General features: G+C 72.8%; 41 protein-coding genes and 1 riboswitch (1 of these 42 cut by a window edge). Of the genes, 21 read left to right on the forward strand and 20 right to left on the reverse strand.

All coding sequences use genetic code 11. The features are described from left to right. Window positions 1–241: 241 nt before the first annotated feature. The 3 genes from ACFV1L_RS04095 to ACFV1L_RS04105 all read left to right on the forward strand — a co-directional run bounded on the left by ACFV1L_RS04095 (window position 242) and on the right by ACFV1L_RS04105 (window position 3,013). Complete coding sequence (locus ACFV1L_RS04095; protein ID WP_380362657.1) at window positions 242–781, forward strand: MarR family winged helix-turn-helix transcriptional regulator; 540 nt, start codon at window positions 242–244, stop codon at window positions 779–781. A 20-nt stretch (window positions 782–801) separates the two neighbouring features. Further along, a complete protein-coding gene (locus ACFV1L_RS04100; RefSeq protein WP_380362659.1) occupies window positions 802–1,131 on the forward strand; it encodes a DUF3817 domain-containing protein in 330 nt (109 codons plus the stop codon). A 196-nt stretch (window positions 1,132–1,327) separates the two neighbouring features. Beyond that, on the forward strand, window positions 1,328–3,013 hold the full coding sequence (locus tag ACFV1L_RS04105) for a methylmalonyl-CoA mutase (protein WP_380362660.1): 1,686 nt from the start codon (window positions 1,328–1,330) through the stop codon (window positions 3,011–3,013). A 140-nt stretch (window positions 3,014–3,153) separates the two neighbouring features. On the opposite strand, the gene ACFV1L_RS04110 is transcribed toward ACFV1L_RS04105, so the two are convergent. Then, window positions 3,154–3,891 carry an SDR family oxidoreductase gene (locus ACFV1L_RS04110; protein WP_380362661.1) on the reverse strand — a complete coding sequence of 246 codons (738 nt, stop codon included), beginning with the start codon at window positions 3,889–3,891 and terminating at the stop codon, window positions 3,154–3,156. A gap of 74 nt (window positions 3,892–3,965) precedes the next feature. Here ACFV1L_RS04110 and ACFV1L_RS04115 point away from each other — a divergent pair, with 74 nt between their 5' ends. Continuing rightward, window positions 3,966–4,835, forward strand: a complete 870-nt coding sequence (locus tag ACFV1L_RS04115; protein WP_380362663.1) for a sigma-70 family RNA polymerase sigma factor — start codon at window positions 3,966–3,968, stop codon at window positions 4,833–4,835. A 7-nt stretch (window positions 4,836–4,842) separates the two neighbouring features. Here the strand turns inward: ACFV1L_RS04115 and ACFV1L_RS04120 are convergent, their stop codons facing one another. Then, window positions 4,843–5,511 (reverse strand): TetR/AcrR family transcriptional regulator, encoded by a 669-nt coding sequence (locus ACFV1L_RS04120; RefSeq protein WP_380362665.1) that lies wholly within the window; start codon window positions 5,509–5,511, stop codon window positions 4,843–4,845. A 340-nt stretch (window positions 5,512–5,851) separates the two neighbouring features. Between ACFV1L_RS04120 and ACFV1L_RS04125 the strand changes: the two genes are divergently transcribed. From ACFV1L_RS04125 to ACFV1L_RS04140, 4 genes are all read left to right on the forward strand, one after another. Further along, window positions 5,852–6,829 carry a tetratricopeptide repeat protein gene (locus ACFV1L_RS04125; protein WP_380362667.1) on the forward strand — a complete coding sequence of 326 codons (978 nt, stop codon included), beginning with the start codon at window positions 5,852–5,854 and terminating at the stop codon, window positions 6,827–6,829. Window positions 6,830–7,384: 555 nt separating this feature from the next. Next, on the forward strand, window positions 7,385–8,017 hold the full coding sequence (locus tag ACFV1L_RS04130; protein WP_380362669.1) for a DUF6230 family protein: 633 nt from the start codon (window positions 7,385–7,387) through the stop codon (window positions 8,015–8,017). A gap of 146 nt (window positions 8,018–8,163) precedes the next feature. After that, complete coding sequence (locus ACFV1L_RS04135; protein WP_380362671.1) at window positions 8,164–8,721, forward strand: DUF6114 domain-containing protein; 558 nt, start codon at window positions 8,164–8,166, stop codon at window positions 8,719–8,721. Continuing rightward, complete coding sequence (locus ACFV1L_RS04140; RefSeq protein WP_380362672.1) at window positions 8,718–9,956, forward strand: hypothetical protein; 1,239 nt, start codon at window positions 8,718–8,720, stop codon at window positions 9,954–9,956. The genes ACFV1L_RS04135 and ACFV1L_RS04140 overlap by 4 nt, the downstream gene beginning before the upstream one ends. An 85-nt stretch (window positions 9,957–10,041) precedes the next feature. Here the strand turns inward: ACFV1L_RS04140 and pyk are convergent, their stop codons facing one another. From pyk to ACFV1L_RS04175, 7 genes are all read right to left on the reverse strand, one after another. After that, window positions 10,042–11,472 carry a pyruvate kinase gene (pyk, locus tag ACFV1L_RS04145; RefSeq protein WP_380362673.1) on the reverse strand — a complete coding sequence of 477 codons (1,431 nt, stop codon included), beginning with the start codon at window positions 11,470–11,472 and terminating at the stop codon, window positions 10,042–10,044. 112 nt (window positions 11,473–11,584) lie between these two features. Next, window positions 11,585–12,841 (reverse strand): acetate kinase, encoded by a 1,257-nt coding sequence (locus tag ACFV1L_RS04150; RefSeq protein WP_380362675.1) that lies wholly within the window; start codon window positions 12,839–12,841, stop codon window positions 11,585–11,587. Then, entirely contained in the window at window positions 12,838–14,967 is a 2,130-nt protein-coding gene (pta, locus tag ACFV1L_RS04155; RefSeq protein ID WP_380362677.1) for a phosphate acetyltransferase, read from the reverse strand. The genes ACFV1L_RS04150 and pta overlap by 4 nt, the downstream gene beginning before the upstream one ends. Before the next feature lie 146 nt (window positions 14,968–15,113). Further along, window positions 15,114–17,579: a 1,4-alpha-glucan branching enzyme gene (glgB, locus tag ACFV1L_RS04160; RefSeq protein WP_380362679.1), complete on the reverse strand. Its 2,466-nt coding sequence runs from the start codon at window positions 17,577–17,579 to the stop codon at window positions 15,114–15,116. 85 nt (window positions 17,580–17,664) lie between these two features. After that, window positions 17,665–19,152 (reverse strand): maltokinase, encoded by a 1,488-nt coding sequence (locus tag ACFV1L_RS04165; RefSeq protein WP_380362681.1) that lies wholly within the window; start codon window positions 19,150–19,152, stop codon window positions 17,665–17,667. Between the two features lie 270 nt (window positions 19,153–19,422). Beyond that, window positions 19,423–21,141 carry a maltose alpha-D-glucosyltransferase gene (treS, locus tag ACFV1L_RS04170; protein WP_380362683.1) on the reverse strand — a complete coding sequence of 573 codons (1,719 nt, stop codon included), beginning with the start codon at window positions 21,139–21,141 and terminating at the stop codon, window positions 19,423–19,425. Next, a complete protein-coding gene (locus ACFV1L_RS04175) occupies window positions 21,138–23,093 on the reverse strand; it encodes an alpha-1,4-glucan--maltose-1-phosphate maltosyltransferase (RefSeq protein WP_380362806.1) in 1,956 nt (651 codons plus the stop codon). The genes treS and ACFV1L_RS04175 overlap by 4 nt, the downstream gene beginning before the upstream one ends. A 991-nt stretch (window positions 23,094–24,084) precedes the next feature. Between ACFV1L_RS04175 and glgP the strand changes: the two genes are divergently transcribed. After that, window positions 24,085–26,766, forward strand: coding sequence for an alpha-glucan family phosphorylase (glgP, locus tag ACFV1L_RS04180; protein WP_380362684.1), 2,682 nt, complete (start codon window positions 24,085–24,087; stop codon window positions 26,764–26,766). Window positions 26,767–27,012: 246 nt separating this feature from the next. Here the strand turns inward: glgP and ACFV1L_RS04185 are convergent, their stop codons facing one another. From ACFV1L_RS04185 to ACFV1L_RS04200, 4 genes are all read right to left on the reverse strand, one after another. Beyond that, complete coding sequence (locus ACFV1L_RS04185) at window positions 27,013–28,734, reverse strand: ABC transporter ATP-binding protein (protein ID WP_380362686.1); 1,722 nt, start codon at window positions 28,732–28,734, stop codon at window positions 27,013–27,015. After that, window positions 28,731–30,449 (reverse strand): ABC transporter transmembrane domain-containing protein, encoded by a 1,719-nt coding sequence (locus ACFV1L_RS04190; RefSeq protein ID WP_380362688.1) that lies wholly within the window; start codon window positions 30,447–30,449, stop codon window positions 28,731–28,733. The genes ACFV1L_RS04185 and ACFV1L_RS04190 overlap by 4 nt, the downstream gene beginning before the upstream one ends. A gap of 95 nt (window positions 30,450–30,544) precedes the next feature. Next, on the reverse strand, window positions 30,545–31,921 hold the full coding sequence (locus tag ACFV1L_RS04195) for a hypothetical protein (RefSeq protein WP_380362690.1): 1,377 nt from the start codon (window positions 31,919–31,921) through the stop codon (window positions 30,545–30,547). A 151-nt stretch (window positions 31,922–32,072) separates the two neighbouring features. Next, complete coding sequence (locus ACFV1L_RS04200; protein WP_380362691.1) at window positions 32,073–33,470, reverse strand: hypothetical protein; 1,398 nt, start codon at window positions 33,468–33,470, stop codon at window positions 32,073–32,075. Window positions 33,471–33,643: 173 nt separating this feature from the next. Here ACFV1L_RS04200 and pnuC point away from each other — a divergent pair, with 173 nt between their 5' ends. Continuing rightward, the gene (gene pnuC / locus ACFV1L_RS04205) at window positions 33,644–34,219 is read left to right on the forward strand and encodes a nicotinamide riboside transporter PnuC (RefSeq protein ID WP_380362693.1); all 576 of its coding nucleotides are present in this window, start codon (window positions 33,644–33,646) and stop codon (window positions 34,217–34,219) included. Continuing rightward, window positions 34,216–35,274, forward strand: a complete 1,059-nt coding sequence (locus ACFV1L_RS04210; protein WP_380362695.1) for an AAA family ATPase — start codon at window positions 34,216–34,218, stop codon at window positions 35,272–35,274. Before pnuC ends, ACFV1L_RS04210 begins: the two co-directional genes overlap by 4 nt. Before the next feature lie 37 nt (window positions 35,275–35,311). Here ACFV1L_RS04210 and ACFV1L_RS04215 read toward each other — a convergent pair whose 3' ends face one another. Both ACFV1L_RS04215 and ACFV1L_RS04220 read right to left on the reverse strand, forming a co-directional pair. Beyond that, entirely contained in the window at window positions 35,312–37,144 is a 1,833-nt protein-coding gene (locus ACFV1L_RS04215) for an ABC transporter ATP-binding protein (RefSeq protein WP_380362697.1), read from the reverse strand. Then, window positions 37,141–38,985, reverse strand: a complete 1,845-nt coding sequence (locus ACFV1L_RS04220) for an ABC transporter ATP-binding protein (protein ID WP_380362699.1) — start codon at window positions 38,983–38,985, stop codon at window positions 37,141–37,143. Before ACFV1L_RS04220 ends, ACFV1L_RS04215 begins: the two co-directional genes overlap by 4 nt. 304 nt (window positions 38,986–39,289) lie before the next feature. Here ACFV1L_RS04220 and ACFV1L_RS04225 point away from each other — a divergent pair, with 304 nt between their 5' ends. Genes ACFV1L_RS04225 through ACFV1L_RS04235 form a run of 3 tightly spaced genes read left to right on the forward strand, consistent with a single transcriptional unit; the run spans window position 39,290 to window position 42,816 of the window. After that, complete coding sequence (locus tag ACFV1L_RS04225; protein WP_380362701.1) at window positions 39,290–40,699, forward strand: family 2B encapsulin nanocompartment shell protein; 1,410 nt, start codon at window positions 39,290–39,292, stop codon at window positions 40,697–40,699. A gap of 27 nt (window positions 40,700–40,726) precedes the next feature. Beyond that, a complete protein-coding gene (locus ACFV1L_RS04230) occupies window positions 40,727–41,920 on the forward strand; it encodes a family 2 encapsulin nanocompartment cargo protein terpene cyclase (protein ID WP_380362703.1) in 1,194 nt (397 codons plus the stop codon). 35 nt (window positions 41,921–41,955) lie between these two features. Next, entirely contained in the window at window positions 41,956–42,816 is an 861-nt protein-coding gene (locus tag ACFV1L_RS04235) for a geranyl diphosphate 2-C-methyltransferase (RefSeq protein ID WP_380362705.1), read from the forward strand. A gap of 46 nt (window positions 42,817–42,862) precedes the next feature. On the opposite strand, the gene glgX is transcribed toward ACFV1L_RS04235, so the two are convergent. Next, entirely contained in the window at window positions 42,863–45,061 is a 2,199-nt protein-coding gene (glgX, locus tag ACFV1L_RS04240; protein ID WP_380362707.1) for a glycogen debranching protein GlgX, read from the reverse strand. A 212-nt stretch (window positions 45,062–45,273) separates the two neighbouring features. Here glgX and ACFV1L_RS04245 point away from each other — a divergent pair, with 212 nt between their 5' ends. From ACFV1L_RS04245 to ACFV1L_RS04260, 4 genes are all read left to right on the forward strand, one after another. Then, complete coding sequence (locus ACFV1L_RS04245) at window positions 45,274–46,464, forward strand: Ig-like domain-containing protein (protein WP_380362709.1); 1,191 nt, start codon at window positions 45,274–45,276, stop codon at window positions 46,462–46,464. 165 nt (window positions 46,465–46,629) lie between these two features. Beyond that, window positions 46,630–47,877 (forward strand): Ig-like domain-containing protein, encoded by a 1,248-nt coding sequence (locus ACFV1L_RS04250; protein WP_380362711.1) that lies wholly within the window; start codon window positions 46,630–46,632, stop codon window positions 47,875–47,877. Between the two features lie 172 nt (window positions 47,878–48,049). Then, window positions 48,050–49,246: an Ig-like domain-containing protein gene (locus ACFV1L_RS04255; RefSeq protein ID WP_380362712.1), complete on the forward strand. Its 1,197-nt coding sequence runs from the start codon at window positions 48,050–48,052 to the stop codon at window positions 49,244–49,246. Window positions 49,247–49,436: 190 nt separating this feature from the next. Next, entirely contained in the window at window positions 49,437–49,904 is a 468-nt protein-coding gene (locus tag ACFV1L_RS04260; RefSeq protein WP_380362714.1) for an ATP-binding protein, read from the forward strand. Between the two features lie 368 nt (window positions 49,905–50,272). On the opposite strand, the gene ACFV1L_RS04265 is transcribed toward ACFV1L_RS04260, so the two are convergent. The 4 genes from ACFV1L_RS04265 to gcvT all read right to left on the reverse strand — a co-directional run bounded on the left by ACFV1L_RS04265 (window position 50,273) and on the right by gcvT (window position 54,666). Next, complete coding sequence (locus tag ACFV1L_RS04265; protein WP_380362716.1) at window positions 50,273–51,640, reverse strand: L-serine ammonia-lyase; 1,368 nt, start codon at window positions 51,638–51,640, stop codon at window positions 50,273–50,275. A 148-nt stretch (window positions 51,641–51,788) separates the two neighbouring features. Then, the gene (gene glyA / locus ACFV1L_RS04270) at window positions 51,789–53,057 is read right to left on the reverse strand and encodes a serine hydroxymethyltransferase (protein WP_380362718.1); all 1,269 of its coding nucleotides are present in this window, start codon (window positions 53,055–53,057) and stop codon (window positions 51,789–51,791) included. Between the two features lie 14 nt (window positions 53,058–53,071). Beyond that, a complete protein-coding gene (gcvH, locus tag ACFV1L_RS04275) occupies window positions 53,072–53,446 on the reverse strand; it encodes a glycine cleavage system protein GcvH (RefSeq protein WP_035866341.1) in 375 nt (124 codons plus the stop codon). 101 nt (window positions 53,447–53,547) lie between these two features. Then, on the reverse strand, window positions 53,548–54,666 hold the full coding sequence (gene gcvT / locus ACFV1L_RS04280) for a glycine cleavage system aminomethyltransferase GcvT (RefSeq protein ID WP_380362719.1): 1,119 nt from the start codon (window positions 54,664–54,666) through the stop codon (window positions 53,548–53,550). A gap of 150 nt (window positions 54,667–54,816) precedes the next feature. After that, window positions 54,817–54,921, reverse strand: a riboswitch (glycine riboswitch). A gap of 138 nt (window positions 54,922–55,059) precedes the next feature. Here gcvT and ACFV1L_RS04285 point away from each other — a divergent pair. From ACFV1L_RS04285 to ACFV1L_RS04295, 3 genes are all read left to right on the forward strand, one after another. Next, window positions 55,060–55,827, forward strand: coding sequence for an enhanced serine sensitivity protein SseB (locus ACFV1L_RS04285; RefSeq protein ID WP_380362720.1), 768 nt, complete (start codon window positions 55,060–55,062; stop codon window positions 55,825–55,827). Window positions 55,828–55,957: 130 nt separating this feature from the next. Further along, window positions 55,958–56,782, forward strand: a complete 825-nt coding sequence (locus ACFV1L_RS04290) for an enhanced serine sensitivity protein SseB C-terminal domain-containing protein (RefSeq protein ID WP_380362722.1) — start codon at window positions 55,958–55,960, stop codon at window positions 56,780–56,782. A 545-nt stretch (window positions 56,783–57,327) separates the two neighbouring features. Beyond that, on the forward strand, window positions 57,328–57,671 hold the start of the coding sequence (locus tag ACFV1L_RS04295; protein WP_380362724.1) for an ABC transporter permease. The gene runs 655 nt beyond the window's last position; the window shows 344 of its 999 coding nt (coding positions 1–344); the start codon lies at window positions 57,328–57,330; its stop codon lies beyond the right edge, outside the window.

Here is a 57,671-nt window from a genome sequence, read left to right on the forward strand (position 1 = left end):
CTCGCCAGCGCCCCGGCAATGGAACGGTCAGGAAATCGGAGGTTTCGCTGCGAACCACCCGGCGCGGGCTGGGCTCCGGCCCAACTCCCGTGCTTTCACTGAATAGTGACGGAATATGCGGTGTAAAAGGCCGCCGCGCCCCGGCGGTTGTCTGTTTGGCGCGATCCCGCCAGCGGGCGGGCCTTGTCCACCATCGTGGACACCTGCTACCCCCGTCCCGCCCCGCGGGTACGGTGGGGGCGTGCCCAAGCCCCTCGCCCTCGACTTCGACCCGATCGCCCGCGCCGACGAGCTCTGGACCCGCCGCTGGGGCAGCGTGCCGGCCATGGCGGCGATCACCTCGGTGATGCGCGCCCACCAGATCCTGCTCTCCCGGGTCGACGCCGTGGTCAAGCCCTACGGCCTGACCTTCGCCCGCTACGAGGCCCTGGTGCTGCTCACCTTCAGCCGCTCCGGCGAGCTCCCGCTGTCCAAGATCGGCGAGCGGCTGATGGTCCACCCCACCAGCGTCACCAACACCGTCGACCGCCTGGAGCGCGCCGGGCTCGTCACCCGCCGCCCCAACCCGCTCGACGGCCGCGGCGTCCTCGCCGCCATCACCGCCCGCGGCCGCGAGGTCGTCGAGAGCGCCACCCGGGAACTGATGGACGTCGAGTTCGGCCTGGAGGGCTACGACGAGGACGCCTGCCGCGAGGTGTTCGAGCTGCTCCGCCCGCTGCGGGTCGCCGCCGGCGACTTCCAGCTGCCGCACCAGGAGGGCCCCGGCCGGGAACGGGCGTAGGGCCGGTTACCCTCGATGCCATGAAGCAGAGTGTGCTGACCCGCTACCGTGCCATGGCCTACATCACCGGCGTCCTCCTGATCCTGCTCACCGTCGGGGTGATCGCCAAGTACGCCCTGGACATGTCGGGCGCCGCGGGCTTCACCACGGCCGTCGGCATCGCGCACGGCTGGCTGTACGTCATCTACCTGGTGCTCGCCTTCGACCTCGGCACCAAGGCCAAGTGGCCGATCGGCAAGCTCGCCTGGGTCCTGCTGGCCGGCACCGTCCCCACCGCCGTGTTCTTCGTCGAGCGCAAGGTCAGCCGCGAGGTCGCCCCGCTGATCGCCACGGAGCCGGCCGCCGCCTGACGCCCCGCCGCACCGACTCTGCCGGGCGCCCCTCCCGATCGGGAGGGGCGCCCTTCGCGTGTCCGGGGGCAGGTTCGGGCGTGTCCGGGCGGACGGCCATCGACAGGTAGTAGGACGTCCGAGTAAATTAGTAGGACATCCAAGTAGTTGTGCCGTCCACCCACCGGGGCGGCCGCACGGAGCGGAGTCGGAGCCGATGGACGCCGAGCAGATCGAAGCCGGCCGGCAGCGCTGGCAGCAGCGGTACGACAAGGCGCGCAAGCGCGACGCCGACTTCACCACGCTGAGCGGCGAAACCGTCGAGCCCGTCTACGGCCCGCCGGCCGGCCAGGAGGTCGAGGGCTTCGAACGGATCGGCTGGCCCGGCGAGTACCCCTTCACCCGCGGCCTGCACCCCACCGGCTACCGCGGCCGCGCCTGGACCATCCGGCAGTTCGCCGGCTTCGGCAACGCCGAGCAGACCAACGAGCGCTACCGGATGATCCTGGAGGCGGGCGGCGGCGGCCTCTCCGTCGCCTTCGACATGCCCACCCTGATGGGCTACGACTCCGACGACGCCCGCTCCCTCGGCGAGGTCGGCCACTGCGGCGTCGCCATCGACTCCGCCGCCGACATGGAGGTGCTGTTCAACGGCATCCCGCTCGGCGAGGTCACCACCTCGATGACCATCTCCGGCCCCGCCGTCCCGATCTTCTGCATGTACCTGGTCGCCGCCGAGCGCCAGGGCGTCGACCCCGCCGTCCTCAACGGCACCCTGCAGACCGACATCTTCAAGGAGTACATCGCGCAGAAGGAGTGGCTGTTCGCCCCCGAGCCGCACCTGCGCCTGATCGGCGACCTGATGGAGCACTGCGCCAAGGGCATCCCCGCCTACAAGCCGCTCTCGGTCTCCGGCTACCACATCCGCGAGGCCGGGGCCACCGCCGCCCAGGAACTCGCCTACACCCTCGCCGACGGCCTCGCGTACGTGGAGCTGGGCCTGTCGCGCGGCCTGGACGTGGACGTCTTCGCCCCCGGCCTCTCCTTCTTCTTCGACGCCCACCTCGACTTCTTCGAGGAGATCGCCAAGTTCCGCGCCGCCCGCCGCATCTGGGCCCGCTGGATGCGCGACCACTTCGGCGCCAGGACCGACAAGGCGCAGTGGCTGCGCTTCCACACCCAGACCGCCGGCGTCTCGCTCACCGCGCAGCAGCCCTACAACAACGTGGTCCGCACCGCGGTCGAGGCGCTCTCGGCCGTCCTCGGCGGCACCAACTCGCTGCACACCAACGCCCTCGACGAGACCCTCGCGCTCCCCAGCGAGCAGGCCGCCGAGATCGCGCTGCGCACCCAGCAGGTGATCATGGAGGAGACCGGCGTCACCAACGTCGCCGACCCGCTCGGCGGCTCCTGGTACGTCGAGGCGCTCACCGACAAGATCGAGGCGCAGGTCGAGGAGATCTTCCAGCGCATCCTCGACAAGGGCAGTGCCGAGCACCCGATCGGCCCGATGACCTCCGGCATCCTGCGCGGCATCGAGGAGGGCTGGTTCACCGGCGAGATCGCGGAGGCCGCGTTCCGCTACCAGCAGGGCGTCGAGAAGGGCGAGAAGCGGGTCGTCGGCGTCAACTGCCACCCCCGCAGCGTCACCCCCGAACTGGAGATCCTCCGGGTCAGCCACGAGGTCGAACGCGAGCAGGTGCGGGTGCTCGGCGAGCGCAAGTCGCGGCGCGACGAGAACGCCGTCCGGGCCGGCCTCGACGCCATGCTCGACGCCGCCCGCTCCGGCGCCAACATGATCGAGCCGATGCTGCAGGCCGTCCGCGCGGAGGCGACGCTCGGCGAGATCTGCCACGCGCTGCGCGACGAGTGGGGCACCTACCGGGAGAACGCCAGCTTCTAGGCAGGCAGCCGGGTGCGGGAACGGAGCGCGGGGAGCTGCGCGAAGCGGAAGGCGCCGACCGCAGGATCGCGACGCAGGACAACGGCCTGCGGGTGGTCCGGCGTGCCTGCCCCGCTCGCGCGGTTCCCCGCGCGGCCGGTTCACCCTTCGGCGAGGAACTCCTCCCAGGTGCGGGCGCCCCGGGTGGCGTTCTCACCCGCGAGGTTCTCGCCGTCGCGGTAGGCGCGGCCGACCCTGCCGGCCAGCGGGAGCGGGAGGGCCGGGCGGGGGCGGACGGTGCGCAGGAGCTCCGCGAAGGTGTAGGTGCGGGGGCCGGCCAGGTCCGGGACGAGGCCGGCCGGGGCGCCGAGGGCGAGGGCGACCAGGCGGTCGGCGACCTCGCGGGGGTCGACGGGTTCGAAGCGCAGGCCGCGCGGGTCGGGCACCACGGGGAACCTGGTGAGCTTGCCGGCCATGGTCCGGACGAGAGTGTGGAACTGGGCGGCGCGCAGCACCGTCCAGGGGACGCCGCTGTCGGCGACCGCCCGCTCCGCGTCGCGCTTGGCGCGGAACCAGCCGAGCGGCATGGTGTCCGCGCCGATCACCGAGACCATCACCACGTGCCGGACGCCGCCCGCCCGGGCCATCGCGTCGGCGAGGTGCCGCGCCGCCGTGTCGTCGCCCTTCGCGCCGCCGGCCAGGTGCAGCACGGTGTCGACGCCGTCCAGCGCGCCGGTGAGGCCGGTGCCGGCGACCAGGTCGCCGCGGACGTACCGGACGCCGTCGGCCGCGGGGCGGTCGTGCCGGCTGAGGACGCGGACGGTGCGGCCCGCGGCGAGCAGCCGGGGGACGACGAGGGTGCCGAGGGTGCCGGTGCCGCCGGTGACGAGGATGGTCATGGGAGGTGCTCCGTTCCGTGCTGCCACAGTGGGTGTCTGCTGGGTTGACCCCGACCGGGAAAGGGATGTGACAGATGAGTGGGGGAACTCTTCTCGCGGAGCGGTTCGAGGAGCACCGGCCCAGGCTGCGGGCGGTGGCGTACCGGATGCTGGGGTCGCTGGGGGAGGCCGAGGACGCCGTGCAGGAGGCGTGGCTGCGGCTGGACCGGCACGCGGAGGAGGTGGAGAACCTCGGCGGCTGGCTCACCACGGTGGTGTCCCGGGTCTGCCTGAACGAGCTGCGCAGCCGGGACCGGCGCCGGGAGGAGGAGCTGGACACCCGGGTGCCGGACCCGGTGCTGGCCGCGCCGGAGCGGGACGACCCGGAGGCTGCGGCGCTGCTGGGCGACCGGGTCGGGATGGCGCTGCAGGTGGTGCTGGGGACGCTCGGCCCGGCGGAGCGGCTGGCGTTCGTGCTGCACGACCTGTTCGCGGTGCCGTTCGAGGAGATCGCGCCGCTGCTGGAGAAGTCCCCGGCGGCGGTGCGGCAGTCGGCGAGCCGGGCGCGTCGGCGGGTGAAGGAGCGGGCGCCGGTGCCGGACCGCGACCCGGCGGCGCAGCGCGGCGCGGTGGAGGCGTTCCTGTCGGCGGCCCGGGAGGGCGACTTCGAGGGCCTGGTCCGGGTGCTGGCCCCGGACGCGGTGCTGCGGTCGGACGGCGGCGCGCCGGCGGCGCTGTCCCGGGTGCTGCGGGGCGGGGCGGCGATCGCCTCCTCGGCGGCCGGCTTCCGGGCGCTGGCCCCGTACGCGCGGCTGGTGCTGGTGAACGGCGCCTACGGCGTGCTGACGGTGGTGGACGGCCGCCCGGTGTCGGTGATGGCGTTCACCGTGGTGGACGGCCTGGTGGCGCGGATCGACGTGCTGGGCGACCCGGAGCGGCTGGCGGCGCTGCCGCTGCCGGTCTGACCCGGCGTCAGTGCAGCAGCCCCGGGAAGGGGTTGAGGAGCAGGGTGGAGAAGCGGCGGACCCAGTCCGGGGAGACGGGTTCGCCGCTCACCAGCAGCCGGTGTTCGACGGTGCCGGCGATGGTGTCGAAGATGATGTCGATCTCCTCGTCGGCGGTGGCCGGGTCCAGGCCGGGGTCCATCTCGCCGCGGGCCTGGGCGTTGGCCAGGCCGAGCTGGACCAGGACCTTCTGCGGCTGGACGATCCGTTCCCGGATGCGGCGGCGCAGTTGGAGGTCCCGGGTGCCCTCGGCGAACAGGGCGAGCAGCGCGGCCTGCGTCTCGGGGCGGGTGAGGAGTTCGGCGAACCGGGCGACCACGGCCTCGATGTCGGCCTGCAGGCTGCCGTGGTCGGCACACTCCAGCTGGTCGAAGAGGCTGGCGATGGCGTCGACCACGAGTTCGCTCTTGGAGGGCCAGCGGCGGTAGAGGGTGGTCTTGGCGACTCCGGCGCGCTGGGCGACGTCGCCCATGGTGAGCCCGCCCCAGCCGAGTTCGGCGAGTGCCTCGCGGGTGGCGTCCAGGATGGCGAGGTCGGCGGCGGCGCTGCGGGGGCGGCCCTTGCCGCGGGCGGCCGGCGGGGGGACGGCGGCCGGCGGGTCCGGGTGCTCGGCGGGCTGCCGGGTGGTGGGGGCCACCGCGCCTCCTAGCGAATTTACTCAGAAGTAACTTGGTGGACCCACGGTAGCGACCTGCGGCGCTGCCCGATACCCGCCCCGGGTTCGAAAGTGGGGCAGCTCACGCTTCCGGAGGGCGGTTGGGGCTTGCGGGGGGAGCACGGGGGGCAGATACGCTACGACCAGTAGCGAAAGAGCGACAACCAACGCGCCCTGCCCCATGGGATCGGGCGGGCGCGCGGTGCGGATGGGGATCCGCACCGCGGAGGGTCGGGCTCCGCCGGGGGAGGCGGGCGGCCGGCTTTCGGCATTTCCGGGCGGATGGCGTCCGGTACCGGCTCCGGCGGGGGAGGATAGAGCCATGCAGTCACGGAATTCGCGTCTCAACAGCTCCGCCCTGCGCGGTGCGGTGGACCTCGCCGCGGTGAAGGCGGCCGGAGAGGCCGCCCAGAAGGCGGAGCAGACCCGGGCCGAGCGGGCCCGGCAGGCGGCGGCGGGCGACGGCCCGGCGCTCGCGGACTACCCCCTGGTGCTGGACGTCACCGAGGACACCTTCGAGTCGGAGGTGGTCCAGCGCTCGGCCGAGGTCCCCGTGGTGGTGGACTTCTGGGCCGAGTGGTGCGGCCCGTGCAAGCAGCTCAGTCCGATCCTCGAACGCCTCGCCGAGGAGTACGCGGGCCGGATCGTGCTCGCCAAGATCGACGTGGACGCCAACCCGCTGATCGCCCAGCAGTTCGGCATCCAGGGCATCCCGGCCGTGATGGCCGTGGTCGCGGGCCAGCTGGTCCCGCTGTTCCAGGGCGCCGAGAACGAGTCGAACGTCCGCAAGGTGCTGGACCAGCTGATCGCGGTCGCCGAGCAGCGCTTCGGCATCGTCGGCGTCGCCGCGGGCGGCGCGGAGGCTCCGGCGGCCCCGCGGGTGCCGGTGGACCCGGCGCTGGAGGCCGCGCACGAGGCGCTGGACCGGGGCGACCTGGGCGGCGCGGTACAGGCGTACCAGAACGTGCTGAGCGACCGGCCCGGCCACGTCGAGGCGAAGCTGGGCCTGGCCCAGGCCCAGCTGCTGCAGCGGGTGGAGAAGCTCGACCCGCAGCAGGTGCGGGCCGACGCCGCGGCCGACCCGAAGGACGTGCCCGCCCAGCTGCGGGCGGCCGACCTGGACCTGGTCGGCGGTCACGTCGAGGACGCCTTCGGCCGCCTGGTCGACACCGTGGCGAAGACCTTCGGCGACGACCGGGACACCGCGCGGCTGCGGCTGCTGGAGCTCTTCGAGGTGATCGGCCCGGAGGACCCGCGCACCGTGGCGGCCCGCCAGGCGCTGGCCCGGGTGCTGTTCTGACGGCACTGGGTGTCACGTTGGGTGACCTGCGGTGTCGTCGGGGATTTGACGACTTTCGTGGGTAAACCGGGTAGGTTTACCAAATCTTGATAACACCCCTTCTTCGTCGCGCTGCGTGACGAGGGAGGGGTGTTTCCTTGGTATTTGCGGGGGTCGCGCGCTCGACCGTCCCGCTTTTTCGTCACTCTCCGCAGTCCGCCGTTCGATCCCTTGAGCGAAGGCGTTCACTGTTGGATTACCCGTCAGTAACGCACCCCTTGTGCTCGGCCCGGTATTCGAGCACGATCGGCGACGCCCGGTCCCTCCGCAACGAGGGTCCCCACCGGGTGAGGGCAGGGGGGTAAACCGCAGATCCCACGCGGCGGTTCCTGGCCTCGGCGGTCGCGCAGCCCGCGCGCTCGCACGGTTGTCGCTCGGGGGTGATCGCCGTACGCCGTCCCCACGGCTCCCGGCGCTCTCCGCTACCGAGGACGTAGCTCTCTCCCATCCCGGGCCGAACCCTGTGCGGGACGCACCGGAACGGCCGGAGATGTACGTCCTAGAAGGAGGACTCGCATGTCCACGTCTTACGGCAAGACCCGCTGGAAGCGCTTCGCCCTGGTGATGGTGCCCAGCGTCGCGGCCACCGCCGCGATCGGCGTCTCCCTGGCCAACTCCGCGCTGGCGGCCTCGTTCTCGGTCTCCGGCCAGCAGTTCAAGGTCACCGTCGACCAGCTGAAGGGCGAGGGCTTCTCGCAGTTCGGCGGCGTCGACATGGAGGCCAACAAGACCCCGCACCCGGTCGCCATCTCGGCGTTCGACCACGCCACCCTGCAGAACCTGTGCCAGTCGGTCGTCACCGACCTCGGCCCGCTCGGCAAGTGGACCCTGGTCCTCAAGGCCGGCCAGGACGCGAAGAACCCGGTCGACGCCCAGCAGCTGCTGATCGACCTGAACCAGCTGAACGCCGACGCCAAGTTCGGCAACATCAACATCGGCCAGGACGCCAGCACCCTGCAGGGCTCCGCGATCGACAAGCTGAAGGCCGACGGCGGCTCGCTGCCGACCGGCGCGCAGGGCTTCGCGCAGTCCGCCAAGACCGCCGAGCTGTCCAAGGTCCAGCAGACCGCGTACGCCACCTCGGCCGGCACCTTCACGCTCCCGGGCCTGAAGCTGAACATCACCCAGGGCGCCAACGAGTGCTACTAGTCCGCTGCTGACGGCCCGTCGGTGACGGGCCCGACCGCGGACCACCGGTTCGAGGGGGCGGCACGCCGCCGCTCCCTCGGGCCGCACCCCGGCACACCCGGGGCCATCCGTATTTCCCCTCGGACCCACCATCGAGGAGTCGCACCATGTCCAGCGCAACCGTCGAGGCCTGGCCCGAGGGCCCGGCCGGCTTGGCCAGCCGAGGTCGGCGAGGGTTCCGCGCCTGGCGGCGCACCCGGCCGTTCTGGGGTGGCCTGCTGGCCATGATCGCCGGCCTCCCGATCCTCTACTTCCCGTACGCCCACCTCAGCCTGGGCGGTCTGACGGTGGCGATGTCCACCACCGCGGGCGCCGGCTCGATGATCATCGGCATCCTGCTGATCGTGCTCGGCCTGACCGCGTGGTTCCAGCCGCTGGTGCGGATCTTCTGCGGAGTGGCGACCACCATCCTGGCGCTGATCTCCATCCCGGTCTCCAACCTGGGCGGCTTCGGCATGGGCCTGGTCCCCGGCCTGATCGCCGGCGGCCTGCTGGTCTCCTGGGCGCCGCTGCAGCCGCTCCCGGCCGCCGGCCCGGAGACCGCGGAGGCGACCGTCGCCGAGCAGGCTGCGCCGACCGCGCCGCTGCCCGCGCAGGCCGCCGCCGAGCAGCCGCTGGAGTACGGCGCCGCACCGGCGGCCGAGCCGGAGGGGGAGCGGCCGTGACGGACGCCGAGAAGCCGGCGGAGCCCGGTCCGCGGCACGCAGTGCCACGTGAAGGCATTCGGTCCCGGCTGCGCGGACGGGCGCTGGCGATCGCCGCCGTGCCGACCGCGCTGCTGGTCGGCGCCGCGTACACGCCGACCCTGGCCGTCGCCGCGGACCCGCAGTCCGGCAGTTGCGCGAGCAGCCCGGACACCGTGCTCAAGGAGACGCCGGTCCCGAAGAGCGAGATCAAGGTGCTGCCGGACTCCTCGGTCGGCCAGGCGGCGGCCGTCCAGTCCGGGCAGGCCCCCGCGGGCAGCGCCGCCGCGGTGCCCGCGGTGTTCACCGGCCCGGCCGCCGTGCAGCCCGCCACCTACGTGACGCCGAACACCGGCGCGGCGGGCGGCGGCGTGCAGCAGGCCGGGGTGATCGACGACTGGTGGAACAACCTGATCCACCCGGGGGCCGCCGCGAGCGCCTCCCCGTCGCCCACGCCGAAGGCCGCGTCCTCCGCGCCCGCCACGCCGAGCCCGACCGCGAAGCCGTCCGCGACCCCCAGCCCGTCGGCGGGCGGCGGTGCCACCGCCGGGCCCTCGACGCCCGGCACGCCGCAGGGGACGGCCGGTCCGTCCGCGCCCGCGGCCGGCGGCGGCACGAAGGCCCCGTCGACCGGGGCGCCGACGACGGCGCCGTCCGCCCCGGCGTCCGACGACCCGAACTGCCTGGTGAGCACCAGGGGCCTGGCGGCGAAGGCCGCGCCGAGCGGGCACGTGGTGCCGGACCAGAACTGGGTGCTGCACTCGACCCGGCTGGCGCTGCACGGCTCGGTGTTCAACGGCGTCTACGACGTCACCACGGAGAGCGGCACCAAGCGGGTGCTGAAGTTCACCACCGACAGCGTCGACATCGAGAACCTCGACATGTCGACCATCCAGATCCCCGGTCTGACCTTCCACGTGAAGAGCCGTCAGGGATCGACCTCCACCATGCGCAACGGCCCGATCACCATGTACGTGGAGAGCCTGTCCGGGCACCTGGCGGCCGTCTACGGCCTGCCGATACCCATCGACCTGGGCCCGATCACGCTGACCCCGGACACCCTGCCGAAGTGGCTGTGGGACCTGCTGGGCGCGGTGCCGATCCCGCTGGACCTGACCCTCACCGACGCCAAGGCGGTGCAGGCCGGCCAGTTCGGCGGCGACCTGACCATCCCGGGCATGCGGCTGTTCAACGACAAGGAGCCGTACGACGGCTGACCCGCCGTCACAGACGTCGCGCGAACGCCGCAGGGGCGGGACCCGAGCACATCGGGTCCCGCCCCTGCTGGTTCCTCCGGCCGGCTCAGCGGCCGCCGCGGGTGCCCAGGTGGTGGACCTGGACCATGTTGGTGGTGCCGGGGATGCCGACCGGCACGCCGGCGGTGACGATCACGGTGTCGCCCTCGGCGAGGCGGCCCATCTTCAGCAGCTCGCTGTCGACCTGCTCGACCATCGCGTCCGTGGTGGCCACCTGCTCGGTGACGTACGCCTCGACGCCCCAGCTCAGCGAGAGCTGGTTGCGGGTGGCGACGTCCGGGGTGAAGGCGATCACCGGGATCGGCGAGCGGTAGCGGGACAGCCGGCGGGCGGTGTCACCGGACTTGGTGAACGCGATCAGCGCCTTGCCGTCGAGGAAGTCGCCCAGCTCGGTGGCGGCGCGGGCGACCGAACCGCCCTGGGTGCGCGGCTTGCGGCCCGGGTTGAGCGGCTGGAGACCCTGCGAGAGCAGCTCCTCCTCGGCCTTCTCGGCGATCTTGCTCATGGTCTTGACGGTCTCGACCGGGTACTTGCCGACGCTGGACTCGGCGGACAGCATGACCGCGTCCGCGCCGTCCAGGATCGCGTTGGCGACGTCGGAGACCTCGGCGCGGGTCGGGCGCGAGGCGTGGATCATCGACTCCATCATCTGGGTGGCGACGATGACCGGCTTCGCGTTCCGGCGGGCCAGGGTGACCAGGCGCTTCTGCACCAGCGGGACCTTCTCCAGCGGGTACTCGACCGCCAGGTCGCCGCGGGCCACCATGATCGCGTCGAAGGCGAGGACGATCTCCTCCATCGCCTCGACGGCCTGCGGCTTCTCGATCTTGGCGATGACCGGCACACGAATGCCGACCTCGTCCATGACCTTGTGGACGTCGTCGATGTCCGCGGCGTTGCGGACGAAGGACAGCGCGACCATGTCGACGCCCAGCTGGAGGGCGAAGCGCAGGTCCTCCTTGTCCTTCTCGGACAGGGCGGGCACGTTGACGGCCGCGCCGGGCAGGTTGATGCCCTTGTTGTTGGAGAGCACACCGCCCTCGACCACCACGGTCTTCACCCGCGGGCCGTCGACGCTGACGACCTCCAGGGCGATGACGCCGTCGTTGATCAGGATCGGGTCGCCGGGCTTCACGTCGCCCGGCAGGCCCTTGTAGGTGGTGCCGCAGATGTGCTGGTCACCGGGGACGTCCTCGGTGGTGATGGTGAACGTGTCGCCGTTGTCAACGGTCACCGGGCCGTTGGCGAAGGTCGCCAGACGGATCTTGGGGCCCTGCAGGTCGGCCAGCACGCCGATGGTGCGGCCGGTGTCCTCCGACACCTGGCGGACCCGGCGGTACCGGTCCTCGTGCTCGGCGTGGGAGCCGTGGCTCATGTTCAGTCGGGCGACGTTCATGCCCGCTTCGACGATGGCCTTCAGCTGTTCGTAGGAGTCCGTGGCAGGACCCAGGGTGCAGACAATTTTCGCTCGGCGCATATCCGTCAGTCTATCCGTTCGTGTTATCGGTGCATTCAGCTCGAATCGTCAGATATCGCCAACGAACATTCCGAGGGGTGGGATACTGACGGGTAGTCATCCCGCGCCGGGCCTACACCTCGTGGACCAGCGCGAACGTCTGCTGGGCGATCTCCAGTTCCTCGTCGGTGGGCACCACGGCGACGGTCACCCGGCCGTAGGACGGCGAGATCACCCGGGCCTGCCGCGAGTGCACCGCGTTCAGGTCGGGATCCACCGAAATTCCCAGTTCCTCCAGATTGGCACAGACCGCGGCCCGGACCTCCACGGAGTTCTCCCCGACACCCGCGGTGAACGCCACCGCGTCCACCCGCCCGAGCACCGCGTAGTACCCGCCCAGGTAGCGGCGGATCCGGTGCACGTACGAGTCGAAGGCCAACTTGGCGTCCTCGTCCACGCCCTCCCGGCGCTCCTCGCCTCCCTCGTTCGAGGCGCTCCGCGCCGCCCCTCCGGTGGCCCGGCGCACCACCTCGCGCATGTCGTTGTCGCCGCACAGGCCGAGCAGGCCGCTGCGGCGGTTCAGCAGGTCGTCGATCTGATCGATCGTCAGGCCGCCCACCCGGTGCAGGTGGAACACCAGGCCCGGGTCGACGTCACCGGAACGGGTGCCCATCACCAGGCCCTCCAGCGGGGTCAGGCCCATCGAGGTCTCCACGCACACCCCGCCGGCCACCGCCGACGCCGAGGCGCCGTTGCCCAGGTGCAGCACGATCACGTTCACCTCGGCCGGGTCGCGGCCCAGCAGGCGGGCGGTGGCCCGGGAGACGTACTGGTGCGAGGTGCCGTGGAAGCCGTAGCGGCGCACCCGGTGCTCGTCGGCGGTCTTCCGGTCGATCGCGTACCGGGCCGCGTGCTCGGGCAGGGTGGCGTGGAACGCGGTGTCGAAGACCGCGACCTGCGGCAGGTCGGGGCGGATCGAGCGGGCCACCTCGATGCCGGTGATGTTGGCCGGGTTGTGCAGCGGCGCCACCGGGATCAGCCGGCGGATCTCCGCGACGACCGCGTCGGTGATCAGCGTCGGCCGGGTGAAGCGCAGCCCGCCGTGCACCACCCGGTGGCCGATGGCCGCGAGCTCGGGCGAGTCCAGGCCCATCAGGTCGGCGGCCAGCTCCTCGGCGACGGCGTGCAGCGCCCCGTCGTGGTCGGCGAACCGCCGCACCGTCTCGCGCGGTTCGCCGGTCAGCGGCAGGTGCAGCAGCCGGCCGGCGGGCTCGCCGATCCGCTCCACCAGGCCGGAGGCCAGCCGGGAGCCGTCCAGCATGTCGATCAGCTGGTACTTCACCGAGGACGACCCGGCGTTCAGCACCAGGACACGGGTACCGGTGGTCACTTCGCGCCTCCGTCGGCGGACTGGGTCTGGGACTGGATCGCGGTGATCGCCACGGTGTTGACGATGTCCTCGACCAGGGCGCCCCGGGACAGGTCGTTCACCGGCTTGTTCAGGCCCTGCAGCACCGGGCCGACCGCGATCGCGCCGGCCGAGCGCTGCACCGCCTTGTAGGTGTTGTTGCCGGTGTTCAGGTCCGGGAAGATCAGCACGGTGGCCCGGCCGGCCACCGGCGAGCCCGGCAGCTTGGTCGCCGCGACGTGCGCGTCCACCGCCGCGTCGTACTGGATCGGCCCCTCCACCAGCAGGTCGGGCCGCAGCGCGCGGACCAGCTCGGTGGCCCTGCGGACCTTGTCCACGTCCGCGCCGGAGCCGGAGGTGCCGGTCGAGTAGGACAGCATCGCCACCCGCGGCTCCACCCCGAACTGGGCCGCCGTTTCGGCGGACTGGATCGCGATGTCGGCCAGCTGCTGGGCGTCCGGGTCCGGGTTGACCGCGCAGTCGCCGTACACCAGCACCTTGTCGGCCAGGCACATGAAGAACACCGAGGAGACGATCGCCGCGCCCGGCGAGGTCTTGATCACCTCGAACGCGGGGCGGATGGTCGCCGCCGTCGAGTGCACCGCGCCGGACACCATGCCGTCCGCGATGCCCTCCTGCACCATCAGGGTGCCGAAGTACGAGACGTCGGTGACCACGTCGAGGGCCCGCTCGATCGTCATGCCCTTGTGCGCGCGGGCCTTCGCGTACAGCTCGGCGAAGCGCTGGCGCAGCGGGCTGGTCGCCGGGTCGACGATCCGCACCCGGGCGCCGGACCCGTCGGCCGGCGGGAACTCGATGCCCAGCGCGGCGGCCCGGCGGTGCACGGCCTCCGGCTCGCCGAGCAGGGTCAGGTCGCAGATGTTGCGGCGCAGCAGCACCTCGGCGGCGCGCAGCACGCGGTCCTCGGCGCCCTCCGGCAGCACGATGTGGCGGCGCTCGGCGCGGGCCCGCTCCAGCAGGGCGTGCTCGAACATCATCGGGGTGACCCGCTCGGAGCGGCTGAGCTCGATCCGGCTGGTCAACTCGGCGGTGTCGACGTGCAGTTCGAACAGGCCGAGGGCGATCTCGGCCTTCCGCGGGTTGTCGGGGCCGATCCGGCCCTCCAGGTGGGTGAGCGCCGCGGCGGTCAGCCAGGAGCCCTCGGTCACCTCGGCGACCGGGGTGCCGGGCGCCAGCCGGGAGGCCAGCGCCATCACGTCCGGGCCCGGGTGCTGACCGAGCGTCAGCAGCACGCCGGCGATCGGCGGGGCGCCGGCGGCGTGCGCCGCCAGCGAGCCGATCAGCAGGTCGGCCCGGTCGCCGGGGGTCACCACCAGCGCGCCCTCGGTCAGCGCGTTCAGGAAGGTCGGCAGCATCGCCCCGCCGAACACGAAGCCCCGCACGTCCCGGGACAGGCCCGCCGCATCGCCCAGCAGCACCTGCGCGCCGGTCGCCTCGACCAGCTGCGCGACGGTCGGCGCGGCGAGCGCCGGCTCCTCCGGGATCACGTAGACCGGCACCGGCAGCTTCTCGGTCAGGGCCCGCTGCACCTGCTGCTTGGCGCCCGGCGCCACCCGGTTGGCGATCATCGCCAGGATCGAGCAGCCCAGGTCCCGGTACGCGCGGTGGGCGTTGCGGACCTCCGCCACCACCGCCTGCGGGTCGTCCTGGCGGCCGCCGACCACCGGGAGCACGCTCGCCCCGAACTCGTTCGCCAGCCGCGCGTTGAAGGCCAGTTCGTCCGGGATGTTGGTGCCCGAGAAGTCGGTGCCGAGCACCAGCACCGCCTGGCAGCGCCGCTCCAACTGGTGGAACCGGTCGACCAGTTGGGAGACCAGTTCGTCCTGGCCGCGGGCGGCCTGGAGGGCGGCCGCCTCGTCGTAGGTCAGCCCGTACAGCTCGGAGACGGGCAGGTCGAGGCGGTAGCGGGTGCGCAGCAGCTCCACCACGTGGTCGGTGGTGGAGCGGCCGCCGTCCGGGGTGTGCACCAGGGGGCGGAACACCCCGACCCGGTCCACCTGGCGGGTGAGCAGTTCCATGACCCCGAGTTCCACGGCCTGCCGGCCGTCCCCCCGGTCGATCCCGGTCACGTACACGCTGCTCGCCACGGTGGAGCTCCCCGTCCGTCTGTCTCAGGCTGCGGTCATCTTGACCATACCTTCGTACGACATTCGGACCGGGTTGCGGCACTGCCGTTAGGGCCGGTCGGGGGGCCGGAGGTCCTCGGTGTGCGATCCGACGGGCCGTCAGGCCGTCAACGGACCGGACGCAGCCAGACGGTGGCCAGCGGCGGCAGCACCAGCTCGGCCGAGCGGGGCTGGCCGTTCCACTCGGAGCCCTCCGCCTTCACCGGACGCGAGTTGGCGACGCCGCTGCCGCCGTACCGGACCGCGTCGGTGTTCAGCACCTCCTCCCACAGCTGGTCGCGGCCCTCCAGCCGGGGCAGGCCCACCCGGAAGCCGTGCCGGACCACCGGGGAGAAGTTGGAGACCGCCACCAGCGGGCTGCCGTCGGCGGCGAACCGGACGAAGGACAGCGCGTTGTCCTCGGCCGCGCCGCCGTCCAGCCAGCGGAAGCCGGCCGGCACGGTGTCCTGCTCGTACAGCGCCGGGGTGTCGCGGTAGACCCGGTTGAGGTCGCCGACCAGGCGCTGCACGCCCCGGTGGTCCTGGTGCGCCGCCCACGCCTCGTCGAGCACCCACCACTGCGGGCCGTGCTCGTGGTCCCACTCCGCGCCCTGGGCGAACTCCTGGCCCATGAACAGCAGTTGCTTGCCCGGGTGGGCCCACATGAAGCCCAGGTAGGCGCGGTGGTTGGCGCGCTGCTGCCACCAGTCGCCGGGCATCTTGGAGACCAGCGCCTGCTTGCCGTGCACCACCTCGTCGTGCGAGATCGGCAGGATGTAGTTCTCCGAGTACGCGTACACCATCGAGAAGGTCATCTCGTTGTGGTGGTACTTGCGGTGCACCGGCTCCTTGGACATGTAGACCAGCGAGTCGTGCATCCAGCCCATGTTCCACTTCAGGCCGAAGCCCAGGCCCCCGGAGTCGGTGGGCCGGGTGACGCCGTCCCAGGCGGTGGACTCCTCGGCGACCGTCAGCACGCCCGGGCAGCGCCGGTACACGGTGGCGTTCATCTCCTGGAGGAACGACGCCGCGTCCAGGTTCTCCCGCCCGCCGAACCGGTTCGGCGTCCAACCGCCGCCCTCGCGGGAGTAGTCGAGGTAGAGCATCGAGGCGACCGCGTCCACCCGCAGGCCGTCGACGTGGAACTCCTCGCACCAGTACACCGCGTTGGCGACCAGGAAGTTGCGGACCTCGGTGCGGCCGTAGTCGAACTCCAGCGTCCCCCAGTCGGGGTGCTCGGCGCGCTGCGGATCGGCCGGCTCGTACAGCGGCTCGCCGTCGAAGCGGGCCAGCGCGAAGTCGTCCTTCGGGAAGTGCGCGGGCACCCAGTCCACCAGCACGCCGATGCCGCTCCGGTGCAGCGTGTCGACCAGGTACCGGAAGTCGTCGGGGCTGCCGAGCCGGGCCGTCGGCGCGTAGAAGCCGGACACCTGGTAGCCCCAGGAGCCGCCGAACGGATGCTCCATCACCGGCATGAACTCGACGTGGGTGAAGCCCAGTTCCTTCAGGTAGCCGGGCAGCACCTCGGCGATCTGCCGGTACGAGGTCAGATCGGGGCGCCAGGAGGCGAGGTGCAGCTCGTAGACCGACATCGGGGCGCGGTGGTGGACGGTCTGCGCCCGGGCCGCCATCCACTCGGCGTCCTGCCACTCGTGCCGGGAGACCGTCACCACCGAGGCGGTGTCCGGCGGGCACTGCGCGGCCCGGGCCAGCGGGTCGGCCTTCTCCACCACCCGGCCGCTGCGGGTCAGGATCTGGTACTTGTACTGCTCGCCCTCGCCGAGGCCCGGCACGAACAGCTCCCACACGCCGGACGAGCCCAGCGAGCGCATCGGGTGCGCGGTGCCGTCCCAGTGGTTGAACGAGCCGATCAGCCGCACCCCGACCGCGTTCGGCGCCCACACCGCGAACGAGGTGCCGGCCACCCCCTCCACGGTGCGCACGTGCGAGCCGAGCGCGTGCCACAGCTGCTCGTGCCGGCCCTCCGAGATCAGGTGCAGGTCCAGTTCGCCGAGCGTCGGGGCGAACCGGTAGCCGTCGTGCTGCTCCAGCGGCTCCCCGCCCGGGTACGTGACCCTCAGCGTGTAGGCCGGGAACCGCTGGCCGGTCAACAGGCCCGTGAACAGGCCCGCCTGCTGGTGCGTCAGCTCCGCCGGGCCGAGGGCGGTCTCCACCACCACCCGCTCCGCGAACGGGCGCAGCACCCGGATCGCGGTGCCCGACGGCAGCGCGTGCGCACCCAGCAGGGCGTGCGGGTCGTGGTGCGCGCCGGACACCAGGCGGTCCACCTCGGCGGGCGGCAGCGGCGCCTCGGGCAGCCGCAGTGCCGAGCCCGGGACGAGCCGCACCGGCGCCGCCGCACGGGGCTTCGCCGCCCGCTCGGCCCGGCCGGCCCTGGCCGCACCCCCCGGCTTCCCGGACTTCCCGGACTTCGGGGCGGCCACGGGCCCGGGCGTCGCGCCCTGCGCCCGCGCGGGCCTGGCCGGGGACGCGCCTCCGGCCCCCCTGGCGCGCTCGCCGTTCCGGAAGGTGGCCGGTACGGCCGACGGGCGGTCGGCCGGAAGGGACGGGTCGAGCGGACCGAGCGGGGTCACGGCGGAGGCCTCCAGGATTCCTGCGGACGGGGACGGGTTCGGTGCCGGGAGAGCGGGCCGCCCGGCCGGACGGCCGGGCGGCCGGTCAGACGGAGTCGGCCAGGCGGTTGATCGCGGCCAGCGGGATCGGCAGCCAGCCCGGCCGGTGCCGCGCCTCGTACACCACCTCGTACACGGCCTTGTCGATCTCCAGGGCGCGCATCAGCTCCGGCGACGCGGACGGGTCGGCACCGCCGCCGGCCGTGTAGCCGGCGCAGTACGCGGCCCGGTTGCGGGCCGCCCAGGCGGCGGCCAGGTGGGCCAGGTGCGGGTCCTGGGCGGGGGAGCCGGCCAGCAGGTGGGCGGCCGCGTAGTCGAAGGAGCGGAGCATCGCGGCGACGTCGCGCAGCGCGGGCTGCGGCAGCCGGCGTTCGGCCAGCGGCTTGGCCGGCTCGCCCTCGAAGTCCAGCAGCACCCAGCCCTGCGGGGTGCGCATGGCCTGGCCGAGGTGCAGGTCGCCGTGGATGCGCTGGACCGGCAGCCCGTCCAGGTGGGCGTCCGTCAGCTGCTGGAACGCGCCGCGCAGGGCGGAGCGGTAGCGCAGCAGGCCGGGGACGGCGGCGACCGCCGAGTCCAGCCGGTCGGCCATCGCGCCGGCCAGTTCGGCGATCCGCGGCCGGTCGAGGCGGGCGGTGGGCATCGAGCGGGCCAGCACCCGGTGCACCTCGGCGGTGGCCCGGCCCAGCCGGTGCGCCTCGATGGCGAAGTTGCCCGGCGACGGGTCGCCCTTCAGCCGGGCGACCTGGTCGAGCGCCAGCTCCCAGCCGTCCTCGGCGTCCGGCAGGTAGCGCTGCAGCAGGCCCAGGGTGGCGGGCTCGGCGCGCTCCATCCGGCACTCGAACCAGGCGGCGACCCGGGGGATGCGGGTCGAGCCGGCCCGGGACAGCGCCAGGGACAGTTCCAGGTCGGGGTTGGTCCCGGGACTGATCCGGCGGAACAGCTTCAGGATGAAGGCGGTGTCGTAGATCACCGAGGAGTTGGACTGCTCCGCGGTGGACGCCCGCCCCGGCAGGTTGCCGGGCAGGCCCGGCCCGGGGGTGCGGCGGAAGGACAGCGAGCCGAACCGGTCGCCGGTGGCCAGGTGCTCCAGCAGGCGGCCCGTCAGCTCCGGGTCGTGGACCGCGTCGTAGAGCACCGCGCCGTCGTAGGTGCCGCCCGTCAGCCGGCCCAGCACCGCCGGCCGCCCGACCGCCGCGGGCCGGTCCGAGCGGATGCCCAGCAGCAGCTGGTACACGTCGCCGGGGCCGCCGGCCGCGCCGCCGTGGTCCACCCGCAGCAGCAGGTGCAGCAGGGCCGGGTCGCCGACCTGGAGCGGCGTGCCGATCACCGGCACGAGCGCGGCGATCGGCCGGCCCTTGCCGGCGTACCAGCGCTGGGTGGGGAGCCAGTCGGCGATCAGCGGCAGGGCCGACTGGACCAGCTCGCTGACTCCCGCGGCGGTTCTCCGGACCCCCGGCGCCCGCGTCCCGACCGGCCCGGGGGCGGCGGACGGATCGTGGTGCAGGTGGGCTCGAGAACGGGAGGTTTCGGACATGACTCCCTTTCCCCGGAAGCGGGCGGCTGCCCGACGGATCGTGGCCGGGCCCTTCACTCTTCCGGATTTCGACGGCGCGGCGGCGACGGCACGCGAGCCACGGGCTCGGTGTCACGCCTTCGTGTGGATGGCCGTTGGGCTGTTCTCCGTACGCGGTGGTGCGAAGACCTCCGGGGGCGCGCGACGCGGCTTGCGCGCCCACGGAGGGGGTGTCCCGATCGGGGCCTGGGGGATCGTCGGTGCGTGGGCGTGGCGCGGCGGCTCCCGCCGCTAGGCCGCCCCGGCCGCCTTCGCCGGGGACTGCCGCAGCTGGAACCAGTAGAAGCCGTGGCCGGCCAGCGTCAGCAGGTACGGCCACTCGCCGATGGTGGGAAAGCGCACGCCGCCGATCAGCTCGACCGGGTACCGCCCCCCGTACTGCCGCAGGTCCAGTTCGGTCGGCTGCGCGAACCGCGAGAAGTTGTTCACGCACATGACCAGGTCGCCCTCGTACTCGCGCACGAAGGCCAGCACCGCGGGGTTGCTGGAGGGCAGCTCGGTGTAGCTGCCGAGGCCGAACGCGGGGTTGAGCTTGCGGATCTCGATCATGCGACGCGTCCAGTGCAGCAGCGAACTCGAACTGCTCTGCTGCGCTTCGACGTTGGTCACCTGATAGCCGTACACCGGATCCATGATGGGCGGCAGACTGAGCCTGCCCGGGTCGGCCGAGGAGAAACCCGCATTGCGGTCCGGCGTCCACTGCATCGGGGTGCGCACGCCGTCCCGGTCGCCGAGCCAGATGTTGTCGCCCATGCCGATCTCGTCGCCGTAGTACAGGACCGGGCTGCCGGGCAGCGAGAGCAGCAGCGCGGTGAACAGCTCGACCTGGTTGCGGTCGTTCTCCAGCAGCGGGGAGAGCCGGCGGCGGATGCCCACGTTGGCCCGCATCCGCGGGTCCTTCGCGTACTCCGCGTACATGTAGTCGCGCTCCTCGTCGGTGACCATCTCCAGGGTCAGCTCGTCGTGGTTGCGCAGGAAGATGCCCCACTGGCAGCCGGACGGGATCTCCGGGGTCTTCGCCAGGATCTCCGACACCGGGTAGCGGGACTCCCGGCGGACCGCCATGAAGATCCGCGGCATCACCGGGAAGTGGAACGCCATGTGGCACTCGTCGCCGCCGGAGCCGAAGTCGCCGAAGTAGTCGACCACGTCCTCCGGCCACTGGTTGGCCTCGGCGAGCAGCACGGTGTCCGGGTAGTTGGCGTCGATCTCCTTGCGGACCATCCGCAGGAAGTCGTGCGTCTCCGGCAGGTTCTCGCAGTTGGTGCCCTCCCGGGCGTACAGGTACGGCACCGCGTCCAGCCGGAAGCCGTCGATGCCGAGGTCCAGCCAGAACCGCAGGGCCGCCATCACCTCCTCCTGCACCCGCGGATTGTCGTAGTTCAGATCCGGCTGGTGGCTGAAGAACCGGTGCCAGTAGTACTGCTTGCGGACCGGGTCGTACGTCCAGTTGGAGGTCTCGGTGTCGACGAAGATGATCCGCGCGTCCGGGTACTGCTTGTCGTCGTCGGCCCACATGTAGAAGTCGCCGTACGGGCCCTCCGGATCGCTGCGGGAGGCCTGGAACCACGCGTGCTGGTCGCTGGTGTGGTTCACCACGAAGTCGATGATCACCCGCATGCCGCGGGCGTGCGCCGCGTCGACGAACTCCACGAAGTCGGCCAGGTTGCCGAACTCCGGGAGCACCGACTGGTAGTCCGAGACGTCGTAACCGCCGTCCCGCAGGGGGGAGTTCATGAACGGGGGCAGCCAGAGGCAGTCCACACCCAGCCACTGGAGGTAGTCGAGCCGCGAGGTGAGCCCCTTGAGGTCACCGACGCCGTCGCCGTTGCTGTCCTGGAACGAACGCACCAGGACCTCGTAGAAGACCGCGCGTTTGAACCACTCGGGGTCGCGGTCCCGGGCGGGGGTGTCGGCGAAGGTGTCGGGGACGGGCTCGTTGACTGTCACTGCGGGTTCCTCCGAACCGTGAGGAGGTGGGCCGGCCCGGAAGAGGGATCGAGCCGGACGTAGTTGTGACGGCCCCAGGCGTACGTCGCGCCGGTCAGCTCGTCGTGCACCGTCAGCGGCCCCGGCACGTCGAGCGTCACCGTGGCCTCCTGGACGTGGTGCGGGTCCAGGTTGACCACGCAGATCACCTGGTCCTCCAGGCCGTCCTCGGTGACGGCGGTCTTGGAGAACGCGAGGATCCGCTCGTTGTCGACGGGGTGGAAGCGCAGGTCCCGCAGCTGCTGGAGCGCGGGGTGCCGGCGGCGCAGCCGGTTCAGGGCGGTCAGCAGCGGCGCGAGGGTGTCCTGCCGGGACCAGTCGCGCGGCCGCAGCTCGTACTTCTCCGAGTGCAGGTACTCCTCCGAACCGGGCCTGGCGGGCTCGTTCTCGAACAGCTCGAAGCCCGCGTACACGCCGAAGGTCGGCGACAGCGTCGCCGCCAGCACCGCGCGCACCGCGAACGCCGCCGGACCGCCGGTCTGCAGGTACTCGGGCAGGATGTCCGGGGTGTTGGCGAAGAAGTTCGGCCGCATGTACGCGGCGGCGTCGCCCGCCAGCTCGGTCAGGTACTCGGTCAGCTCGGCCTTGGTGTTGCGCCAGGTGAAGTACGTGTAGGACTGGTGGAAGCCGATCTTGCCCAGGGTGTGCATCATCGCCGGGCGGGTGAACGCCTCCGCCAGGAACAGCACGTCGGGGTCGGTGCGGGCGATGTCCGCGAGGACCTTCTCCCAGAAGTTCACCGGTTTGGTGTGCGGGTTGTCGACGCGGAAGATCCGCACCCCGTGGCCCATCCAGAACCGCAGGATCCGCACCGTCTCGCGGACGATGCCGTCGAAGTCCTGGTCGAAGTTGACGGGGTAGATGTCCTGGTACTTCTTCGGCGGGTTCTCCGCGTACGCGATGGTGCCGTCCGCCCGGTGGCTGAACCACTCCGGGTGCTTGTGCACCCACGGGTGGTCCGGCGAGCACTGCAGCGCGAAGTCCAGCGCCACCTCCAGGCCCAGCGCGCCCGCCTCCGCCACGAAGTGGTCGAAGTCCTCCAGCGTGCCCAGGTCGGGGTGGACCGCGTCGTGCCCGCCCTCCGGGGAGCCGATCGCCCACGGCGAGCCGACGTCCCGCGGACCCGCCGTCAGGGAGTTGTCCGGGCCCTTGCGATGGGCCCGGCCGATCGGGTGGATCGGCGGCAGGTACACCACGTCGAAGCCCATCGCGGCGACCGCGGGCAGCCGCTCGGCGGCCGTCCGGAACGTGCCGGAGACCGGCGCCTCCACCCCGTTCGGGTCGACCACCGCGCCCTCCGAGCGCGGGAAGAACTCGTACCAGGCGCCGAACAGCGCCCGCTTGCGGTCCACCTGGAGCGGCTGCGGGCGGGTCGAGGAGACCAGCTCGCGCAGCGGGAAGCGGGCCAGCAGCGCCGTCACCTCCGGGACCAGCGCCGCCGCGTAGCGGCTCAGCGGCGGCAGGCCGGGGTCGCGCAGCGCGTCCACCGCGGCCAGCACCTGGGCCCGGCCGTCCTTCTTCGGCACCCCGGCGGCGGCCCGCTCCAGCAACTGGGCGCCCTCCTCCAGCACCAGCGCGGTGTCGATCCCGGCCGGCAGCTTCACCGCCGCGTGCTTGCGCCAGGTGGCCACCGGGTCGCTCCACGCCTCCACCAGGTACGACCAGCGGCCCGGCGCGGTCGGCGTGACGTACGCGCCCCAGCGGTCGCTGCCCTCGGACAGCTCGCGCATCGGCGTCCACGGGCCGGACCGGCCGCGCGGGTCGCGCAGCACCACGTTGGCCCCCACCGCGTCGTGGCCCTCCCGGAAGACCGTGGCGGAGACCAGGAAGCGTTCGCCCTCCACGGCCTTGGCCGGACGCCGGCCGGCGTCGACGAGCGGGGTCACGTCAAGGACGGGGATGCGGCCGATCACGGTGTCGCTCTCTGTCGTGGTGCGGGTGGGACGGGCCGGCCGGGCGGGCGCGGCGCGCTTCGCGGACGGGGACGCCGCGGACTTGCGGCCGGCCGGCGGGGTGTCGGAGGGGTTCGCCGCCGGGGAGGCGGTGGCGGCGGGCGCCTTGCCAGTGGGTGCGGCGGCCGCCGCGGACCTGACGGTGGTGGTCCGTTTCGACGCGGCCTTGCGCGGGGTGCCCGCGGCGCGCTTCGCGGCCGGTGCGGCCGTCCGCCTGCGGGCCGCCGCGGTGCGCGGGGCCGGCACCGGGGGTTCCCCGGTCGACGGTCCGTCAGGGGTGTGGTCCGTCGGCACCGTGGACTGGTCCCGCGTGTCGCCGTGCATGCCAAGCTCCTGCCCGAGATCGGCGGCAGCTCTCCCGGCGGGCGACGCCGGGAGAGTACCGGGAGGACTGCTGGGTGAGGAAGGACGTGCGGCCGGTGTCGGCGCCGCGCCGACGGGCCCGGCCGCCCCGCCCGCACGGCCGCCGCAGCGCCGGACGCGCGTGACCCGGCGCACGTCGCTCGGTGCACGCCCCCGCATGACCCAACTCACCGGAAAACGACCGGCCAGGGAACAAGGACACGCGAAGACACGGCTACTGGGGCCGAATGGGCTAAAGGAGGTGAGGGCACGTCAGAACCGGAACAGCACCGGCCGGAGGCAGCGGGCGACGACCGTCCGATCGTGCACCGGCGGCACCCACGACCTTGTTGCATCCTCGCATTCCGGGCAAGGGCTACGGGCGGGTAGGCGCGCGGTTTCAGCCGGTATGCAGCGACGGAACAGGCCTCCACCACACCTCCGTCCCCAGGAGTTCACACCCGACGGCGCGTCCGTTCCCAGCCTGCGCCCCCCGTGCGCCGGGATTTGCCACCACGCGCCCGAAACGATCTCAACGCTGCTCCGAACGGGTGGGGCGACCGCAAGTTGACGCCCTGTCAGGCCCGCTCCCGGGTCTACGCTTCAAGTCGTGAAGGCAATTCGCAGGTTCACCGTCCGCACCGTCCTGCCCGAACAACTGCAGCCACTGCACGAGCTCGCGCTGAACCTCCGCTGGTCCTGGCACTCCGAGACCAGGGAACTGTTCCGCTCCGTCGACCCGGACGTCTGGGCCGCCGTCGGAGAGGACCCGGTCCGCCTGCTCGGCGAGGTGCCCGCCGCCCGGCTGGCCGCGCTGGCCACCGACCGGCGCTTCCTGCGCCGGCTCGGCGACCTGGCCGACGACCTGCGCGACTACCTCACCGGCCCGCGCTGGTACCAGTCCGCGAACGACCTCGGCGGCGAGCCGCCCGCCGGCATCGCCTACTTCTCGCCCGAGTACGGCATCGCCGCAGCCCTCCCGCAGTACTCCGGCGGCCTCGGCATCCTGGCCGGCGACCACCTCAAGGCCGCCTCCGACCTCGGCGTCCCGATCATCGGCGTCGGCCTCTTCTACCGGCACGGCTACTTCCGGCAGTCCCTCAGCCGGGACGGCTGGCAGCAGGAGCGCTACCCCCTGCTCGACCCCGACGCGCTCGCCGTCACCCTGCTCCGCGAGACCGACGGCACCCCCTGCCGGATCGACCTCGCCCTGCCCGGCGGCCGCACCCTCGCCGCCCAGGTGTGGCGCGCCCAGGTCGGCCGCGTCCCACTGCTGCTGCTCGACTCCGACATCGAGGCCAACACCCCCGCCGAACGCGACGTCACCGACCGGCTCTACGGCGGCGGCAGCGAACACCGGCTGCTGCAGGAAATACTGCTCGGCATCGGAGGCGTCCGCGCCGTCCGCACCTACTGCCGCCTCACCGGCCACCCCGAACCCGAGGTGTTCCACACCAACGAGGGCCACGCCGGCTTCCTCGGCCTCGAACGGATCGCCGAACTCACCACCGCCCACCCCGGCCTCGGCTTCGCCGACGCCCTCGAAGCCGTCCGGGCCGGCACCGTCTTCACCACCCACACGCCCGTCCCCGCCGGCATCGACCGCTTCGACCGGGAGCTGATCGCCCGGCACTTCGGCGGCGACGCGGCCCTGCCCGGCGTCCCCGTCGACCAGGTGCTCGCCCTCGGCGCCGAGAACTGGACCGGCGGCGACCCCAAGCTGTTCAACATGGCCGCCATGGGCCTGCGGCTCGCCCAGCGCGCCAACGGCGTCTCCACCCTGCACGGCGCCGTCAGCCGGGAGATGTTCCGCGGACTGTGGCCCGGATTCGACGCGCCCGAGGTCCCGATCACCTCCATCACCAACGGCGTGCACGCCCCCACCTGGATCGACCCCGCCGTCGTCCGGCTCGGCGCCACCGAGATCGGCCAGGAACGCGCCGAGGAAGCGATGGCCGTCGGCACCGCGAGCCAGTGGACCGGCCTCGAACGGATCGGCAACTCCGAAGTCTGGGAACTGCGCCGAACCCTGCGCGCCCAACTCGTCGACGAGGCCCGCCGGCGGCTGCGCGCCTCCTGGCAGCAGCGCGGCGCCGGCGAGGCCGAACTCGGCTGGACCGGCACGGTGCTCGACCCCGACGTCCTCACCATCGGCTTCGCCCGGCGCGTCCCGTCCTACAAGCGGCTCACCCTGATGCTCCGCGACCCGGCCCGGCTGCGCTCCCTGCTGCTGCACCCCGAGCGGCCCGTGCAGATCGTCGTCGCCGGCAAGGCGCACCCCGCCGACGACGGCGGAAAACGACTCATCCAGCACCTCGTCGCGTTCGCCGACGACCCCGCCGTGCGGCACCGGATCGTCTTCCTGCCCGACTACGACATGGCGATGGCCAAGGCCCTCTACCCCGGCTGCGACGTCTGGCTGAACAACCCGCTCCGCCCGCTCGAAGCCTGCGGCACCTCCGGCATGAAGGCCGCGCTCAACGGCTGCCTCAACCTGTCCATCCTGGACGGCTGGTGGGACGAGTGGTACGACGGCCAGAACGGCTGGGCCATCCCCACCGCCGACGGCGGCACCGGCGAGGGCGTGCTCGACCCCGAGAGCAAGGAGGCCGAGCGGCGCGACGACATCGAGGCCGCCGCGCTGTACGACCTGATCGAGCACCAGGTCGCCGCCCGCTTCTACGACCGCGCCGCGGACGGGCTGCCGCACCGGTGGATCTCGATGGTCCGGCACACCCTGGTGACGCTGGGGCCGAAGGTACTGGCCGGACGGATGGTCCGGGAGTACGTGGAGCGGCTCTACGTACCCGCGGCGGAAGCCCGGCGGCAGCTGGCCGGGGACGCCTCCGACCACGCCGGGGCGAAGGCCCTCGCGGCCTGGAAGGCCACCGTCCGCGACGCGTGGCCCTCGGTCCGGGTCGAACACGTCGAGGCGGACGGCGTCGGGGAGGCCCAGGAACTCGGCGCGACGCTCGCCCTGCGGGTGCAGGTCGCGCTCGGACGGCTCCGACCGGAGGACGTCGAGGTCCAGGTCGTCGCCGGGCGGGTCGACGAGAGCGACCGGATCTCGGAGGCGACGACACTCGCACTGAAGCCGGCCTCCGGCTCCGGCGGGACCGATCTCGACGGCCGGGTGCGGTACGAGGGCCACCTCGAACTGTCGCGGACCGGGCCGTTCGGGTACACGGTGCGGGTGCTCCCGGCCCATCCCCGACTCGCCTCCGGCGCGGAACTGGGGCTGGTGGCGGTACCGGTGGAGCCGGGGGGACTTGAGGCGGGGGTGCTGCGCTGACCTCTCGGGGCGAGAAGCGAGAAGCGAGGGGCGAGGGGCGAGGGGCGCGGGGCGAGGGGCCCGGGGCTCGGGGAACGGCGGGTTGTGGCGGAGCTCAAGGCGGGGGCCCGAAACTACGGGGCCCTTCTGCGCCCTGTGGAGCGCCAGCAGACTCGGCCTCGCCGTTCCCCGAGCCCCTGGCGGGGCTCTCGCTTGCCGTTCCCCTGGTAGGTCCGTTGGCGGGGCTCTCGCCGTTTCCCCTGTGGGTCAGCCCTGCCAGGAGTGCCAGAGGCGGGCGTAGGGGCCGTCGGTGGTGAGGAGGGTCTGGTGGGGGCCGAGGTCGGTGAGGCGGCCCTGGGTGAGGACGGCCACGCGGTCCGCGTCGTGGGCGGTGTGGAGGCGGTGGGCGATGGCGATGACGGTGCGGCCGGTGAGGGTGGCGGCGAGGGCGCGTTCGGCGGTGCGGGCGGCGGTGGGGTCGAGGAGGGCGGTGGCCTCGTCGAGGATCAGGGTGTGGGGGTCGGCCAGGATGACGCGGGCGAGGGCGAGTTGCTGGGCCTGGGCGCCGTCGAGGCGGGTGGTGGAGCCGAGGTCGGTGTCGAGGCCGTCGGGGAGGTCGTGGTGCCAGCCGACGGCGTCGAGTGCGGCGGTCAGGGCGGGGTCGTCGGCGTCGGGGGCGGCGATCCGCAGGTTGTCGCGGAGCGTGCCGAGGAAGACGTGGTGTTCCTGGGTGATCAGGACGACCTGACGGCGCAGCCGTTCGGGGGAGAGGTCGGCGAGCGGGACGCCGCCGACCGTGACGGTGCCGGTGCGGGGGCGGTCGATGCCGGCCAGCAGGCGGCCGAGGGTGGTCTTGCCGGAGCCGGAGGGGCCGACCACGGCGAGGCGTTCGCCGGGGCGCAGGTCGAGGTCGAGGCCGTGCAGGACGTCCGGTCCGTCGGGGTAGGCGTAGCGGACGCCGGTGACCCGGATCCGGTCGTCGGCGGGTTCGCGGGCGGCGGGCGGGGCGGGTGAGGGGACGGTGGCGAGGCCCTCGATGCGGGCGTACGCGGCGGTGCTGCTCTGCACGGTCTCCAGCAGGACGACGATGCTGTCGAGCGGCTCCTCGATGCGGCGCAGGTACAGGACGGCGGCGACGGCCGAGCCGAGGGTGACGGTGTGGTGGGCGACCAGCAGGGCGCCGAGCGGGAGGACCAGGACGACGGGCAGCGTGTACGAGAGGTTGATGACGGCGAAGAAGCGCAGGCGGAGGTGGAGGGTGCGCAGCCGGGCGCGGTTGGCGGTGTCGATGGCGCGGTGGCCGGCGGCGAGCCGCTGCCGGCCGAGGCCGAGGGCGTCGACGGTGCGGGCGCCGTTCGCGGTGGCGGAGAGGGTTTCGGCGAGGCCGGCGCCGGCGGCCCGGTCGGCGAGGTAGGCGGCGCGGGCGCGGCGCAGGTACCAGCGGGCGCCGAGGGAGATGCCGACGACCCCGAGGAGGCCGCAACCGCCCAGCAGGGGGCTGACGGTGAGGAGCGCGCCGAGGATGAACAGGCACTGGGCGGCGGCCACGAAGAGTTCCGGCGCGGCGTCCCGGAGGGTCTCGCCGACGGCGGTGGCGTCGGTGGTGCCGCGTGAGGTGAGGTCGCCGGTGCCGGCGCGTTCGGCGGTGGCGGCGGGCAGGGCGAGGACCCGGTCGAGGAGTTGTTCACGGACCCGGGCGGCGGCCCGCTCGCCGAACCGGTGGGCGAGGTACCGGGCCTGACGGCCGGTGAGGATCTGGGCGGCGGCGCAGCCGAGCAGCAGCAGGCCGAGCCGGTCGATGGAGGCGGTGCCGGCGTGGTCGGTGACCCGGTCGATGATCCGGCCGAGCAGCCAGGGCCCGGCGAGGCCGAGCAGGGCGGCGAGGCCGTTGAGGGCGAGGACGGCGGCGAAGGCGCGGCCGTCCTCGCGGACCAGCCGGGCGGCGGCCCGCCGGACCTGGCGGGTGGTGGCGATCGGCAGGGTGCTCATCGGGCCTCCTCGGGGGCGGGGCCGGGGCCGCGGGTGACCAGGGCGTGGTATCCGGGCTGGGTGCGGAGCAGTTCGCGGTGGGTGCCGCTGGCGGCGACCTTGCCGTCCACCAGGTAGTGGACGGTGTCGGCCTGGTCGAGCAGCAGTGGGGAGGTGCTGGTGAGGGCGGTGGTGCGGCCGGTGCGGGCGGCGCGCAGTCCGGCGGCCATCGCGGCCTCGGTGTGGGCGTCCACCGCGGAGGTCGGTTCGACGGCCAGCAGGACGTCCGGGTCGGCGGTCAACGCCCGGGCCAGGCGCAGCCGTTGGCGCTGTCCGCCGGACAGGTTGCGGCCGTCGGCGGCGATCGGGGCGTCGAGCCGGCCGCCCAGCGAGGTGAGGACGTCGAGGGCGGCGGCGGAGTCGAGTGCGGCGAGCAGGGTGTCGTCGGGGGCGTCGGTGCGGCCGCGGACGGTCTCCCGGAGGGTGCCGGCGAACAGGGCGGCCTCGTTCTCGGCGAGGGTGATCCGGGCCCGGACGTCGGCGAGCGGCAGGTCGGCGAGCGGCGTGTCGCCCCAGTCGGCGGTGGTGGGGGCGAGGCGGGCGAGGCGTTCGGCGACGGCGGCGCTGTCGGCGGGGCGGGCGGCGGCGAGCACGGTCAGTTCACCGGGTGCGAGCCGGACGCCGGACTCGTGGTCGGTCAACTCGGCGTCCGCGGAGGGGAGTCGGGCGGTTCCGAGGTCCGGGTCGGGCGGCAGGTTGAGGAAGTCGGTGATCCGGCGGGCGCAGACCAGGGCGCGGCCGATGTCCTGGCTGTTCTCGATCAGGAAGTAGACCGGGGCGACCAGGACGGCGGCGTACGCGAACACCGCGGCCAGTTGGCCGGGCGTCAACTGCCCCTCGGTGGTGAGCCGGGCGCCGAGCCAGGTGACGGCGGCCAGCAGCAGGACCGGCAGTCCGCCGCCGAGGGCCTGGATCCAGCTGACGGCGGCGCCGACCCGGTAGCCCTCGGCGCGCAGGGCCTGCGAGTCGGCCCGGTAGCGGGCCGCGAACTCGTCCTTGCCGCCGAGGCCGTTCAGCACCCTGAGGCCGCCGGCGAGGTCCTCGAAGCGGGCGGTCAGCCGGCCCTGGCGGTCGCGGAAGCGGTGTTCGGCGAGCTGTTGGCGGGCCAGCAGCGGACGGAGCGTCAGGGCGAGGACGGGCAGGCCGAGCAGGACGGTCAGGGCCAGCAGCGGGGAGAGGGTGAGCAGGATCGCGGCGACCGTCAGGTAGCAGACCACCGCGCCGACGCCGGGGCCGATGAAGGTGAGCGCGATGGCGATCCGGGAGACGTCGGAGATGCCGATGGTGACGACCTCGCCGGCCGCGACCTGGCGGGGCAGTGCGGCGCCGAGCCGGACGCTGTGCCGCAGCACCGCGGCGATGGTGCGGAAGGAGGCGTCGTTGCGGACCATCGTCATGGTGCGGTGCCGGCACCAGGCGAGGACCAGGTTCAGCAGGCCGAAGGCGAGCATGGCCGCGGACCAGCCGAGCACCGCCCCGGTCCGGCCCGGCCGCAGTCCGTCGTCGACGGCCCGGGAGAGCAGGTAGGGCTGGACGGTCAGGCCGAGCATCCAGCTGGTGCCGTAGAAGGTGCCGGCCAGTGAGCGGCGGCGCTGGCTGCGCACCAGCCACCAGAGGAAGCGGAGCGGGCTGCGGGCGTCGGGGGTGCCGGGGTGGCCGGCGGTCGGGTCGTCCACGGCCCGAGGCTAGAGGGCGGGGCCGGAGCGGGTCGATCGATTTCCGCCGGGTGCGGGCCGGGCCCCGGCGCGGTGCGCCGGGGCCCGACGGGGCGTCAGTTGACGCCGAACCAGTAGTACGTGTCGGCGAGTTGGACGCCGTCCTTGGTGGTGGCGTGCACCACCAGGTAGTACCAGCCGCTGTACGGCGGGGTCCAGGCGACGTCCAGCTCGCCGTGCTTGCCGGCGGGGACGGTGGTGGGCTGGTCGCTCCAGCCGAAGGCGTAGGTGTAGCTCGCGATCTGCGACGCCTCGGTCTTCGGGGCGAAGTGGAAGGTGCCGGGGACGGCCGCGCTGCTGGTGTTGGCCGGGAACTGCGCGGAGGTCACCGTGGTGGTGCTGTCCGTCTCGTCGCGCCACCAGTTGCGCTGGCTGGTCCAGCCGTTGGCGCTGAGGGAGGAGACCATCATGGTCTCGCCCGGTGCCAGGGCGAGCGTGGTGGTGGCGACGCCGCTCGACTCGGCGGGGAGGACGACCGGGTCCTGGCTGCCGAAGCGGGTGATGCTGTAGCTGACCACGGGGCTGGCGGCCTGGACGCCCGGGTCGGGAGTGAACTTGAAGGTGACCGGCTTGCCGTACGGGGCGTTCGACAGCGCGGTGATCTTCGGGGCGTCGGCCTTGATCCGGATCCGGTAGTGGTAGGTCGGCGACGGGTTCATCGCGCGGTCGACGCTGCGGACGTACAGGTCCTGGATCCAGCTGGGACTGCGGGGCATCAGGTCGACCGAGGCGGTGCCGCCGAGGGTGTCGGCCCGGACCGCCCACTTCGGGTCGGCGAAGGGGTCGTTGTAGTGCGGGATGCCGTGCTCGCCGATGTCGGCGCCGGAGACGGAGAAGACGCCGTCCCAGGAGTACTGGAAGCCGACGATGTCGGAGACGCCGTTCGAGCCGAGCTCCAGGTGGATCGGCGCACCGCCCTGACTGGCCTGGTCCTCCGGGTAGTTGGGGGAGACCACGGTCGGTGCCTGGCTCGGGAAGGTGTCGTCGGCCAGGACGTAGCAGGAGGCCGTCCAGTCGGAGGCCGCGCCGTTCGACGGGTCGACGGTGCGGGCCTGCCAGGCGTACGTCGAACCGTCGACGAGGCCGGGCAGCTCGGCCGTCGCCTCGTAGCCCGGGGTGCTCCAGGTGCGCTCGACGGTGGCGATCTGCGTCGGGTCGGCGACCGGCCAGTACCGGAACTGCTCGGTCAGGTAGTACGCGGACGGGCTGGTGTGGCTCGGGATGCCCTCGACCGTGACGCCGCTGCCGCGGCCGGCCACCACCAGCGGCGCGTTCGGGTCCGTGGCGCACGGCTGGTAGGCGTTGTACAGGTCGGTCGGCACGTTCGGCGTGCCCGTGGCGGCTCCGGCCGCGCCGGGGACGAGCAGTGCCAGGGTGAGGCCGGCGCCGGCCGCCAGGGCGACGCGGGCATGCGCTCTCGGTGAAGTCCTCATGGGTGATCCCCCTCCGTGGGAGCCCGCTCGACGCCGGGGAGGCGGTGCGGGCGCGGGAAGCGTACTGCATGCGATCGATCAGCCGGGGGGAATATTCGCAGACCTGTGCGAGAAGTCAGGCCCCGGCGGGCGGCCGGGGCCTGACGACACCTCAGTTGACGGTGAAGCTGTAGTCGCCGGCGGTGAGGTTCACGCCGTCCTTGGTGGTGGCCCAGGCGTAGAGGTCGCCCCAGCCGCTCTCGGTCGGGGTGTAGGTGAGGTCGGCCTCGCCGTGCGCGCCGGCCGGGACGGTGGCCGTGTGGGCGCCCCAGTCGAACGAGTAGGTGTAGCTGGCGATCTGCGAACCGCTGATCTTCGGGGCGAGGTGGAACACGCCGGGCGTGCCGACCGTGCCCGCGCCGTCCTCGGGGAAGTCGGTGGAGGTGATCGTCGGGCTGGTGTCGAGGTAGCCGCCCCACTGGCCCGCCGAGCTGATCCAGCCGTTGGCGCTGGTGCTGGTGACGTCCAGGAGGTCGCCCAGCGGGCTGTTCAGCAGCAGGGTGGTCTCGGCGCTGCCGTCGGCGCCGGCCGGGACGACCGTGGTCGTGCCGGTGCGGGTGTTCTTGACGGTGTAGGAGGTCACCGGGCTGATCGCCTGCACCCCCGGGTTCGGGTCGAACCGGAAGGTGACGGGCTTGCCGAACAGCGGCGAGTGGGACAGCTGCGTGACGGTCGGCGGGGTCGGGCTGATGAAGATCCGGTGCTGGACGGCCGGCCCCGGGTTCCCGGCCCGGTCCAGGCTGCGCACCGAGAGCGTCACCGGCCCGCTGGACATCCCGGCCGGCGGGGTCAGGCGCACCGTGGCCGGGCCGCCGACGTAGTCGGCGCGGACGCCGTACGGCGGGTCGGCGTTGTACGGGGTGGTGAGGACCGGGATGCCGTGGTCGCCGTCGTGCGCGACGTAGGGGGCGTAGAAGTCGCCCCGGAAGCTGTACTGGTAGCCCGCGACGTCGGCCACGCCGTTCGGGTCGAGGCGGTACTCGATCGGCGCTCCGCCCGGAGCCCACTGGCCGTCGGGGTAGCCGGGCGTGCTGACGACGGGGGCGGCGGACGGCGCGGTGTCGTCGGCGGTGACGTAGCAGGAGGCCGTCCAGTCGGAGGCCGCGCCGCTCGCCGGGTCGACGGTGCGGGCCTGCCAGGCGTAGGTGGTGCCGGCGGCCGGGTTGAACGTGGCGAGCGCCTCCCATCCGGGCCTGGCCCAGGTGTTCTCCACGGTGGCGACCTGGGTGGGGTCGGTGACCGGCCAGGACCGGAACTGCGCGGTCAGGCGGGTGACCGCGGGGTCGGTGGAGCCGGTGATCGCCTCGATCCGACCGGCCCAGCCGCTGCTGGAGAAGACCGGCGCGGCCGGGTCGGTGGAGCAGGGCTCGTTGGCGTTGTAGAGGTCGGTCGGGGTGTTCGGCGTGCCGTCGGCGGCGTGCGCGGCGCCGGGGACGAGCAGTGCCAGCGAGAAGGCGGTGGCGGTGGCGGTCAGGGCGACGCGGACGCGTCTGCCCGGCAGGTGCCTCATGCGGGTTCCCCCCTGTGGTGGTGCCCACGAGCTGGTCCGGTGGTGGGCGGGGGAAGCGTACTGAGCACGAACGGACCGGCGGAACGTTTTTGCGAAGTCATGAGGAACGCGCTTGTGGACGCCGGCCGCGCCGGTTATCGTCACTTCGACACAAAGCCCGGAAGGGGGCACACATGACGGAGTGGCTGGGGTTCGTCACCGGCGCCATCTGCGTATGGCTGACCGTGCGGACCAACGTGTGGACCTTCCCGGTCGGCATCGCCAACAACGGCTTCTTCCTGGTCGTCTTCGCCACCGCCGGCCTGTACGCCGACGCCGGGCTCCAGGTGGTCTTCCTCGCGCTCGCCGCGCACGGCTGGTGGCAGTGGCTGCGCCGCGACACCGCCGGCGAGCGCCTGACGGTCCGTCGCGGCGGACCGCGGATCCTCGCCGCGGCCATCGGCGCGGTGATACCCGCGACCCTCCTGCTGACCTGGCTGCTGACGGCCGTCCACGACACCGCGCCCTTCCTCGACGCGCTCACCACCGCCCTCTCGCTCGCCGCCCAGTGGCTGCTGAACACCAAGCGGATCGAGAACTGGTACCTGTGGATCGCCGCCGACCTGATCTACATCCCGCTCTACGCGGCGAAGGGCCTCTACCCCACCGCCGCCGTGTACGTGCTGTTCCTCGGCCTGTGCCTGTACGGCCTGCACACCTGGAACCGGGAAGCCGCCGGCCGCCCGGCCGCGACGGCGGTGGCCGCGTGAACCTCTTCCACCACGCCCTGGTCATCGGCAAGTTCTACCCGCCGCACGCCGGCCACCACTTCCTGATCCGCAGCGCCGCCGACGCCGCCGAACACGTCACCGTGGTCGTGATGGCCGCCGACGCCGAGACCGTCCCGCTGGCCGACCGGGTCGCCTGGATCCGCGAGGTCTGGCACGGCGAACCCCACGTGCGGGTGGTCGGCACCGTCGACAACATCCCCGTCGACTACGAGGACCCGGACATCTGGGACGGCCACGTCGCCCTGATGCGGGCCGCGCTGCGCCCCGGCGACAGCATCGACGCGGTCTTCTCCTCCGAGGACTACGGGTACGAACTCGCCCGCCGCTTCGACGCCGCACCCGTGGTGCTCGACGTCGACCGGGCCACCTTCCCGGTCTCCGGCACGGCGGTCCGGGCCGACCCGGCCGAGCACTGGGCGGACCTCGAACCCGCCGTCCGGGCCGGACTCGCCCGGCGGGTGGTCGTCCTCGGCGCGGAGTCCACCGGCACCACCACGCTCTCCCGCGACCTCGCCCACGCGCTGCGGGCCCGCGGCGGCGTCCACGCGCTCACCGGCTGGGTCCCCGAGTACGGGCGGGAACTCACCGCCGCGAAGCTCGCCGCCGCCCGGGGCTGGGCGGCCGTGGTCGGCGCGGTGCCCCCGACGGTCGATCAACTGGAATGGGACGAGCGGGACTTCGCCCTGGTCCGCAAGCGGCAGGCGGAGGCCGAGGAACGGGCGGCGAGAGCCGGCGGGCCGGTCCTGGTCTGCGACACCGACCTGCTGGCCACCGCCGTCTGGGAGGAACGCTACTGCGGGGGCACCCGGCCGGAGACCTGGGCGGCGGCCGCCGGGCAGCCGCGGCGCGAGCTCTACGTCCTGACCTCGCACGAGGGCGTCGTGTTCGAGGACGACGGGCTGCGGGACGGCGAGCACCTGCGGGAGTGGATGACCGGGCGGTTCCGCGAGGTGCTCGCCGCGAGCGGGCAGCGGTGGATCGAGGTCCGGGGCAGCCGGGAGGAGCGGGTCGCGGCGGTGCTGCGGGAACTGTGAGGGGCGACGGAGGACCCTGCCGGGGCCTTCCGTTCCCCTACACGAGGCTGTCCTTCCAGGTCCGGTGGAGGGTGGCGAAGCGGCCCTCGTCGGCGATGAGCGCGGCCGGGGTGCCGTCCTCGACGATGCGGCCCTGGTCCATGACCAGGACGCGGTCGGCGATCTCGACGGTGGACAGGCGGTGGGCGATGATCACGGCGGTGCGGCCGGCCAGGACGGTCCGCATGGCGCGCTGGACGGCCTGTTCGCCGGGGACGTCCAGCGAGGACGTCGCCTCGTCGAGGATCAGCACCGCCGGGTCGGCGAGCAGGGCTCGGGCGAAGGCGACCAGCTGGCGCTGGCCCGCGGAGATGCGGCCGCCGCGCTTGCGGACGTCGGTGTCGTAGCCGTCCGGGAGGGCGGAGATGAACTCGTGGGCGCCGATCGCGCGGGCCGCGGCCTCGATCTCGGCGCGGTTGGCGTCCGGCTTGCCGACGGCGATGTTCTCGGCGACCGTCCCGGAGAACAGGAAGGACTCCTGGGTGACCATCACGACGCCGGCCCGCAGGTCGGCGGTGCTGAGGTCGCGCAGGTCGGTGCCGTCGAGGGTGACGGAGCCGGCGGTCGGGTCGTAGAACCGGGCCAGCAGCTTGGCCAGGGTGGACTTGCCCGCGCCGGTCGCGCCGACCACGGCGGTGGTCTGCCCGGCGGGCAGCACGAGGTCGAACTCGGGCAGGACCTCCTTGCCGTTGGCGTAGGCGAACCGGGTGCCGCGGAAGGCGACTTCGCGGCCCTTGCCGGTCGCCGCGGGCAGCTCGGCGGGCTCGGCGGGCTCGGGGACGGACGGCTCGTGGGCCAGCAGGCCGGACATCTTCTCCAGGGCGGCGGCCGCCGACTGATAGCTGTTCAGGAACATCGCCAGCTGGTCGATCGGGTCGTAGAGCCGGCGCAGGTACAGCACGAAGGCGGTGAGCACGCCGAGTTCGAGGCTGCCGTCGCTGACCAGCAGCGCGCCGAGGACGACCACGGCGGTGATCCAGACGTTGGCGGTCATCCGGGACAGGAAGACGTACCGGGCCATCTCCAGCAGGCCGTCCGCGGTGGCGGTGGCGGACTGCTGGTTGACGGTGTCGAAGGCCCGGTTGTTGGCGGACTCGCGGCGGAACGCCTGCACCGGGCGGATGCCGTTCATCGTCTCGGTGAAGCGGACGATCAGCGCGGCCACCGCGGTGCGGGAGCGGCGGTAGACCTGCTGGGAGCGGCGCCGGAACGAACGGATGATCAGGTACATCGGCAGGAAGGACACCAGGGCGGCCAGGCCCAGGCGCCAGTCCATCAGGATCAGCACCACCGTGATGTAGCCGACCGACAGACAGACCATCAGGAGTTCCTGCAGGCCCTCGGCGAGCAGTTCGCGCAGGGTGTCCACGTCGCTGGTGGCGCGGGAGATGATCCGGCCGGAGGTGTAGCGCTCGTGGAAGTCCAGGCTGAGCCGCTGGGCGTGCCGGAAGATCCGGCCGCGCAGGTCCAGCAGGATGTCCTGGTTGATCCGGGCGGCCAGCCGGATGAAGGCGCGCTGCAGCAGGGTGGCGACCACCGCGCAGCCCAGGTAGGCGGCGGTGACGGCGATCAGCGGGCCGGAGTCGTGGTCGCGCAGCGCGGGTATGCCGCGGTCGATGGCGTAGGCGACCAGCAGCGGCCCGGCCTGCAGGGCGGCCTGCTGGAGCAGGACGGCGAGCACGGCGACGGCGATCCGGCGGCGGTGCGGGGCGAGCAGCGAGCCGAGCAGGGCGCGGGGCGCGCCGGGCGGGACGGGGATGTCCTGGTCGTCGGTGGCCGCGGGGAGCAGGTCGTCCTCTTCGACGGCGGGTTCGGCGACGGCGGTGGTCATCGGGCCAGCGCCCCTTCCAGTTCGGATTCGCCGGACATCAGGGCCCGGTAGGCGGGACAGGACTTCAGGAGCTCCTGGTGGGTGCCGACGGCGGTGATCCGGCCGTCGGCGAGCAGCGCGACCCGGTCGGCGAGCAGCACGGTGGACGGGCGGTGCGCCACGACCAGCGCGGTGGTGTCGGCGAGGACCTGCCGCAGGGCGCGCTCGACGAGGGCCTCGGTGTGCACGTCGAGCGCGGACAGCGGGTCGTCGAGGACCAGGAAGCGGGGCTCGCCGACCACCGCCCGGGCCAGCGCGAGGCGCTGGCGCTGGCCGCCGGACAGGCTCAGGCCCTGCTCGCCGACCTCGGTGTCGAGGCCCTCGGGGAGCTTGTCGACGAAGCCGGCCTGCGCGGTGGCGAGGGCACGGGCGAGCCGCTGCTCGTCGGCCCCGGGGGCGCCCATCAGCACGTTCTCCCGGACGGTGGCGGAGAACAGGGTGGGCTCCTCGAACGCGACGGCGACCTGACGGCGCAGTTCCTCGCGCGGCAGGTCGCGGATGTCGGTGCCGTCCAGCGTGATGGCCCCGGCGGTGGGCTCGTACAGGCGGGGGAGCAGCGCGGTGAGGGTGGTCTTGCCGCTGCCGGTGGCGCCGACCAGGGCGAGCGTCTCGCCGGGGCGGATGTGCAGGTCGATGCCGGCCAGCAGGTCGGGGCTGTCGGCCGGGGCGTCGGGATAGCGGAACCGGACGCCGGTGAAGCGGATGCCGCGGTCGTCCGACGGGTCGTCACCGGTGGGGAGGTCGGCCGGCTCCGGCTCGTCCATCACCTCGAAGTAGCGGTTGGCGGCGCTGGCGGCCTCGGCGGCGAAGCCGAGCAGCCAGCCGATCGACTCGACCGGCCAGCGCAGGGCGAGCGCGGTGGAGAGGAAGGCGACCAGGGTGCCGGCCGAGAGTTCGTCGTGGGCGACCAGGACGGCGCCGGCGGCGAGGGCGCCGCCGAGGGCGAGCTCGGGCAGGCCGACGATGACCGCCCACAGGTTGCCGAGCAGGCCGGCCTTGCGGAGTTCGGTCTCGCGCAGTTCGGCGCTGTGCCGGCGGAACTCCTCGGCCATGGTGCGGTGCCGGCCGAAGGCCTTGAGGATGCGGATGCCGAGCACCGACTCCTCGACCACGGTCGCCAGGTCGCCGTTCTGGTCCTGGGCGAGCCGGGAGGCGGCCGAGTAGCCGGCCTCGAAGCGGCGGGTGTAGATCATCAGCGGGATCGCGGGGATCAGCGTGATCAGGGCGAGCCGCCAGTCCAGCACGAACATCAGCGCGGTGCCGGTGAGGAAGACCGTGGAGTTGACCACCAGGAAGACCAGCGGGAAGGCCAGGAACAGCCGCATCACGAACAGGTCCGAGGTGGCCCGGGAGAGCAGCTGCCCGGACGGCCAGCGGTCGTGGAAGGAGATCGGCAGCCGCTGGAGCTTCGCGAACAGGTCGCCGCGGAGCCTGGTCTCCACCTTGGCGAGCGGGCGGGCCACGATGATCCGGCGGACGCCGAACAGGCCCGCCTCGGCGAGGCCGAGGAGCAGCAGGGCGACGGCGAGCGGCCACAGCCCGGCCAGGTCGTGGTGGGCGACCGGCCCGTCCACGATCTTGCGGAGCACGACGGGCACGGCCAGCACGCTGAGCGAGGCGAGCCCCGCGGCGGCCATCGACCCGAAGATCCGCCAGCGGGCCTCGCGGGCGTACGGCCACAGGCGCAGCAGCGAGCGCACCGGCGACCGGGGTACCGGTGTGGGTGAACCGTCGGTGACGCCGGTTGACGAGGTGTTCGAATCCGCGGGGGTGGGCGGAGCGGGGTTCTGGTTCTCGGCCATCGCCGAGAGGGTAGACACAGCCGCTGACATTTCTCACCCGGTTTTTTGCTGCTGTCGATGAGATCCGGCCAGGCGGGAGGGGGCGTCAGATCCGTGCCGACGCGCCCCGGTGCGCCGTTCGAGTGGCCGCACGGCGCGGCCGGCCACCCCCTGGCGCGGGGGCGCACGTCCATGGAGACCCGGCGCGAGGGGCGCACGTCTGCCAACTACCCGCTACGAGCGCCGCCTTGCAGGCCCCCCGGCACCTCAGTGTCTGATCTGGCCGAGTGATCGCGGTGGATCACCGGACCCGCAGGAGAGCCGCATGACGGTCGAGACCGAGCCCACCCCGGACGTGCAGGCCCCGGCGCAGCACAGCCTGAGCACCGCAGCGGCGCGCAACCTCGCCACCACCACCAAGTCCAGGCCGCAGATGCAGGAGATCAGCTCGCGCTGGCTGCTGCGCAAACTGCCCTGGGTGCACGTCTCGGCCGGCACCTACCGGGTCAACCGCCGGCTCTCCTACGCGGTCGGCCGCGGCCGGGTCTCCTTCGTGCAGACCGGCCGGGAGGTCAGGGTCGCCGCGCCCACCCTGCGCGAAGTCCCGGTGCTGCGCGGCTTCGACGACGGCGTGGTGCTGGAGCAGATCGCCGCGCGCTTCGTGCAGCGCGACTTCCACGCCGGCGAGGTGCTGATCCAGCAGGGCGCCCCGATCACCGAGGTGTACCTGATCGCGCACGGCAAGGTCGAGCGGATCGGCACCGGCAAGTACGGCGACGACACCGTGCTCGCCGTGCACGCCGACGGCGACCACATCGGCGACGAGGCGCTGAACGTGCCCGACGGGCGCTGGCCGTACACCGTGAAGGCCGCCACCGCCGGCACCGCGATGTCGCTGCCCTGGCCCGCCTTCCAGGAGATCGCCGACCGCTCCCCGGCCCTGCAGGCGCAGATCGCCGCCCACCTCGCCGGGCAGGCCGCGGCGCAGAACGAGCTCGGCGAGGCCGAGATCGGCATGTCGGCCGGCCACCACGGCGAGCACGACCTGCCCACCGCCTACGTCGACTACGAACTCGGCCCCCGCGAGTACCAGTTGAGCGTCGCCCAGACGGTGCTGCGGGTGCACAGCCGGGTCGCCGACCTGTACAGCCGACCGATGGACCAGACCGAGGAGCAGCTGAAGCTGACCGTCGAGGCGCTGCGCGAGCGCCAGGAGCACGAGATCGTCAACAACCCCGAGTTCGGGCTGCTCGCCAACTGCGCCTTCGACCAGCGGATCCAGACCCACGCCGGCGCGCCCACCCCCGACGACCTGGACGAGCTGCTCGCGATGCGCCGCGACACCGACTACCTGTTCGCCCACCCGAAGGCGATCGCCGCGTTCGGCCGGGAGGCCAACCGGCGCGGCGTCTACTTCTCCACCGCCGAGGTGGCCGGCCACCGGGTGCCCGCCTGGCGCGGCGTCCCGCTGCTGCCCTGCGGCAAGATCCCGGTCCGCGGCGGGACCAGCTCGATCATCGCGATGCGCACCGGCGAGCACAACCAGGGCGTGGTCGGCCTCACCCAGGTCGGCATCCCCGACGAGGTCGAACCCGGCCTGAACGTCCGCTTCATGGGCATCGACGAGAAGGCCGTCGTCAACTACCTGGTCTCCGCGTACTACTCCGCCGCCGTGCTGGTCCCCGACGCGCTGGGCGTGCTGGAGAACGTCGAGGTCGACCACCCGCGGTCCTGAACGCCCCCACGCTGAAAGGCGGCCGACATGCCCTCCCTGCTCACCCGGACGCTCGCCCCGCACGGCACCCACGAGTTGGCGGCGCTGGTCTCCGCCATCCTCACCCACCCCGAGCGCCCCGCGCCCGGACGGCTCACCTGGCACGCCCCCGGCCCCACCGGCCTCGGCACCAGCGGGCTGCTGACGCACCGTCCGACCGCCCCGAACCGGACCACCGGAGCGACCGACGACATCGTCCGGGACGCCCCCGCCGCCCGGCCGATCACCAACGGCAAGGCCCCGGCGCTGTACTGCCCGCCCGCGATGCGCGACGACCCGGCGCTCGGCGACCTGGTCAACGAGCGGCTGATCGAGTGGGCCGAGCAGATCGGCATCTACCCCGGCCGCACCGACATGCTGCGCAAGGCCAACTTCGGCCGCCTGATGATGCTCGGCCACCCCGAGACCGACGACCCCGACCGGCTGCTGGCCGCCGCCAAGTGCGGGCTGGCCGAGTGGGCGGTGGACGACCACATCGTCGACGCCGAGGTCGAGGAACCGCAGCACGAGGTGCTCGGCCGGCGCCTGGCGATCTGCCACTCCACCATCGACCAGGCCCACCTGCCGCGCCGCTACGCCCCCCAGCTGGAGGCGCAGGTCCAGCGAGACCCGGTCGCCAAGGCGCTCCGCTCCGCCCTCGACGGCCTGTCCCCGTACGCCAGCTGGAACCAGGTCCGGCGGCTGCGGCACGAGCTGGCGATCATGTTCGTGGCGTACGGCCAGGAGGGCATGTGGCACACCACCGGGCACCGCCCGCCGGTGTGGGAGTACCTGATGCACCGTCACGAGAACTCGTTCATCCCGTGCATGGTGCTGGTCGACGCGATCGCCGGCTACGAGGTCCCGCAGGCCGAGTTCGCCGACCCCGCCGTGCGCCGCGCCTTCACCCTGGCCGGCACCGCCACCGTGCTGATGAACGACCTGTACTCGATGGGCAAGGAAGACCCGAGCGACTTCAGCCTGCCGATGCTGATCGCCACCGAGGAGGGCTGCTCGCTGGAGGAGGCCGTCCGGCAGAGCGTGCAGATCCACGACGAACTGATGCACACCTTCGAGGCCGAGGCCTCCGCCCTCGCCCTGACCGGCTCGCCCGAGCTGCGCCGCTTCCTGGCCGGCGCCTGGGCCTGGGTCGGCGGCAACCGCGAGTGGCATGCGGGCAGCGCCCGCTACCAGACCGACTGACCCCCGTCCACCGCCAGTTGAGGAGCAAGCTCTACATGACCACCACCGTCCCGAGCGCCACCAACGTGCTGCGCACCGCGTTCCAGAAGTCGGTCGCCAACTACTGGAACCTGGAGAAGGACCCGGTCAACATCAAGCTCGGTGAGGTCGACGGCCTCTACCACCACCACTACGGCCTCGGCCCGGTCGACCCGTCGGTGTTCGAGGGCCCGGACGAGACCCGCGACGAGCGCATGATCAAGGAGATGCACCGCCTGGAGACCGCCCAGGCGGACGTGCTGCTCGACCACCTCGGCGACATCGCGCCCACCGACGCGCTGCTGGACGCCGGCTCCGGCCGCGGCGGCACCAGCATCATGGCCAACCTGCGGTTCGGCTGCGAGGTGGACGGCGTCTCCATCTCCGAGCAGCAGGTGGCGTTCGCCAACGGGCAGGCGCACGAGCGCGGCATCGCCGACCGGGTCCGCTTCCACTTCCGCAACATGCTGGACACCGGCTTCGAGACCGCCTCCCGCCGGGCGATCTGGACCAACGAGACCACCATGTACGTCGACCTGTTCGAGGCGTTCGGCGAGTTCTCCCGCCTGCTCGTCCCCGGCGGCCGGTACGTCTGCATCACCGGCTGCTCCAACGACGTGACCGGCCTGCGCTCGAAGGCCGTCAGCCGGATCGACGAGCACTACATCTGCAACATCCACCCGCGCAGCCAGTACTTCAAGGCACTGGCCGCCAACAACCTGGTGCCGATCAGCGTGGTCGACCTGACCGCCGACACCATCCCGTACTGGGAGCTGCGCGCGCAGTCCTCGGTCGCCACCGGCATCGAGGACCCGTTCCTGACGGCGTACAAGGAAGGCAGCTTCCACTACCTGATGATCGTCGCCGACCGGGTCTGACGGCCGGCCGGACGGACGGGGGCCCGGGCCGCTGCCCGGGCCCCCGTCAGGCCGTCAGCAGCATCGCCGAGCGCCCGGTCAGCGTCACCTCGGTGACCGGCGCCGGCTCCGGCGGGCCGGACAGCGCGGTGTCGACCAGCGGCCGGTGCGGGCCGGGCAGGGTGAAGTGCCGCGGTTCGGGTCCGGCGTTCAGCAGCAGCAGGAAGTCGGCGTCGCGCACCTCGCGGCCGCGCTCGTCGCGCTCGGCCATCGCGGTGCCGGACAGCCGCAGCGCCAGCGCCCGGGTCGGGGCGAACCAGTCCGCCTCGGTCATCTCCCGCCCGCCCGGGGTGAGCCAGCTCAGGTCCCGCCGGCCGTCCGGCCCGGCCGGGCGGCCGGAGAAGAACGCCCGCTGCCGCAGCACCGGGTGGGAGCGGCGCAGCCGGATCAGCCGGGCCGTCAGCTCGGACAGCGCGCGCCAGTCCGGGTCGTCCAGCAGCGACCAGTCGAGCCAGCCGGTCTCGTTGTCCTGGCAGTACGCGTTGTTGTTGCCGCCCTGCGTGCGGCCGAGCTCGTCGCCCGCGGTCAGCATCGGCACGCCGCTGGACAGCAGCAGCGTGGTCAGCAGGTTGCGCAGCTGACGCAGCCTCAGCTCGCGGACCGCCGGGTCGTCGGTCTCGCCCTCCGCGCCGTGGTTCCAGGACCGGTTGTCGTCGGTGCCGTCCCGGTTGTCCTCGCCATTGGCCAGGTTGTGCTTGCGGTCGTAGGAGACCAGGTCGCGCAGGGTGAAGCCGTCGTGCGCGGTCACGTAGTTGACGGAGGCGTACGGCCGCCGCCCGCCGCGCTGGTACAGGTCGGAGGAGCCGGCGATCCGGGTGGCCAGCTCCCGCACGTCCGACCGGGCGCCGCGCCAGAAGTCGCGCACGGTGTCCCGGTAGCGGTCGTTCCACTCGCCCCACAGCGGGGGGAAGCCGCCCACCTGGTAGCCGCCCGGGCCGACGTCCCACGGCTCGGCGATCAGCTTGACCCGGCTGAGCAGCGGGTCCTGCGACACCGCCGCCAGGAACGGGTGCTCCATCTCCACCGCGTCGCCGCCGCGGGCCAGCGCCGCCGCCAGGTCGAACCGGAAGCCGTCCACCCCCATCTCCGCCACCCAGTACCGCAGCGAGTCGGTGATCAGCCGGATCACCTGCGGGCGGCGGGTGTCCAGGGTGTTGCCGCAGCCGGTGTAGTCGGCGTAGCCGCGGCGCGAGCGGTCCAGTCGGTAGTAGCCGGCGTTGTCGATGCCGCGGAACGACAGCGCCGGGCCCATCACGCCCGACTCGGCGGTGTGGTTGTACACCACGTCGAGGATCACCTCGATGCCCGCCGCGTGCAGCGCCCGCACCATCCGCTTGAACTCGCCGACCTGCTGGCCCCGGCTGCCCGACGACGAGTAGCCCGCGTGCGGGGCGAAGAAGCCCAGCGTGTTGTAGCCCCAGTAGTTGACCAGCCCGCGCGCCTGCAGGTGGTCCTCGCTGACGTGGTGGTGCACCGGCAGCAGCTCCACCGCCGTCACCCCCAGCCCCGTCAGGTGCGCGATCGCCGCCGGGTGCGCCAGGCCCGCGTAAGTGCCGCGCAGCTCCGGCGGGACGTCCGGGTGGCGCATGGTGAAGCCGCGCACGTGCAGCTCGTACAGCACCGTCTCGGCCCACGGCGTCTTCGGCCGCTGGTCGTCGTACCAGTCGTCGTCGTCGTGCACCACCACCGCCTTGGGCACGTACGGCGCCGAGTCCCGGTCGTCCCGGACGGTGTCCGCGACGTCCCGCTCCGGCCAGTTGCGGACCGCCGTGCTCACCGCGTCGTGCGCGGTGTAACCGCCGTCGACGGCCCGGGCGTACGGGTCGAGCAGCAGCTTCGCCGGGTTGTAGCGGGCGCCCGTCCACGGGTCCCACCGGCCGTGCACCCGGAAGCCGTAGCGGGTGCCGGGCAGCACCCCCGGCAGGTAGCCGTGCCAGGTCTGGTAGGTCTGCTCGGTCAGCCGGTGCCGGCTCTCCCGGCCGCTCTCGTCGAACAGGCACAGGTCGACCGCCTCCGCGTTCGGCGCCCACAGCGCGAAGTTGGTGCCCCGGCCGCCCGCGCCGTCCGCCCGGAACCGGGCCCCGAGCGGCTGCCAGCTGCCCGGCCACGGCGGTGCCGGGGCGGGCCGGGGCGCCGAGCCGTTCAGCCTGGCGGCCGGCCGCGCCTCCCGGGGCGTGCCCGAACCCAGCTCCTGCCACGCCGTCATGGCAACCCTCCCAGCCGTCCGGGGGCCCGTCCCCGTTCTTCCGGTTGTTCCCTGTTCGACGGCGCCCGTCACCCCAGGCCGGACGGAGTGACGCACCGTGATCAATCCTGTGCCCACCGGAACCGGGTGGGGAAACCCCCGGTCGTGTCGGGAGGCGCGATCGGTCGTTGAGCCCGGCGACGGGTGGAACCGGACGACACCGGGAGGACGGCATGCGCGCCGCGGTACGGCTCTGGGCACGACGGGCGGCCGCGGCCGGACTGGCCCTGCTGGCCGGCTGCTCCGGCGGCGACCGGCCGCCCGGCGGCGCCGCCCCGCCGGTCTCCCGCGCCCAGCTGGCCGTCAGCCCCGGCGACGGCGCGCAGGGCGTCGGGGTGGACGGCACGGTCCGGGTGACGGTCGCCCAGGGCCGCCTGCTGTCCGTCCGGCTGACCGACGACCGGGGCACCCCCGTGCCCGGCACCCTCACCGCCGACGCCACCGGCTGGGCACCCGACGGCCGGCTCGCCACCGCCACCGCCTACACCCTCGACGCGACCGCCGAGGACGCCGCCGGGCTGCGCGCCGTCCAGCACACCGCGTTCGCCACCGCCGTGCCCGAGCACACCTTCGTCGCGTTCTACACCCCCGAGGACGGCTCCACCGTCGGCGTCGGCATGCCCGTCTCGCTGCGCTTCTCCCGGCCCATCGAGAACCGGGCCGCCGTCGAGGCCGGCCTCGCCGTCAGCTCCGACCCGCCGCTGGAGATCGCCGGCCACTGGTTCGGCGACCAGCGCCTCGACTTCCGCCCCCGCACCTACTGGCCGGCCGGCACCAAGGTCACCCTGGCGCTGCGGCTCAAGGACGTGGAGGCCGCGCCCGGCCACCTCGGCACCCAGACCAAGGACGTCCACTTCACCGTCGGCCGCGCGCAGATCGCCACCGTCGACCTGGACCGCCACACCATGACGGTCCGTCAGGACGGTCGGCCGCTGCGCACCCTGGAGGTCAGCGGCGGCAGCCCCGAGCACGCCACCTACCTGGGCGTCATGGTGGTGTCGGAGCGCTTCGAGGTGACCCGGATGAACTCGCAGACCGTCGGCCTCGGCGACGAGTACGACATCAAGGACGTCCCGCACGCGCTGCGGCTGACCGCCTCCGGGACCTTCCTGCACGGCAACTACTGGACCGACCGCGCGGTGTTCGGCGCCGCCAACACCAGCCACGGCTGCATCGGGCTGGCCGACACCAAGGGCGGCGGCCCCGGAACCCCGGCCGGCTGGCTCTACCAGCACACCCTGGTCGGCGACGTGGTGGAGGTCCGCGGCTCGCACGGCGACCGGGTCGCGCCCGACAACGGCCTCAACGGCTGGAACCTCCCGTGGTCGCAGTGGACGGTCGGGCGGGCCACCGCAGTTCACTGAACGGGCACCCGGCTCCCTCCGAAGATTCACTCAGCTTCTCCGGTTATCCTTGCCCCGCGCGGGCCCGGTGGAGTTCGGGGGCGCGATCGAGCGCATCCGACCCGGCGGAACCGATCCCGGGCGTCACGCGTGTATCGCTGTGCATACCTGGAGGGGAGCGGCGCGGTGAAGGCGGTTCAGAAGGCCGAGGCCAAGATAGCGGTGGCCGGGAGCGGGCGGCGGGCACGCCGGTCCGCGGCGGCCCTGCTGGTGGGCGGTGTCCTGCTGCTCGGGACGGCCTGCAGCAGCGGCGGCGGCTCGACCGACGGCAAGGGCGGCGGTGGCGGTTCCTCGTCCTCCGCGGACGCGGCGCCGAAGGTGTCGACCGCCCAGCTGACGGTCACTCCGGCCGACGGCGCGAACGACGTGACGCCGAAGGACGGGCTGCAGGTCGCGGTGGCCAGCGGCAAGCTGACCACCGTCGCGGTGACGGACAAGAACGGCAAGGCGGTGGCCGGCGAGATCGCCGCCGACGGCCTGAGCTGGAAGCCGACCGAGCAGCTGGCCGTGGGCACCACCTACACGGTGAACGCCCAGGCGGTGGACGCGGCCGGCCTGGTGGCCGCCTCGACCACCAGCTTCACCACGCTGACCCCGGCCAAGAAGATCGCCACCAACGACAACATCGCCGACAACGGCACGTACGGCGTCGGCATGATCGTCTCGGTCAACTTCAGCAAGGCGGTCAAGAACAAGGACGCGGTGCTGGCCGGCATCACCGTCGAGGGCTCGGACGGCACCGTCGCCAAGGGCCACTGGTTCGGCGCCTCCCGGCTGGACTTCCGGCCGGAGAACTACTGGAAGCCGGGCACCAAGGTCACCGTCAAGTACCGGCTGAAGAACGTCGAGGTCGCGCCCGGCGTGTACGGCGACGTCGACAAGGACGAGCCGTTCACCATCGGCCGCTACCAGGTCTCCACGGTCGACGCCGCGACCCACATGATGAAGGTCTCGCGCGGCGGCAACGACACCCAGAGCATCCCGATCACGGCGGGCGACGACCAGAACCCGTCCTGGAACGGCACCATGGTGATCGCCACCAAGGAGAAGGTCACCCGGATGAACTCCGCCACGGTGTCCAACATCAAGGGCAAGGAGTACGACGTCCCGGACGTGCCGCACGCGATGCGGCTGACCACCTCCGGCACCTACGTGCACGGCAACTACTGGGGCGACGCGTTCGGCAAGTCGAACGCCAGCCACGGCTGCGTCGGCGTGGCCGACGCCAAGGGCGGCAGCGACAGTTCGGCGGCCGGCAAGTTCTTCAACTCGTCGATGGTCGGCGACGTCGTGAAGATCGTGAACTCCAAGGGCCAGACCGTCGCCGGCGACAACGGCCTGAGCGGCTGGACCATCCCCTGGAAGCAGTGGTAGCGAGCCCAACTCGCAGCGACGGCCCGGCGATCCACGATCGCCGGGCCGTCGGCCGTTCGTGACCGTACCGGGACAGACGGCCTGCAACGTTTCGCCCGTCCGGCCCGTCATATCAAACGAAAGACCTGTCAGCCGACAGGCGGGCGCGTGGGGAGAACGGAACGTGAAGGCTATGCGCGGGGGATTCGCAGTGGTGGGGGCGCTGGCGGGCGCCCTGGCGCTGATGGCCACGGCCGGATGCAGCACGGACACGGCCAAGGCCGACAGCCCCAAGGGCTCGGCCGCCGCTCCGACCTCGGCCAAGCCGACGGTGTCGGCCGCGACCATCGCCATCGAACCCGCCAACGGCGCCACCGACGTCAAGACGACCGGCACGGTGAAGGTGTCCGCCAGCGGCGGCAAGCTGACCTCCGTCAAGGTCACCGGCCCCGACGGGGTCGAGGTGCCCGGCGCGCTCACCTCCGACGCCACCGGCTGGACGCCCTCCGGCAACCTGAAGATATCCACCGCCTACACCGTGGACGCGCTCGCCGCGGACGCCCAGGGCGTGGTGGCCAACGCGCGCTCCAGCTTCACCACCCTCACCCCCGAGAAGGACGCCGGCGTCAGCGACAACATCGCCGACAACGGCACCTACGGCGTCGGCATGATCGTCTCGGTCCGGTTCGAGCGGGGGGTCAAGAACAAGGACGCGGTCCGGGACGCCATCGCCTTCGAGGCCTCCGACGGCACCGTGGTCAAGGGCCACTGGTTCAACGACAAGCGGCTGGACTTCCGCCCCGAGAAGTACTGGAACCCCAACACCAAGGTCACCATCCACTACAAGCTCAAGGACGTGGAGACCGCCCCCGGCGTGTACGGCGGCGTCGACAAGGACGAGCCGTTCACCATCGGCCGGTCGCAGATCTCCACCGCCGACGTCAACACCCACCGGATGGCCGTCGTCCGCGACGGCCAGCAGACCGACTCGATCCCGTTCACCGCGGGCAAGCCCGGCTTCGACACCTGGAGCGGCTCCATGGTGGTCGAGGGACTGGAGGGAACCACCCGGATGACCTCCGCCGGCGTCACCAAGGCGGGGTCCGGCGACGAATACGATCTGGTGGTTCCGCATGCCATCCGGTTGACCGACACCGGCACCTACGTACACGGCAACTACTGGGGAGCCGGCGTCATCGGCCGCTCCAACGGCAGCCACGGCTGCATCGGCCTGACCGACACCGAGGGCGGCAGCGCGAGCAGCCCGGCGGGCAAGTTCTACGCCTCTTCGCTGGTCGGCGACGTGGTGACGGTCGTCAACTCCAAGGGTCCGGTGGTCGACGCGGCCAACGGACTGGGCGGCTGGAACCTGCCCTGGGGCCAGTGGTGATCATCGGGCAACCGTTCGGTTGCTGACGGCATATGCCACATGAATAGTGATCGTTTGCTCATTGTCCGTACGCGGCCGCCCACGTTCCGCAATGATGGGGCGCATGGCGGGATGGGGCGAAGCGGAACGGTCATCACTTCCATTGGTCGACACCCGCGGTGACGGCTCGTCAGGAGCCGGCGCCGCGGTCGTGCTCGCCGATCTGGAACGGATGACCCCGGACGAGATGGAGCACGCCTTCCTCGGCGTGCTCAGCGATCCCGACTCCGCCGAGGAGGTGCGACTGCCCTCCCGCCCGGAGTCGGCCGGCGTCGCACGGCGGCTCGTGCTCTCGGTGTTAGGGGCCTGGAAGCTCCACCAGCTGCTGGAGGCCGGGGAACTCCTCACCGGCGAGCTGGTCGCCAACGCCGTGGTGCACGCCGGCGGGCGGATGATCGGCCTCCGCGTGGTCCGGCGGCCCGGGTGGCTGCGGGTCGAGGTCCGCGACTCCTCGCGGGCGCTGCCCTGCCTGATCGTCGCCCCCGAGATCGGCTACCAGAACGGCCACGGCCTGCGGGTGGTCGACGCGATCGCCGACCGCTGGGGCGCGGAACTGCTGCCCCGCGGCAAAGGCGTCTGGTTCGAGATGAAGATCCGGGCGTCCGCCGCGACCGGCTGAGAAAACGGTGCGGGGCCCCTGTCCGCGGTTGTTCGCGGTCCGGGGCCCCTGCGCGTCACCCGGCGGCCAAGGGGGTGCGTGCCGCCGAGTGGAAGTGGTCGGGCCGTTCCGCCCGACAGGCATAACTATCGCACGTTATGACACCTTGAACAAATTGAAACCAAGGCGAGTGGCGTGCTTCACCTTAGGATTCCAGGTCGACGGTGATTCGTCTCACCATCTGGACGAACCGGCCCCCGATGCGACGCCGAGGACGGCCGACACCTTGCGGGGAGCCCCCGGCGCAGAGCCGAAGCCCCTGCGGGGAGCTTGCGGGGGCATCACGGCCGACGCCCCTGCGCGCCCGGTTCCCTGCGGGAGCCTTCCCGCTAGCACTCGATGACGTTGACGGCGAGGCCGCCGCGGGAGGTCTCCTTGTACTTGACCTTCATGTCGGCGCCGGTCTCCTTCATGGTCTTGATGGCCTTGTCCAGGGAGACGTGGTGGCGGCCGTCGCCGCGGAGGGCCATGCGGGCGGCGGTGACCGCCTTGACGGAGGCCATGCCGTTGCGCTCGATGCAGGGGATCTGGACCAGGCCGCCGACCGGGTCGCAGGTCAGGCCGAGGTTGTGCTCGATGCCGATCTCGGCGGCGTTCTCGACCTGCTCCGGGGTGCCGCCGAGGACCTCGGCGAGCCCGCCCGCGGCCATCGAGCAGGCCGAGCCGACCTCGCCCTGGCAGCCGACCTCGGCGCCGGAGATGGAGGCGTTCTCCTTGAAGAGCATGCCGATCGCGCCGGCGGCGAGCAGGAAGCGGACGATGCCGTCCTCGTCCGCGCCCGGAATGAAGTTCAGGTAGTAGTGCAGGACGGCCGGGATGATGCCGGCCGCGCCGTTGGTCGGGGCCGTGACGACGCGGCGGCCGGAGGCGTTCTCCTCGTTGACGGCCATCGCGTAGAGGGTGACCCACTCCATCGCGTTGCCGGGCCCGATGCCCTCGGCGCGCATGGCCCGCGCGGCGGCCGCGGCCCGGCGGCGCACCTTCAGCCCGCCCGGCAGGATGCCCTCGCGGGACATGCCGGCCGCGACGCACTCCTTCATGACGTCCCAGATCTCCAGCAGCCCGGCCCGGATCTCGGCCTCGGTGCGCCAGGCCTTCTCGTTCTCCAGCATCAGGCCGGAGATGGACAGGCCGGTCTCCCGGGTGAGCCGGAGCAGCTCCTCGCCGGTGCGGAACGGGTGGCGCAGGACGGTGTCGTCGGGCTTGACCCGGGCCTCGCCGATCGCGGCCTCGTCGACCACGAAGCCGCCGCCGACCGAGTAGTAGGTCTTCTCCAGGAGCACCTCGCCGGCCGCGTCGTACGCCCACAGCGACATGCCGTTGGCGTGGTAGGGCAGGGCCTTGCGGCGGTGCAGGACCAGGTCGGTGTCGGGGTCGAAGGCGATCTCGTGGCGGCCGAGCAGGTTGATCCGCCTGGCGGCGCGGATCCGGTCGACGTCCAGGTCGGCCTGGTCGACGTCCACGGTGCGCGGCGAGTTGTTCTCCAGGCCGAGCAGGACCGCCTTCGGGGTGCCGTGGCCGTGGCCGGTGGCGCCGAGGGAGCCGTACAGCTCGGCGCGCAGCGAGGCGACCCGGTCGAGGAGGCCTTCGGAGCCGAGCCGGCGGGCGAACATCCGGGCGGCGCGCATCGGGCCGACGGTGTGCGAGGAGGACGGTCCGATGCCGATGGAGAAGAGGTCGAAGACGCTGATGGCCACGGGGTGACGTCCTTGTCTGGTCTCGTGGAGTGGTCCGTCCGGTGGGACGGGGGCGGTGCATGGAACGGGGCACCGCGCGCACTGTCCAGTGTGCGCGGTGCCCCGGGGGTCCGGGCGGCCGCCGGGTGCGGTCGGCCGCGCGGACGGGTTACAGCTCGGGGTACAGCGGGTGCTTGGCGGCGAGCGCGCTCACCCGGGCCTTGAGGGACTCGGCCTTGGCGGTGTCGAAGCCGGGCTTCAGGGTCTCCGCGATGACGTCGGCGACCTCGCGGAAGTCCTCGGCGCCGAAGCCGCGGGTGGCCAGCGCCGGGGTGCCGATGCGCAGGCCCGAGGTGACCATCGGCGGGCGCGGGTCGTTCGGGACGGCGTTGCGGTTGACGGTGATGCCGACCTCGTGGAGGCGGTCCTCGGCGTCCTGGCCGTTGAGCTCGCTGTTGCGCAGGTCGACCAGCACCAGGTGGACGTCGGTGCCGCCGGACAGCACGGAGACGCCGGAGGCGGTCACGTCGTCCTGGAGCAGGCGCTCGGCGAGGATCTTCGCGCCTTCGAGGGTGCGGACCTGGCGGTCCTTGAAGTCGTCGGAGGCCGCGACCTTGAAGGCCACCGCCTTGCCGGCGATGACGTGCTCCAGCGGGCCGCCCTGCTGGCCGGGGAAGACCGCGGAGTTGATCTTCTTGGCGTACTCGGCCTTGGACAGGATGACGCCGCCGCGCGGGCCGCCCAGGGTCTTGTGGGTGGTGGTGGTGACCACGTCCGCGTACGGCACCGGGGAGGGGTGCAGGCCGGCGGCGACCAGGCCGGCGAAGTGCGCCATGTCGACCATGAGCAGGGCGCCGACCTCGTCCGCGATGCGGCGGAACTCGGCGAAGTCCAGCTGGCGCGGGTAGGCGGACCAGCCGGCGATGATCAGCTTGGGCTGGTGCTCCTTGGCGAGGCGCTCGACCTCGGCCATGTCGACCTGGCCGGTCTTCTCGTCGACGTGGTAGGCGGCCACGTTGTAGAGCTTGCCGGAGAAGTTGATCTTCATGCCGTGGGTCAGGTGACCGCCGTGGGCCAGGTTCAGGCCCAGGATGGTGTCGCCCGGCTGGATCAGCGCGAACATCGCCGCGGCGTTCGCCTGCGCGCCGGAGTGCGGCTGCACGTTGGCGTGCTCGGCGCCGAACAGCTCCTTCACCCGGTCGATGGCGATCTGCTCGACCACGTCGACGTGCTCGCAGCCGCCGTAGTAGCGGCGGCCGGGGTAGCCCTCGGCGTACTTGTTGGTGAGCACCGAGCCCTGGGCCTCCATGACCGCCACCGGGGCGAAGTTCTCGGAGGCGATCATTTCCAGGGTGGTCTGCTGGCGGTGCAGCTCGGCGTCGACCGCGGCGGCGATCTCCGGGTCGAGCGCGTGGAGGGACTGGTTGAGAACCGTCATGGGGGGTCTCCCGGTCAGGCGCCGGTGAAGGCGGTGTAGCCGTCGGCGTCGAGCAGCTCGTCGGTGGCCTCGACGCGGACCTTGAACAGCCAACCGCCCTCGAAGGGCTCCGAGTTGACCAGGGCCGGGTCGTCGATGACCGTCTGGTTGACCTCGGTGACCTCGCCGGTGGCGGGGGAGAAGAGGTCGCTGACCGACTTGGTGGACTCGAGCTCGCCACAGGTCTCACCCGCGGTGACGGTGTCACCCACATTGGGGAGCTGGACGTAGACGATGTCGCCGAGGGCGTCGGCCGCGTGCGCGGTGATGCCGACCGTCGACACCCCGTCCACGGCGGCGGTCAGCCACTCGTGCTCCTTGGTGTACTGCAGGTGCGTGGGGTTGCTCATGGCGTCATTCTCCAGGATCGCAAGAGGGGAGGGCGCGGCCGTCCGCTGGGCGGACGAACCGGAAAAAACTGCTCGGGAAGCAGGTGGAGGGCCGACCGGGGTCAGCGGGTGCGCTTGTAGAACGGCAGCGCGACGACCTGGACCGGCTCGGCCTTGCCGCGGACGTCCACCGCGACGGTGGTGCCGGGCTCGGCGTGCGCGGCGTCCACGTACGCCATGGCGATCGGCTTGGCCAGGGTCGGGGACGGCGAGCCGGAGGTGATCCGGCCGATCACGGCGCCCTCGGCGTCCACCACCGAGTACTCGGCGCGCGGGACGCGCTTGCCCTCGGAGACCAGGCCGACCAGCTTGCGCGGCGGGTTGGTCTCGGCCGCCGCGGCGGCCTCCTCCAGCGCCTTGCGGCCGACGAACGCGCCGCCGTTGGTGGTCTTGTCGAAGCGCACCACCCGGCCGAGGCCGGCGTCGAACGGGGTCAGGTCGGTGGACAGCTCGTGCCCGTACAGCGGCATGCCGGCCTCCAGGCGCAGCGTGTCGCGGCAGGACAGGCCGCACGGGACCAGGCCCTTGTCGGTGCCGGCCGCGGTCAGCGCCGTCCACAGGTGCTCGGCGTCGGCGGGGGCGCAGAAGACCTCGAAGCCGTCCTCGCCGGTGTAGCCGGTGCGGGCCAGCCAGACCTGACGGTCCGCCACGGTGGCGGGCAGCAGCGCGTAGTACTTGAGGGCGGGCAGGTCGGCGTCGGTGAGCTCGGCCAGGATGCCGTTGGCCTCGGGGCCCTGGACGGCGAGCAGCGCGTAGGCGTCGCGGTCGTCGCGGACGACGGCGTCGAAGCCGGCCGCGCGCTCGGTCAGGGCGTCCAGCACCACCTGGGCGTTGGAGGCGTTGGCGACCACCAGGTACTCGTTCTCCGCGGTGCGGTAGACGATCAGGTCGTCCAGGATGCCGCCGTCCTCGCGGCAGATCATGGTGTAGCGGGCGCGCAGCACGCCGAGGGCGGAGATGAAGCCGACCAGCGCGTGGTCGAGCAGCTCGCCGGCCTGCGGGCCGGAGACGGTGATCTCGCCCATGTGCGAGAGGTCGAACAGGCCGGCCTTGGTGCGGACGGCGAGGTGCTCCTCGCGCTCGCTGCCGTAGCGCAGCGGCATGTCCCAGCCCGCGAAGTCGGTCATGGTGGCGCCGAGCGAGCGGTGCAGTGCGTCGAGCGCGGTCAGGCGGAGGGACACGACAGGACTCCCGGGATCTGGAAACGGGCAGGCTGGGGCGAATCTCCCCGTCTGTCGTCGAACCTGAGAGCTTCACCGCATCCCGGACAGGATGGCGGTTTGCACCGTGGGTGGGCGCACGGCGCGGCCGTGTCCACTTTCCAGATCTGCCTCGCCCGGGCGGTAAGGGGGCCTGAGAGATTCCGGGGAGGACTTGCTCCTTCGGCGCCGGTCGCGACCGGATGACGGTCGTTCCGGCTCTCCCGCGCGGGTTCGAGCGGCCGGTATGAAGTTTGAGCGGGCCCATCATGGCATGCCGGGAGGCGCTCGCGGGAGTGGGGTTCGCCCACACTCTCGGCGGGGGCCCCGGGCGCGCCGCTAACCTGATCGCAACCGTGAGTGTGGAGGGGCGAGATGGGGTTCCCGCTGGGTCAGGTTCCGGAAGGCGGGAGCTGGCCGGCCAACGAGCTGGAGCAGGTGCTGATGGCGGCCCTCGGCGATCCGGGGGCGACGCCCCGGGTGATCGAGGTGCTGGCCCGCAGCCAGGTGTGGATCCCGCTGCCGTCGGGCGCCGACCCGCAGGCCGGGTCGCTCGACCTGCCGACGCTCGAACTGGCCGGCGCGCCCTACGTGCCGGTGTACAGCTCGCAGGAGCTGTACCTCCAGCACGCGCCGGGCATCCCGTTCGCGATCGCCCCGATGTGGGAGTTCGCCCGCGGCCTGCCGCTGGGCATCGGCATCGCGGTCAACCCCGAGGCGCCGGTGGGCATCCCGGTGCCGCCCGAGGGCGTGGGCGAGCTGCGGCGCGGGCCGCGCGGCGAGGCGTGGGAGGCGCAGGGCGTCGCGGAGGGGGCGCGGGTGGCGCTCAAGGAGCCCGAGCCGCACCAGGAGCCGTACGCCTTCCTGGCCGCCGCGACCGGCGAACTCGCCGCCCTGCCCGGCGTGCTGACGGCCCGTCGGGCGCTGGCTCGGGTGGAGGGCGAGCCCACCCTGCTGTACGTCGGCGTCCAGCTGGACCCGGCGGCGCCCGCCGACCCCGGCGACGTCAACCTGGCGCTCGGCCGGGCGCTCGGAACCGCGGCGCCGAGCTGGGGCGTCCACCTGGTGCTGCTCGACCTGGTCGCCGACCCGGTGGTGGACTGGCTGCTGGGACGGGTACAGCCCTTCTACGTGCGGCCGTGACCCCGCGGGCTTTTCCGGGCCGGATCCGGGACGGCGGCATGACGGCTGTCGGGCGCGCCCCATAGGGTTGCCCCGGCACATCGCGGCGCGGTGGACGGGCGGCGACCAGGACGAGAGACGAGGCGGCGACGTGACGGGAGCAGCCGGCGACCCGGGCGCGATCGAGCGCGCCCTCGCAGCGGTCGCACCGGAGCGGTGGGAGGCGTACGAGGGGCTGTTGCGCGCCCTCGCCAACGGGCAGGTCTGGATGCTGCTGTGGCACGGCAGCCCGGGCAGCCCGGACGCCCAGTACGGGAACATGGACATCGGCGGGCACGGCTACGCGCCCTGCGTGACGTCCCCGGGGCAGTTGTCGGCCAGCGGCTGGTCGCGCGGGCACGAGGTGGTGTCCGGGCCGGAGATCGCCGGTTCGCTGTACCGCTCCCGCTGGGGCCTGTGGCTGGACCCGCACCGCCCCGGCGGCGGCGTCGGCGTGCCCTGGGCGGACCTGCGGCGGATCGCCGTCGGCCTGGACCGGCTGCCCGCCGGGCCGCTGCGGATCGCCGAACCGCCCGTGCAGGCGCCGCAGTTCTTCGCCGTGCTGGAGCAGCAGGCGGCCGAGGTGCGCCCGCTGCGCTCGCTGCGGCGGGCCTGGGTGCAGCCGGTGCTCGGCGAGCCGTACCTGGCGATCGGGCTGGACCTGTACGACACCTCGCCGCCGGCCGTGGAGGCCGCCCGGGCGCTGGTGCAGCGGGCCGCCTCGCAGGCCCCCGAGGGGCCGGCCGTCTCCACCGTGATGATGGCCGACGAGTTCGACCCGGTGGCGATGTGGATGTGGGCCAACTCCCGCCCGTTCTTCGACCGGCAGGGCGCGCCCGGGCCCTACCCCACCGGTTTTGGTTACGCAGCGCAACCAATCCCGGGGCCGCCCCCGGGCTGGCCGCAGCCCCGGTGGCCGGGATATCCGGGCCGCTGACAGTACCCCGACAGATCGTCCGAAAACCCCCGCACGAACCTTTGTCCAGGTCGGCGGGGGTTTTTTGCCGCGCCGTGATCTACGCGTGCCACCACCGTTTCCACCTGGCGTTTCTCCGCCACTGGCGGGGTATCGTCAGTGCGCCCCTTGACGTGCGCGCGGCACCTGTGTGAAGAGCGATATGCCAGCGCAACGAAAGTGCATGCCAGCAGATCACAGTTAGGCATCCTTCGGGATGGGGGTCTTCCGCCGGGTACTTCCCATGACAGAGAGTGCTGCCCAATGCGGAGCGCGAGACGATCCTCACGAAGGTGAACGCGCCGCCGCCACAGCATGAACCGCACGATGCGCATCTCCGTGCGGCAGCACCATGCGCGCCGGGGCACACCGCCCGGCGTCACCGGCACCACCCCGCAACGCCCTGCTTGCCAAACGCACTTCTGCACCGCCGCAACGGCACCCGGCACCACCGCAACCGCTCTGCCTTCCGCACCAAACGCGACTCCGTGGGCCGGCCACCGTCGGCGAGGGGAACGAACTGACTCATGACCACACCCACCGAGACCTCGGGTCCGCCGGCCGGCGCGCAGCCTGACGGCGCGTCAATCTCCGAGCCGGCCAAGAAGATCGAGGGCCGCTCACCGGGCCGCATCGCCTGGGACCGCCTCAAGCGCGACAAGGTCGCGCTGGCCGGCGGTGTCGTGGTGATCCTGCTCATCCTCGCGGCGGTCCTCGCGCCGGTGCTCACCGCACTGTTCGGACACCCGGTCGACGAACCGCACCCGGACCAGATCAACCCCGACCTCGGCCTGCCCAAGGGCGCGTTCGGCGGCATGAGCGGCGAATACCTGCTGGGCGTCGACCCGGTGTTCGGCCGCGACGTGTTCTC

The organism is Kitasatospora sp. NPDC059646 (assembly GCF_042734615.1).
Lineage (GTDB): Bacteria > Actinomycetota > Actinomycetes > Streptomycetales > Streptomycetaceae > Kitasatospora.

Excerpts from the sequence above, each read along its gene's own strand:
- glgX (WP_380362707.1), bottom strand. The coding sequence starts at position 45,061 with ATGACGGCGTGGCAGGAGCTGGGTTCGGGCACGCCCCGGGAGGCGCGG.
- ACFV1L_RS04235 (WP_380362705.1), top strand. The coding sequence starts at position 41,956 with ATGACCACCACCGTCCCGAGCGCCACCAACGTGCTGCGCACCGCGTTC.
- ACFV1L_RS04255 (WP_380362712.1), top strand. The coding sequence starts at position 48,050 with ATGCGCGGGGGATTCGCAGTGGTGGGGGCGCTGGCGGGCGCCCTGGCG.
- ACFV1L_RS04110 (WP_380362661.1), bottom strand. The coding sequence starts at position 3,891 with ATGACCATCCTCGTCACCGGCGGCACCGGCACCCTCGGCACCCTCGTC.
- ACFV1L_RS04165 (WP_380362681.1), bottom strand. The coding sequence starts at position 19,152 with ATGTCCGAAACCTCCCGTTCTCGAGCCCACCTGCACCACGATCCGTCC.
- ACFV1L_RS04130 (WP_380362669.1), top strand. The coding sequence starts at position 7,385 with ATGTCCACGTCTTACGGCAAGACCCGCTGGAAGCGCTTCGCCCTGGTG.
- ACFV1L_RS04115 (WP_380362663.1), top strand. The coding sequence starts at position 3,966 with ATGAGTGGGGGAACTCTTCTCGCGGAGCGGTTCGAGGAGCACCGGCCC.
- ACFV1L_RS04105 (WP_380362660.1), top strand. The coding sequence starts at position 1,328 with ATGGACGCCGAGCAGATCGAAGCCGGCCGGCAGCGCTGGCAGCAGCGG.
- glyA (WP_380362718.1), bottom strand. The coding sequence starts at position 53,057 with ATGACGGTTCTCAACCAGTCCCTCCACGCGCTCGACCCGGAGATCGCC.
- ACFV1L_RS04200 (WP_380362691.1), bottom strand. The coding sequence starts at position 33,470 with ATGAGGCACCTGCCGGGCAGACGCGTCCGCGTCGCCCTGACCGCCACC.
- gcvH (WP_035866341.1), bottom strand. The coding sequence starts at position 53,446 with ATGAGCAACCCCACGCACCTGCAGTACACCAAGGAGCACGAGTGGCTG.
- ACFV1L_RS04245 (WP_380362709.1), top strand. The coding sequence starts at position 45,274 with ATGCGCGCCGCGGTACGGCTCTGGGCACGACGGGCGGCCGCGGCCGGA.
- ACFV1L_RS04135 (WP_380362671.1), top strand. The coding sequence starts at position 8,164 with ATGTCCAGCGCAACCGTCGAGGCCTGGCCCGAGGGCCCGGCCGGCTTG.
- ACFV1L_RS04185 (WP_380362686.1), bottom strand. The coding sequence starts at position 28,734 with ATGAGCACCCTGCCGATCGCCACCACCCGCCAGGTCCGGCGGGCCGCC.
- ACFV1L_RS04285 (WP_380362720.1), top strand. The coding sequence starts at position 55,060 with ATGGGGTTCCCGCTGGGTCAGGTTCCGGAAGGCGGGAGCTGGCCGGCC.
- pnuC (WP_380362693.1), top strand. The coding sequence starts at position 33,644 with ATGACGGAGTGGCTGGGGTTCGTCACCGGCGCCATCTGCGTATGGCTG.
- ACFV1L_RS04100 (WP_380362659.1), top strand. The coding sequence starts at position 802 with ATGAAGCAGAGTGTGCTGACCCGCTACCGTGCCATGGCCTACATCACC.
- ACFV1L_RS04195 (WP_380362690.1), bottom strand. The coding sequence starts at position 31,921 with ATGAGGACTTCACCGAGAGCGCATGCCCGCGTCGCCCTGGCGGCCGGC.
- ACFV1L_RS04220 (WP_380362699.1), bottom strand. The coding sequence starts at position 38,985 with ATGGCCGAGAACCAGAACCCCGCTCCGCCCACCCCCGCGGATTCGAAC.
- ACFV1L_RS04230 (WP_380362703.1), top strand. The coding sequence starts at position 40,727 with ATGCCCTCCCTGCTCACCCGGACGCTCGCCCCGCACGGCACCCACGAG.
- ACFV1L_RS04125 (WP_380362667.1), top strand. The coding sequence starts at position 5,852 with ATGCAGTCACGGAATTCGCGTCTCAACAGCTCCGCCCTGCGCGGTGCG.
- ACFV1L_RS04225 (WP_380362701.1), top strand. The coding sequence starts at position 39,290 with ATGACGGTCGAGACCGAGCCCACCCCGGACGTGCAGGCCCCGGCGCAG.
- pyk (WP_380362673.1), bottom strand. The coding sequence starts at position 11,472 with ATGCGCCGAGCGAAAATTGTCTGCACCCTGGGTCCTGCCACGGACTCC.
- ACFV1L_RS04215 (WP_380362697.1), bottom strand. The coding sequence starts at position 37,144 with ATGACCACCGCCGTCGCCGAACCCGCCGTCGAAGAGGACGACCTGCTC.